This is a genomic window from Microcella humidisoli (assembly GCF_024362325.1).
GTDB classification, from domain to species: Bacteria; Actinomycetota; Actinomycetes; order Actinomycetales; family Microbacteriaceae; genus Microcella; species Microcella humidisoli.
Genome location: NZ_CP101497.1, coordinates 1070512 through 1126775, shown reverse-complemented (window position 1 = coordinate 1126775; position 56264 = coordinate 1070512). Strand labels below are relative to the sequence as shown.

Annotated in this window: 55 protein-coding genes, 3 tRNA genes and 1 riboswitch (2 of these 59 only partly in view); of the genes, 22 read left to right on the top strand and 36 right to left on the bottom strand. The window is 70.7% G+C overall.

The genetic code is table 11. The features are described from left to right. The 3 genes in view from NNL39_RS05440 to NNL39_RS05430 are tightly spaced (at most 53 nt apart) and all read right to left on the bottom strand, a layout consistent with a single transcriptional unit that may run on beyond the window. Positions 1 to 527: the 5' portion of a serine hydrolase gene (locus tag NNL39_RS05440; RefSeq protein WP_407665164.1), read on the bottom strand. Its footprint begins 382 nt before the window's first position; the window shows 527 of its 909 coding nt (coding positions 1-527); its start codon is at positions 525 to 527; its stop codon lies off the left edge, out of view. Beyond that, entirely contained in the window at positions 521 to 2482 is a 1962-nt protein-coding gene (locus tag NNL39_RS05435; protein ID WP_255160673.1) for a M13 family metallopeptidase, read from the bottom strand. Before NNL39_RS05435 ends, NNL39_RS05440 begins: the two co-directional genes overlap by 7 nt. 53 nt (positions 2483 to 2535) lie before the next feature. After that, a complete protein-coding gene (locus NNL39_RS05430) occupies positions 2536 to 3756 on the bottom strand; it encodes an MFS transporter (protein WP_255160672.1) in 1221 nt (406 codons plus the stop codon). Positions 3757 to 3788: 32 nt separating this feature from the next. Here NNL39_RS05430 and NNL39_RS05425 point away from each other — a divergent pair, with 32 nt between their 5' ends. Further along, a complete protein-coding gene (locus tag NNL39_RS05425; protein WP_255160671.1) occupies positions 3789 to 5090 on the top strand; it encodes an MATE family efflux transporter in 1302 nt (433 codons plus the stop codon). A gap of 9 nt (positions 5091 to 5099) precedes the next feature. Here the strand turns inward: NNL39_RS05425 and NNL39_RS05420 are convergent, their stop codons facing one another. The 6 genes from NNL39_RS05420 to NNL39_RS05395 form a co-directional block, all read right to left on the bottom strand. Then, positions 5100 to 6101, bottom strand: coding sequence for a magnesium and cobalt transport protein CorA (locus NNL39_RS05420; RefSeq protein ID WP_255160670.1), 1002 nt, complete (start codon positions 6099 to 6101; stop codon positions 5100 to 5102). 24 nt (positions 6102 to 6125) lie between these two features. Continuing rightward, positions 6126 to 6320, bottom strand: coding sequence for a twin-arginine translocase TatA/TatE family subunit (locus NNL39_RS05415; protein WP_255160669.1), 195 nt, complete (start codon positions 6318 to 6320; stop codon positions 6126 to 6128). 25 nt (positions 6321 to 6345) lie between these two features. After that, on the bottom strand, positions 6346 to 7044 hold the full coding sequence (locus tag NNL39_RS05410) for a potassium channel family protein (RefSeq protein WP_255160668.1): 699 nt from the start codon (positions 7042 to 7044) through the stop codon (positions 6346 to 6348). Then, positions 7037 to 8401: a TrkH family potassium uptake protein gene (locus tag NNL39_RS05405; protein WP_255160667.1), complete on the bottom strand. Its 1365-nt coding sequence runs from the start codon at positions 8399 to 8401 to the stop codon at positions 7037 to 7039. Before NNL39_RS05405 ends, NNL39_RS05410 begins: the two co-directional genes overlap by 8 nt. A gap of 107 nt (positions 8402 to 8508) precedes the next feature. Then, positions 8509 to 8685 (bottom strand): CsbD family protein, encoded by a 177-nt coding sequence (locus NNL39_RS05400; protein WP_255160666.1) that lies wholly within the window; start codon positions 8683 to 8685, stop codon positions 8509 to 8511. 111 nt (positions 8686 to 8796) lie between these two features. Continuing rightward, a complete protein-coding gene (locus tag NNL39_RS05395; RefSeq protein ID WP_255160665.1) occupies positions 8797 to 9891 on the bottom strand; it encodes a LacI family DNA-binding transcriptional regulator in 1095 nt (364 codons plus the stop codon). Between the two features lie 96 nt (positions 9892 to 9987). Here NNL39_RS05395 and NNL39_RS05390 point away from each other — a divergent pair, with 96 nt between their 5' ends. The 4 genes from NNL39_RS05390 to NNL39_RS05375 all read left to right on the top strand — a co-directional run bounded on the left by NNL39_RS05390 (position 9988) and on the right by NNL39_RS05375 (position 13619). Continuing rightward, complete coding sequence (locus NNL39_RS05390; RefSeq protein WP_255160664.1) at positions 9988 to 11286, top strand: MFS transporter; 1299 nt, start codon at positions 9988 to 9990, stop codon at positions 11284 to 11286. Between the two features lie 9 nt (positions 11287 to 11295). Beyond that, entirely contained in the window at positions 11296 to 12117 is an 822-nt protein-coding gene (locus tag NNL39_RS05385) for an SDR family NAD(P)-dependent oxidoreductase (RefSeq protein WP_255160663.1), read from the top strand. Positions 12118 to 12224: 107 nt separating this feature from the next. Next, on the top strand, positions 12225 to 12920 hold the full coding sequence (gene nucS / locus NNL39_RS05380; RefSeq protein WP_255160662.1) for an endonuclease NucS: 696 nt from the start codon (positions 12225 to 12227) through the stop codon (positions 12918 to 12920). 42 nt (positions 12921 to 12962) lie between these two features. Further along, positions 12963 to 13619 (top strand): HAD hydrolase-like protein, encoded by a 657-nt coding sequence (locus tag NNL39_RS05375; RefSeq protein ID WP_255160661.1) that lies wholly within the window; start codon positions 12963 to 12965, stop codon positions 13617 to 13619. A gap of 10 nt (positions 13620 to 13629) precedes the next feature. Here the strand turns inward: NNL39_RS05375 and NNL39_RS05370 are convergent, their stop codons facing one another. Genes NNL39_RS05370 through NNL39_RS05360 form a run of 3 tightly spaced genes read right to left on the bottom strand, consistent with a single transcriptional unit; the run spans position 13630 to position 16258 of the window. After that, entirely contained in the window at positions 13630 to 14670 is a 1041-nt protein-coding gene (locus NNL39_RS05370; protein WP_255160660.1) for an NAD(P)/FAD-dependent oxidoreductase, read from the bottom strand. Then, on the bottom strand, positions 14667 to 15197 hold the full coding sequence (locus tag NNL39_RS05365; RefSeq protein ID WP_255160659.1) for an isoprenylcysteine carboxyl methyltransferase family protein: 531 nt from the start codon (positions 15195 to 15197) through the stop codon (positions 14667 to 14669). Before NNL39_RS05365 ends, NNL39_RS05370 begins: the two co-directional genes overlap by 4 nt. Further along, on the bottom strand, positions 15194 to 16258 hold the full coding sequence (locus NNL39_RS05360) for a type III polyketide synthase (protein ID WP_255160658.1): 1065 nt from the start codon (positions 16256 to 16258) through the stop codon (positions 15194 to 15196). Before NNL39_RS05360 ends, NNL39_RS05365 begins: the two co-directional genes overlap by 4 nt. Before the next feature lie 113 nt (positions 16259 to 16371). Here NNL39_RS05360 and NNL39_RS05355 point away from each other — a divergent pair, with 113 nt between their 5' ends. From NNL39_RS05355 to NNL39_RS05345, 3 genes are read left to right on the top strand one after another with little or no spacing between them, the layout of a single operon-like run. Continuing rightward, positions 16372 to 18072, top strand: a complete 1701-nt coding sequence (locus NNL39_RS05355; RefSeq protein ID WP_255160657.1) for an aldehyde dehydrogenase family protein — start codon at positions 16372 to 16374, stop codon at positions 18070 to 18072. A 2-nt stretch (positions 18073 to 18074) separates the two neighbouring features. Continuing rightward, complete coding sequence (locus NNL39_RS05350) at positions 18075 to 19814, top strand: FAD-dependent oxidoreductase (RefSeq protein ID WP_255160656.1); 1740 nt, start codon at positions 18075 to 18077, stop codon at positions 19812 to 19814. Positions 19815 to 19833: 19 nt separating this feature from the next. Continuing rightward, the gene (locus tag NNL39_RS05345; protein ID WP_255160655.1) at positions 19834 to 20250 is read left to right on the top strand and encodes a hypothetical protein; all 417 of its coding nucleotides are present in this window, start codon (positions 19834 to 19836) and stop codon (positions 20248 to 20250) included. A gap of 18 nt (positions 20251 to 20268) precedes the next feature. Here NNL39_RS05345 and NNL39_RS05340 read toward each other — a convergent pair whose 3' ends face one another. From NNL39_RS05340 to NNL39_RS05330, 3 genes are all read right to left on the bottom strand, one after another. Further along, positions 20269 to 22488 (bottom strand): heavy metal translocating P-type ATPase, encoded by a 2220-nt coding sequence (locus NNL39_RS05340; protein ID WP_255160892.1) that lies wholly within the window; start codon positions 22486 to 22488, stop codon positions 20269 to 20271. Between the two features lie 52 nt (positions 22489 to 22540). Beyond that, complete coding sequence (locus NNL39_RS05335; RefSeq protein ID WP_255160654.1) at positions 22541 to 22948, bottom strand: heavy-metal-associated domain-containing protein; 408 nt, start codon at positions 22946 to 22948, stop codon at positions 22541 to 22543. Between the two features lie 63 nt (positions 22949 to 23011). Beyond that, positions 23012 to 24757, bottom strand: a complete 1746-nt coding sequence (locus NNL39_RS05330) for a DEAD/DEAH box helicase (RefSeq protein WP_255160653.1) — start codon at positions 24755 to 24757, stop codon at positions 23012 to 23014. Between the two features lie 158 nt (positions 24758 to 24915). Here NNL39_RS05330 and NNL39_RS05325 point away from each other — a divergent pair, with 158 nt between their 5' ends. From NNL39_RS05325 to NNL39_RS05315, 3 genes are all read left to right on the top strand, one after another. Then, entirely contained in the window at positions 24916 to 26130 is a 1215-nt protein-coding gene (locus tag NNL39_RS05325) for a lycopene cyclase family protein (RefSeq protein WP_255160652.1), read from the top strand. Between the two features lie 20 nt (positions 26131 to 26150). Further along, on the top strand, positions 26151 to 27101 hold the full coding sequence (locus NNL39_RS05320) for a Brp/Blh family beta-carotene 15,15'-dioxygenase (protein ID WP_255160651.1): 951 nt from the start codon (positions 26151 to 26153) through the stop codon (positions 27099 to 27101). A 66-nt stretch (positions 27102 to 27167) separates the two neighbouring features. After that, a complete protein-coding gene (locus NNL39_RS05315) occupies positions 27168 to 27740 on the top strand; it encodes a hypothetical protein (RefSeq protein ID WP_255160650.1) in 573 nt (190 codons plus the stop codon). 3 nt (positions 27741 to 27743) lie between these two features. Here NNL39_RS05315 and NNL39_RS05310 read toward each other — a convergent pair whose 3' ends face one another. Both NNL39_RS05310 and NNL39_RS05305 read right to left on the bottom strand, forming a co-directional pair. Further along, entirely contained in the window at positions 27744 to 28283 is a 540-nt protein-coding gene (locus NNL39_RS05310) for a YaeQ family protein (RefSeq protein ID WP_255160649.1), read from the bottom strand. 67 nt (positions 28284 to 28350) lie between these two features. Beyond that, positions 28351 to 28436 (bottom strand) — tRNA-Leu (locus tag NNL39_RS05305). 118 nt (positions 28437 to 28554) lie between these two features. Here NNL39_RS05305 and NNL39_RS05300 point away from each other — a divergent pair. From NNL39_RS05300 to pknB, 7 genes are all read left to right on the top strand, one after another. Further along, complete coding sequence (locus NNL39_RS05300) at positions 28555 to 29274, top strand: FhaA domain-containing protein (protein WP_255160648.1); 720 nt, start codon at positions 28555 to 28557, stop codon at positions 29272 to 29274. Continuing rightward, a complete protein-coding gene (locus NNL39_RS05295) occupies positions 29271 to 29783 on the top strand; it encodes an FHA domain-containing protein FhaB/FipA (protein WP_255160647.1) in 513 nt (170 codons plus the stop codon). Before NNL39_RS05300 ends, NNL39_RS05295 begins: the two co-directional genes overlap by 4 nt. Positions 29784 to 29787: 4 nt before the next feature. Then, the gene (locus tag NNL39_RS05290; protein WP_255160646.1) at positions 29788 to 31029 is read left to right on the top strand and encodes a PP2C family protein-serine/threonine phosphatase; all 1242 of its coding nucleotides are present in this window, start codon (positions 29788 to 29790) and stop codon (positions 31027 to 31029) included. Positions 31030 to 31154: 125 nt separating this feature from the next. Continuing rightward, the gene (locus NNL39_RS05285; protein WP_255160891.1) at positions 31155 to 32459 is read left to right on the top strand and encodes an FtsW/RodA/SpoVE family cell cycle protein; all 1305 of its coding nucleotides are present in this window, start codon (positions 31155 to 31157) and stop codon (positions 32457 to 32459) included. After that, complete coding sequence (locus tag NNL39_RS05280) at positions 32452 to 33906, top strand: peptidoglycan D,D-transpeptidase FtsI family protein (protein ID WP_255160645.1); 1455 nt, start codon at positions 32452 to 32454, stop codon at positions 33904 to 33906. The genes NNL39_RS05285 and NNL39_RS05280 overlap by 8 nt, the downstream gene beginning before the upstream one ends. After that, complete coding sequence (locus NNL39_RS05275) at positions 33903 to 35552, top strand: protein kinase domain-containing protein (protein WP_255160644.1); 1650 nt, start codon at positions 33903 to 33905, stop codon at positions 35550 to 35552. The genes NNL39_RS05280 and NNL39_RS05275 overlap by 4 nt, the downstream gene beginning before the upstream one ends. Positions 35553 to 35628: 76 nt before the next feature. Then, on the top strand, positions 35629 to 37416 hold the full coding sequence (gene pknB, locus NNL39_RS05270) for a Stk1 family PASTA domain-containing Ser/Thr kinase (RefSeq protein WP_255160643.1): 1788 nt from the start codon (positions 35629 to 35631) through the stop codon (positions 37414 to 37416). 21 nt (positions 37417 to 37437) lie between these two features. Here the strand turns inward: pknB and NNL39_RS05265 are convergent, their stop codons facing one another. Genes NNL39_RS05265 through NNL39_RS05255 form a run of 3 tightly spaced genes read right to left on the bottom strand, consistent with a single transcriptional unit; the run spans position 37438 to position 39089 of the window. Continuing rightward, positions 37438 to 38082: an anthranilate synthase component II gene (locus NNL39_RS05265; RefSeq protein ID WP_255160642.1), complete on the bottom strand. Its 645-nt coding sequence runs from the start codon at positions 38080 to 38082 to the stop codon at positions 37438 to 37440. Between the two features lie 4 nt (positions 38083 to 38086). Next, a complete protein-coding gene (locus NNL39_RS05260; RefSeq protein WP_255160641.1) occupies positions 38087 to 38245 on the bottom strand; it encodes a hypothetical protein in 159 nt (52 codons plus the stop codon). A gap of 19 nt (positions 38246 to 38264) precedes the next feature. Then, entirely contained in the window at positions 38265 to 39089 is an 825-nt protein-coding gene (locus NNL39_RS05255; protein ID WP_255160640.1) for a class E sortase, read from the bottom strand. 53 nt (positions 39090 to 39142) lie between these two features. On the opposite strand from NNL39_RS05255, the gene NNL39_RS05250 reads away from it, so the two are divergent. Beyond that, a complete protein-coding gene (locus tag NNL39_RS05250; RefSeq protein WP_255160639.1) occupies positions 39143 to 39382 on the top strand; it encodes a cell division protein CrgA in 240 nt (79 codons plus the stop codon). Between the two features lie 110 nt (positions 39383 to 39492). Here NNL39_RS05250 and NNL39_RS05245 read toward each other — a convergent pair whose 3' ends face one another. Both NNL39_RS05245 and NNL39_RS05240 read right to left on the bottom strand, forming a co-directional pair. Continuing rightward, positions 39493 to 40197, bottom strand: a complete 705-nt coding sequence (locus NNL39_RS05245; protein ID WP_255160638.1) for a rhomboid family intramembrane serine protease — start codon at positions 40195 to 40197, stop codon at positions 39493 to 39495. Between the two features lie 143 nt (positions 40198 to 40340). Next, positions 40341 to 40883: a peptidylprolyl isomerase gene (locus NNL39_RS05240; RefSeq protein ID WP_255160637.1), complete on the bottom strand. Its 543-nt coding sequence runs from the start codon at positions 40881 to 40883 to the stop codon at positions 40341 to 40343. Between the two features lie 120 nt (positions 40884 to 41003). On the opposite strand from NNL39_RS05240, the gene NNL39_RS05235 reads away from it, so the two are divergent. Next, positions 41004 to 41573, top strand: a complete 570-nt coding sequence (locus NNL39_RS05235) for a hypothetical protein (RefSeq protein ID WP_255160636.1) — start codon at positions 41004 to 41006, stop codon at positions 41571 to 41573. Here the strand turns inward: NNL39_RS05235 and NNL39_RS05230 are convergent. From NNL39_RS05230 to NNL39_RS05215, 4 genes are read right to left on the bottom strand one after another with little or no spacing between them, the layout of a single operon-like run. Then, complete coding sequence (locus NNL39_RS05230; protein ID WP_255160635.1) at positions 41570 to 43108, bottom strand: 2Fe-2S iron-sulfur cluster-binding protein; 1539 nt, start codon at positions 43106 to 43108, stop codon at positions 41570 to 41572. The two genes, NNL39_RS05235 and NNL39_RS05230, sit on opposite strands and share 4 nt — an antisense overlap. Then, the gene (locus NNL39_RS05225) at positions 43105 to 44031 is read right to left on the bottom strand and encodes an FAD:protein FMN transferase (protein ID WP_255160634.1); all 927 of its coding nucleotides are present in this window, start codon (positions 44029 to 44031) and stop codon (positions 43105 to 43107) included. The genes NNL39_RS05230 and NNL39_RS05225 overlap by 4 nt, the downstream gene beginning before the upstream one ends. Beyond that, on the bottom strand, positions 44028 to 44363 hold the full coding sequence (locus tag NNL39_RS05220; protein WP_255160633.1) for a hypothetical protein: 336 nt from the start codon (positions 44361 to 44363) through the stop codon (positions 44028 to 44030). Before NNL39_RS05220 ends, NNL39_RS05225 begins: the two co-directional genes overlap by 4 nt. After that, entirely contained in the window at positions 44353 to 44721 is a 369-nt protein-coding gene (locus tag NNL39_RS05215; RefSeq protein WP_255160632.1) for a hypothetical protein, read from the bottom strand. Before NNL39_RS05215 ends, NNL39_RS05220 begins: the two co-directional genes overlap by 11 nt. Before the next feature lie 122 nt (positions 44722 to 44843). Between NNL39_RS05215 and NNL39_RS05210 the strand changes: the two genes are divergently transcribed. After that, the gene (locus NNL39_RS05210) at positions 44844 to 45509 is read left to right on the top strand and encodes a response regulator transcription factor (protein ID WP_255160631.1); all 666 of its coding nucleotides are present in this window, start codon (positions 44844 to 44846) and stop codon (positions 45507 to 45509) included. After that, positions 45509 to 46891, top strand: coding sequence for a sensor histidine kinase (locus NNL39_RS05205; protein WP_255160630.1), 1383 nt, complete (start codon positions 45509 to 45511; stop codon positions 46889 to 46891). The genes NNL39_RS05210 and NNL39_RS05205 overlap by 1 nt, the downstream gene beginning before the upstream one ends. A gap of 40 nt (positions 46892 to 46931) precedes the next feature. On the opposite strand, the gene NNL39_RS05200 is transcribed toward NNL39_RS05205, so the two are convergent. From NNL39_RS05200 to dnaA, 10 genes are all read right to left on the bottom strand, one after another. Beyond that, positions 46932 to 47258, bottom strand: coding sequence for a DMT family transporter (locus tag NNL39_RS05200; protein WP_255160629.1), 327 nt, complete (start codon positions 47256 to 47258; stop codon positions 46932 to 46934). A gap of 10 nt (positions 47259 to 47268) precedes the next feature. Continuing rightward, a riboswitch (guanidine-III (ykkC-III) riboswitch) is annotated at positions 47269 to 47334 on the bottom strand. A gap of 1 nt (position 47335) precedes the next feature. After that, positions 47336 to 47408, bottom strand: a tRNA-Ala gene (locus tag NNL39_RS05195). Positions 47409 to 47581: 173 nt separating this feature from the next. Next, positions 47582 to 47655: transfer RNA gene (locus NNL39_RS05190), tRNA-Ile, on the bottom strand. A gap of 63 nt (positions 47656 to 47718) precedes the next feature. Further along, the gene (locus tag NNL39_RS05185; RefSeq protein ID WP_255160628.1) at positions 47719 to 48126 is read right to left on the bottom strand and encodes a DUF3566 domain-containing protein; all 408 of its coding nucleotides are present in this window, start codon (positions 48124 to 48126) and stop codon (positions 47719 to 47721) included. Then, positions 48123 to 50690, bottom strand: a complete 2568-nt coding sequence (gene gyrA / locus NNL39_RS05180; RefSeq protein ID WP_255160627.1) for a DNA gyrase subunit A — start codon at positions 50688 to 50690, stop codon at positions 48123 to 48125. The genes NNL39_RS05185 and gyrA overlap by 4 nt, the downstream gene beginning before the upstream one ends. Before the next feature lie 46 nt (positions 50691 to 50736). After that, positions 50737 to 52740, bottom strand: a complete 2004-nt coding sequence (gene gyrB / locus NNL39_RS05175; RefSeq protein ID WP_255160626.1) for a DNA topoisomerase (ATP-hydrolyzing) subunit B — start codon at positions 52738 to 52740, stop codon at positions 50737 to 50739. A 174-nt stretch (positions 52741 to 52914) separates the two neighbouring features. After that, positions 52915 to 53424, bottom strand: coding sequence for a DUF721 domain-containing protein (locus tag NNL39_RS05170; RefSeq protein WP_255160625.1), 510 nt, complete (start codon positions 53422 to 53424; stop codon positions 52915 to 52917). Continuing rightward, positions 53421 to 54569: a DNA replication/repair protein RecF gene (gene recF / locus NNL39_RS05165; RefSeq protein WP_255160624.1), complete on the bottom strand. Its 1149-nt coding sequence runs from the start codon at positions 54567 to 54569 to the stop codon at positions 53421 to 53423. The genes NNL39_RS05170 and recF overlap by 4 nt, the downstream gene beginning before the upstream one ends. Before the next feature lie 5 nt (positions 54570 to 54574). Beyond that, positions 54575 to 55717 (bottom strand): DNA polymerase III subunit beta, encoded by a 1143-nt coding sequence (gene dnaN, locus NNL39_RS05160; protein WP_255160623.1) that lies wholly within the window; start codon positions 55715 to 55717, stop codon positions 54575 to 54577. Between the two features lie 398 nt (positions 55718 to 56115). Beyond that, positions 56116 to 56264, bottom strand: partial view of a chromosomal replication initiator protein DnaA gene (gene dnaA, locus NNL39_RS05155; protein ID WP_255160622.1) — the 3' portion only. 1264 nt of this gene lie beyond the right edge of the window; 149 of the gene's 1413 nt are visible here — the last part of the coding sequence; the start codon falls outside the window, past its right edge — the gene reads right to left on this strand; the stop codon is at positions 56116 to 56118.

Here is a 56264-nt window from a genome sequence, read left to right as displayed (position 1 = left end):
TCGGGGCCCCGAACATCGCGCACGCGATCGAGCAGGGCCGTGCGCACGAGTCCGAGCTTCTCGGTGCGCGAGCGCACGGCATCGAGCCCCACGTGGCGCAGCAGCACGTTCGTGGCGAGGTTGTCGCTCGTCGCGCCGACGAGGGCCGCCAGATCGGCGATGGGAAACGCGGGCGCCTGCAGGTGCTGCCAGATGCCGCTGTCGGCCACCGCGTCCGCCGCCGCACGATCGGCGATCGCGAAATCGCTCACAGTGCGATCGGTGAGGCGCGCACTCACTTCGATGAGCAGGAGGATCTTGCCGATGCTCGCCGTCGGCAGCACGATGCGCTCATCGACCGCGAACACGCTCTCGCCGGTCTCGATGTCGACGACCGCCACCGAGACGCGCGCGCCCTCGAAGGCCACGGCGCCCAGCGCCCGGTAGGCCGACCGGAAGGTCGGCTGCCGCACCGCGGCGAGATGGCGCGCTCGGCGGGGGGTGCCCGCCCGAGCGCCCCGGTCACGCGTCAGCGGCACATCTACCAAATGGTGACCCGGTGCTCGGGGGCGAGCCACAGCCCGTCGTCGGGCGTGACGCCGAAGGCCTCGTAGAACGCGTCGATGTTGCGCACGATCTGGTTGCAGCGGAACTCGTTCGGCGAGTGGGGGTCGATCGAGAGCAGGCGCAGCGCCTCCTCGGGACGGATCGCGATCTGCCAGGCCTGCGCCCACGACAGGAAGAATCGCTGCGCGGCCGTGAGCCCGTCGATGACGGGCGGCTCGGCGCCGTCGAGCGAGAGCAGGTAGGCCTTCCACGCGATGCCGAGGCCGCCGAGGTCGCCGATGTTCTCGCCGATCGTGAGCGCGCCGTTGACGTGGTGGCCGGGCGTCTCGGCCGGTTCGAGAGCGTCGTACTGGGCGATGAGGGATGCGGTGCGCGCCTCGAACGCCGCCCGATCCTCCTCGGTCCACCAGTCGTGCAGCCGGCCGTCGCCATCGAAGCGCGAGCCCTGGTCGTCGAAGCCGTGCCCGATCTCGTGGCCGATGACCGCGCCGATCGCGCCGTAGTTGGCCGCCGCATCCCGCCCCGCCTCGAAAAACGGGAACTGCAGGATCGCCGCAGGGAACACGATCTCGTTGAAACCGGGGTTGTAGTAGGCGTTGACCGTCTGCGGCGTCATGAACCACTCGTCGCGGTCGATGGGCGAGCCGATCTTCTTCAACTCGCGCGCGAACTCGAACTCGCCCGCCGCCTGCACGTTGGCGAGCAGGTCGTCGGCGCTGATCTCGAGCGTCGAGTAGTCGCGCCACCGCTCGGGATAGCCGATCTTGGGCGTGAACTTCTGCAGCTTGTCGAGGGCGCGCTCGCGGGTCTCGGGCGTCATCCAGTCGAGAGTCTCGATGCTCTGCCGATAGGCCTCGATGAGGTTCGCGACGAGATCGTCCATCGCCGCCTTGGCCTCGGGCTGGAAGTGCCGCTCGACGTACACCGCGCCAACGGCCTCGCCCATCGCGCGCTCGACGAGAGCGACGCCGCGCTTCCACCGCGCGCGCAGTTCGGGCGCGCCCGTGAGCGTGCGGCCGTAGAAGGCGAAGTTCTCGTCGACGAACGCACTCGAGAGGTAGGGCGCCATCGAGCGCACGACGGCGAAGCGCAACCAGTCGCGCCACTCGGCGAGGTCGCGGCCGGTGAGCTCGGCGGCGAGACCGCTCGTGAAGTCGGGCTGGCGCAGCACGACCTCGGCGAGCGCCGAGGCGGGGATGCCGTAGCCGTCGCGCCAGGTGGCGAGGTCGACGCCGACGGCACTGCCCGCCCACGCGTCCCACGTGGTCAGGTTGTAGGTGGCCTGCGCGTCGCGGTTGCGCACCTTGTCCCAGTGGTGCCCGGCGAGGGCGGTCTCGAGCGCGATGACGCGCTCCGCCCGTGCACCGGCGTCGTCGAGGCCCGCGAGCCCGAGCATGCGCTCGACGTGCCCGCGGTAGGCGGTGCGGGTCTCGGCGTGCGCCTCGTCGCGGTAGTACGACTCATCGGGCAGGCCGATGCCGCCCTGCTCGACGAAGACGAGGTAGCGCTCGGGGTCGCCCGGGTCGTTGTCGACGAAGAGCTGCACGGCGCCGGCGACGCCGCGGCGCTCGAGGCGTCCGAGCGTGGCGAGCAGGGCATCCACCGAATCGATCGCGTCGACCTCCGCGAGCAGGGGCGCCAACGGCGCGGCGCCGAGGGCCTCGATGCGGTCGGCATCCATGAAGCTCGCGTACAGGTCGCCGACCTTCTTCTCGAGCGTGCCGGGCTCGGCGGCCTGCGCCTGCTCGATGATCTCGCGCACGGCCTTCTCGGCCTCTTCCGCGAGGATCATGAACGAGCCGTAGCGCGCCTTGTCGGCGGGGATGGGCGTGCGCGCGACCCAGCGCCCGTTCACGTGCCGGTAGAGGTCGTCTTGCGGCCGGATGTCGGGGTCGAGTTCAGCGCGGTCGATGCCGCTCGCGAGCACGTCAGTCACGCGGGAGAGCCTAACCGCACGGCCTGCGGTGAGGGCGGTTCACCTGCACAGCATCAGCCGTGAACGGGGGTGGATGCCCGCCGCGCCCCCGCGGCCGCCCCCACGAGCACGGCCAGCGCGAGCGCCGCGAGCACCCCGGTCGCTGCCGCGACCCCCCAGAGCGCGCCGCCCACGCCGGCGAGCGGATACGCCACCGCGTACCAGGCGTGCGAGGTCGAGAAGCGCGCCGCGAACACCGCCGGCCGGTCGCCCGGCGCGACGTCGCGACGGATGAGCCGAGCGCTCGGCGTGCTGACGGCGGAGGACGCGGCGCCGAGGGCGAACCACAGCACGCCGAGCGCGACGAGGTCGAGCCCCGGGCCCGCCTCGACGGCAGCGACGAGGCCGAGCGCCACGATGACCGCCACGGCGCCCGCGGTCATGACCGCGCGATCGCTCACTCGGCGCAGCATCGCGGGCAGCACGAGGGCGAGCACGATCGACCCGAGACCGAAGAGCGCGAGCGCGACGGCCAGCGGCGCCACGACCTCGTCGGCCCCGCCCTCGAACCGCAGCGCGATGACGACCGTGTTGACGAGCACGGTCGCGTAGACCGCGGCCACGACCGCGTCGAGGAGGGCGAGGAACCGCGTCGACTCGATGGTGCCGATGAGGCGCACGCCGCGCGCGAGGCGCGCGACGAACGGCTCGCCCGTCACGGTCGTGCGCAGCTCGAGCCGCGAGAGCAGAACCGCCGCGAGCGAGGCGGCGAAGCCGAGGGCCGTGATCGCGAACAGCCACGCGGGCGGCAGCACGAGCACGAGAGCCGCCGCAAGCAGTGGGCTCACGAGCGACTCGAGGTCGTAGGCGAGCCGCGAGAGCGACTGCGCGGCCGTGTAGTCGGCCTCGTCGGGCAGCACCTCGGGGATGGCGGCCTGGAAGGTCGGCGTGAACACCGCCGAGGCCGACTGCAGCAGCAGGATCGCGAGGTACAGCTGCCACGCCTCGGTTACGAGCACGAGCGAGAGCGCGATGACGATGCGCGCGGCGTCGGCACCGACGAGCACCGCCCGGCTCGATCGGCCGGCGAGCAGGGCGGTCGCGATCGGCGAGACGACCACGTAGGTGGCGATGCGGATCGTGAGCGCGATGCTGAGCACGAGCCCCGCGTCGTCGCCCGCGATACGGGCGGCGAGCAGGGCGATCGCGACGGTGAGGATGCCCGTGCCGAGCAGCGACGCGACCTGCGAGGCGAACAGGGCGGCGAAGCGGCGGTCGCGCAGCACCGAGAGCATGAGCCGATGCTACGGGCGGCTACCGTGGCGAGGTGACCAGCCGCCGCGCGCTCGACCGTGACATCCTGCGCCTCGCCGTACCCTCGCTCGGCGCACTCGTCGCCGAGCCGCTCTTCGTGCTCACCGACACCGCGATGGTGGGGCACCTCGGGGCCGAGCCGCTCGCAGGCCTCGGGCTTGCGAGCACGGTGCTGCAGACCGCGATCGGTCTGCTCGTCTTCCTCGCCTACGCCACGACGCCGCTCGTCGCTCGGCGGCTCGGCGCGGGCGATGCGCGCGGCGCGCTCGCGGCCGGCATCGACGGGCTGTGGCTGGCGCTCGGCATCGGCGTGCTGCTGCTCGCGCTCATGGTGCCGCTGAGTCCGCTCGTGATCGACGCGTTCGGGGCCGACCCCGCGGTCGGGGACGCGGCGCTCGAGTATCTGAGCATCGCGTGGTGGGGCATCCCGGGCATGCTGCTCGTTCTCGCCACGACCGGCATGCTGCGGGGGCTGCAGGATGCCCGCACCCCGCTGCTCGTCGCCGCCGCGGGCTTCGGCGCGAACATCGCCCTCAACGCCGTGCTCATCTACGGGCTCGGGCTCGGCATCGCCGGTTCGGCGATCGGCACGGTCATCGCGCAGTGGGGCATGGCGGTCGCGCTCGTCGCCGTGTGCGTGCGGCACGCGCGCGCGGCGGGCGCTGCCCTGCGGCCGGGCCGCACCGGCATCGAGGCGGCGGCGCGCTCGGGGTCGTGGCTGCTGCTGCGCACGCTGAGCCTGCGCATCGCCCTCGTCACGACGGTCGTCGTGGCGACGGGGCTCGGCACGCCCGAGCTCGCCGCGACGCACGTGTGGTTCGCGGTCTACAGCCTGCTCGCGCTCGCCCTCGACGCGCTCGCCATCGCCGGCCAGGCGCTCATCGGCCACGGGCTCGGGGCGGCGCAAGTCGAGCGCGTGCACGCCATCACCCGGCGGCTCGTCGGCTGGGGCGTGCTGACGGGCGCCGTGCTCGCGGTGCTCGTCGCGGCGGGCATCCCGCTGCTGACGATCGTCATGACGTCGGATGCTGCGGTGCGGTCGGCGCTGCCCCTCGCCCTGGGAATCCTGGCCGCCGGCCTGCCGCTCGCGGGGTTCGTGTTCGTGCTCGACGGCGTGCTGATCGGCGCGGGCGATGCCCGCTACCTGGCGTGGACGGGCGTGCTCAACCTGCTCGTGTACCTGGCGGTGCTGCCGTTTGTCGCGGGACTCGCTCCCCTGCTCGCCGCCTTCACCTTCGCCTACCTCGGCGCCCGCGCGCTCACCCTCGGGCTGCGAGCGCGCGGGTCGGCGTGGATCGTGACGGGCGTGGCCTGACGGCGAGGGCTACAGCCAGTCGCGGCGCTTGAAGGCCACGTACAGACCGACGCCGAGCAGCAGCATGAGCCCCATCGCGAAGGGGTAGCCGAACACCCACTCGAGCTCGGGCATGTACCGGAAGTTCATGCCGTAGACGGTGCCGACGAGCGTCGGGGCGAAGAGGATGGCGGCCCACGAGGTGATGCGCTTGATCTGCTCGTTCTGCGCCACGCTCACCTCGGTCATGCGGCGCGTGATGAGCGTCGACTGCGCCTGCAGGGCCTTGTCGAGCAGCGTGCGGAACGCGTCGGCCCGCTCGCCCGCACGATTGACGTGGTCGAGCACGTCGCCGAGATGATGGCTGAGGTCGAGATCGACGCCGTACTTGTCGCCTCCGCGCTGCAGCGCGCCGATGATGCCGATGAGCGGCTGCACCGCGCGCTGGAACCCGATGACCTCGCTCGAGAGGTCGTAGATGCGGCGCGTGAGAATGTCGTGCTCGGCCTCGCCGAAGAGCTGGTCCTCGATCTCGTCGATGTCGTTCTCGAGCCCCGCGATGACCGGCTCGTACTCGTCGACGACCTCATCGAGCACGGCGTAGAGGATGGCTTCGGGGCCCTTCGCGAGCAGCTCGGGGTCGGCCTCGAGGCGGTCGCGCACGAGGGCGAGGTCCGGCGATTCGGCGTGCCGGACGGTGACGACGAACTGCGGGCCGACGAAGACGTGCAGCTCGCCGAACTCGACCGTCTCGGTCTCGTCGATGTAGCGCGCGGTGCGCAGCGCCAAGAAGAGCGTGTCGCCGTAGCGCTCGAGCTTCGAGCGCTGGTGGCCCTTGAGGGCGTCTTCCACCGCGAGGTGGTGCAGGCCGAACTCCGCGGCGACCGATTCGAGCTCGTCGACGGTCGGGCGGTAGAGCCCGATCCAGGCAACGCCGCCCGTTGCTCGCACGACCTCGTAGGTCTCGTCGAGGCCGACGACGCCGGGGCGACGCACGCCCTCGACGTAGACGGCGCTATCGACGACGGCCACGGGCGACCCTCTGATCGGCGACGGTCACGCGCTCGGTTTCGCGGCGTCGTTGTCGGCCGTCGCCTGCTCGTCGCCCGCGGGCTTCTTCACTTCGCCACGGAAGATCGTGATCGACTGCCCGAGGCTGCGGGCGAGCATCGGCAGCTTGGGCGCCGCGAACAACAGCAGCACGACGAGCAGCAGGATCAGTCCGTGCCAGCCGGTGAGATTTGACCCCATCAGGTGTCCTCCTTCTCGTGCGCGCTCAGCGCAACTGGCCGAACGCTTCGGCCTTCTTGATCGGGCCCGCGATGAGAATCGTATCCCCGGGCTCGATGACGGTGTCGGCGTCGGCGTTGCACCACTCGGCATCGCCGCGCTGCACCGCCATGACCGTCACGCCGTGCTGCTTGCGCAGGTCGGTGTCGCCGAGTCGTTTGCCCTCCACCACCTTGTTGGGGCCCATCTTGACGATCGCGTAGTCGTCATCGACCTCGATGTAGTCGAGTGCCGCACCCCGCACAAGGTGCGCGACGCGACGGCCCATCTCGTGCTCGGGGTAGATGACGTGCTGCACGCCCAGCTGCGTGAGGATCTGCCCGTGCGCGTCGCTCACGGCTTTCGTCCACAGGTGGGGGATCTCCATGCGGAGCAGAATCGACGTGGTCAGGATGCTCGACTGCACGTCGGATCCGATGGCGACGACGACGCGGTCGAACTCGTTGACCGCGAGCTGTCGCAGCACCTCCTCCTTCGTGGTGTCGGCGCGCACGACCTGGGTGAGCTGCCCGTTGAGCGACTGCACGATGTCTTCATCGGTGTCGATCCCGAGAACCTCGGTGCCCGTCGCCATGAGCTCGAGCGCGATCGCGCGGCCGAAGCGGCCGAGGCCGATGACGGCGACCGAGTCGGCCTCGGCGATGCGGGTGGCGCGATCGCGGCTGAAGAGGCGGGAGTTAACCAATGACGGGCCTTTCCTTGGGGAGCTCGTAGAGCACCTTGCGTTGCTTCAGCACCAGGGCGGTGCCGAGCGTCAAAGGGCCAAGGCGGCCCAGGAACATGAGGATCATCAGGATGATCTGCGCGGCCGGCGGAAGGTCAGCGGTGATGCCGGTGCTGAGGCCGACGGTGCCGAAGGCCGAGACCACTTCAAACAGCAGCACGTCGAGGTCGAGGTGGGTGATGACCATGAGGGCGATGGTCGCGCTCATGACCGCCGCCATCGAGAGCAGCGTGATCGTGATGGCCTCGCGGTGCACGGCGCGCGAGAGACGCTTTCCGAAGATGTTGACGGCCCCCTCGCCGCGCAGCTCAGTGATGATGATGAACAGCAGCACGGCGAAGGTCGTGACCTTGATGCCGCCCGCGGTGCCGGCCGGTCCACCGCCGATGAACATGAGCACGTCGAGGCTCAGCCAGGTCTCGCTCGTCATCTGCCCGATGTCGACCGAGTTGAACCCCGCCGTACGCGCCTGCACCGAGTGGAAAAACGACACGAGCACACGGTCGGTGACCGAGAGCTCGCCGATCGTCGCGGGGTTGCTCCACTCGAAGACGGCCACGACGACGGTGCCGAGCACGAGCAGCAGCACGGTCATGGCGAGCACGAGGTTGGTGTTCATGCTCCAGTGCAGGGGCCTGCGCAGTTCGCGGCGAAGTTGCAGCAGCACCGGGAACCCGAGACCGCCGAGGATGGTCGCCGCGCACATCGGCAGCACGATGATCGGGTCGGTCGCGAAGCCGATCATGTTGTCGCTGAACGGGGCGAAACCGGCGTTGTTGAACGACGAGATGGAGAGGAAGACGCCGCGTCCGAGTGCGGTCGGCAGCGCATCCCCGTACGACAACCAGAACTGCAGGGTCAGGATGACCGCCACGACCGCTTCGATGATGAGCGAGGTCAGCACGATGCCGCGGGCGAGCCGCACGGCGTCGCCCGTCGTGACCGCGCGGTTCTCGGCTCCCGCAATCATTCGCCCGCGCAGCGAGACGCGCCGCAGCAGGGCGAGGCCGATGAGCGAGGCGACGAGCATGATGCCGAGGCCGCCCACCTGAATGAAGGCGACGATGACCGCGTGGCCGAAGGGCGACCAGACCGTTGCCGTGTCGACCACGATGTGGCCCGTGACGCACACCGCCGAGACCGCGGTGAACGCCGCCTCGAGCAGCGTGACCTCGACACCGGGCGCGTGCGAGATCGGAAGGGCCAGCAACAGCGTCGCCACGAGGATTGCCCCGAGGAATCCGACGACGACGGCCTGGGGCGGGTTCAATCGGATGCGGTGGTTCGAGCGTCGCTGGGGCGCCCTCGTAAGAGGCACCCGCAGACTCTAGTCCTGTTGCGTTGCAATGCAAGTCCGCTGGCAGACGCAGACGGCGACGGGCGCCCGAGCCGAAGCCCGAGCGCCCGTTCGCGGTGCGGTGCGGCTCAGTGGCCGACGGCGTCTTTCACGTCGTCGCCCGCCTGCTTGAGGTTGGCCTTCACCTGGTCGGCGTTGCCCTCCGCCTCGAGGCGCTCGTTGCCGGTGAGCTTGCCCGCGGCCTCTTTCGCCTTGCCGCCGAGCTCTTCGCCCTGGTGCTTCATCTTGTCTGCTGCATCATTCATGGTCGACTCCTTGTCGTCGTCGGTGTTCGCGCCGATCTCGTGAACCGGCTCGTTCCACGGTCGCACCACCGGCACGAACGCGCACCCCCTTGACAGGTCGTGACGAGACGTCTACCGGGCCGAGTCGGCGCGCGGGGGCGCCGTCGTCGTGCCGAGGCGCAGCTCGCTCGTGAAGGCCACGTCGGCGACGGGTTCGCCCGCGAGGGCGGCGAGCGCCATGCGCGCCGCCGCTCGGCCCTTCTCGACGATCGGCTGCACGAGGGTCGTCAGGCGGTGGATGCTGAGCCCGTCGATACGCGCCCCGTCGAAGCCGAGCACGCTCAGGTCGTCGGGCACGGTCAGGCCGAGCTCGTCGGCGGCCTGAATCGCGCCGAGGGCGAGCAGGTCGCTCTGCGCGACGATCGCGGTGAGCTCGGGATTCCGCTGCAGCAGCGCGAGCGCCGCCCGGTGGCCCTCGTCGATGAGGCTGCCGGCGGCGACTTCGGCGGGGGCGTCGGGGTACACGTCGCGCACGCCGGCGAGCCGCTCGAGCCCCGTGTAGGCATCGCTCTCGGCCTCCCATTCCGCGGTGAGCGGGCCGCGCGTGTGCGCGCGATCCATCGGCAGCGTGATCACGCCGACGCGGCGGTGGCCGAGTGCGTGCAGGTGCTCGGCTCCGGTGCGCATGCCTGCGCGGTTGTCGAGGTCGACGCGGTGCATGCCTTCGCGCTCGCGCGCCTCGACGCCGATGAGCGGCACCTGGCGCTGGCTCAGCACCGCGACGGCGGGGTCGAGGTCGGTGCTGCACCCGAGCAGGAGCGCAGCATCCATCGAGGCGTCGCGCAGGCCGCCGACCGGGCGGTCGTCGCTGTCGGTGAGGAGAAGGAGGCTGTAGCCGGCTTGGCCGAGCTCGTCGGCGATGCCGTCGAGCAGGGCGACCATCATGGGGTCGCTGAAGGCATCGCGGATGCGGTCTTCGATGACGACGGCGATGATGCCGCTGCGCCCCGTGCGCAGGCTGCGCGCGCGGGGGTCGGGGCCGCCGTAGTTGAGCTCGCGCGCGGCGGCCAGCACGCGCTCGCGGGTGTCGTCGGCGACGGGGCCGGATCCGCTGAAGGCGAGCGAGGCCGTGGATGCAGAGACGCCGGCGCGCGCCGCGACGGCCGCGAGGGTCGGCCGCGCCGTCTCGTCGGCTGCGGGGAGAGCGCGCGTTGCCGGGGTCGTCATCGGCTGTTACTGTAGTCGAACTCTGCTATCGAATCGATTCGACTCGCCAGCCCCACCCCGGGCCTCCGCCCCACCCCACGCTCTCGAAAGGCCGCTGTGTCCACCTCCACCGGCACCCTGCCCACCCTCGCCGCCTGGCGCATCGCCGTCTTCGCTGTCTTCGCCATCAACGGCCTCGCCATGGCCACCTGGTTCGCGCGCACCCCCGCCGTGCGCGACGCGCTCGACGTGCGCACCGACGAGTTCGGCATCCTCATCATGGGCATGGCCGGTGGGTCGATCATCGGGCTGCTCGCCTCGTCGCACGTCATCGCACGCATCGGCTCGCGCACGACGATCCTCGTCGCCCTGCTCTCGAGCCTCGGCGCCCTCGCCCTCATGGGCATCGGCGCCGCGACGCTGCAGAGCTTCGCCGTGACGTTCATCGGTCTCATGGTCTTCGGAGCCGCCTCGGGCATGACCGACGTGGCCATGAACGTCGAAGGTGCGGCCGTCGAGCAGGCGCAGGGCCGCAGCATCATGCCGTGGTTCCACGCCTCGTGGAGCCTCGGCACCATCACGGGAGCGGGCATCGCGGCGGGCGTCAGCGCCCTCGGCCTCGGCGTCGACGTGCACACCGTGCTCATGGCCGTGCTGCTCGGAGCGGGCGCGCTCGTCGTCGTCCGCTTCCTGCCGAAGCACCGGGCCCTGCCGGGCCTTGACGATGACGGCGACGGCCCCGCCCGCACGACGTTCGCCGAGCGCATGGCGATCTGGCGCGAGCCGCGCACGCTCATCATCGGCCTCATCGTGCTCGGCATGGCCTTCGCCGAGGGATCGGCGAACGACTGGCTCGCCCTCGCCATGGTCGACGACCGCGGCGTCGATGAGGCCACGGGCGCGCTGTACTTCACCCTCTTCGCCACCGCTATGACCATCGGCCGCATCGGCGGCGTGTGGGTGCTCGACCGCTTCGGGCGCGTACCCGTGCTGCGGGCCTCGGCCCTGCTCGCGATCGCCGGTCTCGCCGTGCTCATCCTCATCGACTCCCCCGTCGCTGCCGCGATCGGCATCGTCGCGTGGGGCCTCGGCGCCTCGCTCGGATTCCCCGTCGGCATGTCGGCCGCAGCCGACGACCCGGCGAAGGCCGCCGCGCGCGTCTCCGCCGTCGCGACGGTCGGCTACTTCGCCTTCCTCGTCGGCCCGCCGCTCATCGGGTTCCTCGGCGAGGCCATCGGGCTGCTCTCGGCGTTCTGGGTCGTGCTCGTGCTCATCGGGGTCGCCTTCATCGCGACGCCCGCAGCGCGCGAGAGCGGTTCGGCGGCGCGCGGGTCGGCTGATGACACGGCCACGCCCGCTTCCGACACAGCCGTGCCCGCCGAGGCCGCCGCCCCGGCTCAGGATGCCCGCCCCTAGGCTCACCGCATGACGAGCTCCGCCTCCGCACGCCCCGCTCTCCCCGCCGACCTCGATCTGACAGGCCGCGCGGCCCTCGTCACCGGGTGCGGATCAGCCTCGGGCATCGGCTTCGCCACGGCTCGCGCGCTCGCCGAGCGGGGAGCCCGCGTCGTCATGACCGCCACGACCTCCCGTATCGACGAGCGCGTGGCCGAGCTGGCCGCGCTGGGCTTCGAGGCGCACGGGGTGGTGGCGCGGCTCGAGACCGAGCAGGGCGCGACCGCGGCGGTCGCGGCTGCCGTCGCGGCGGTGGGCGAGCTCAGCATCCTCGTCAACAACGCCGGCATGGTGGCGGTCGGCGAAGAGATGCCGCGGGGCGACATCGGCATGAGCATCGACGAGTGGCGCAGCGCCGTCGACGTGAACCTGACGAGCGTGTTCCTGGTGACGCGTGCCGTCATCGCGGGCATGCGGTCGCAGGGCTGGGGGCGTGTGATCAGCGTCGCCTCGACGACCGGGGCCGTGCAGGCCGCGCGCGACGACCTCGGCTACGCCACGGCGAAGGCCGGCGTGCTCGGCTTCACGCGCGGACTCGCGGTCGACGAGGCGCGCACCGGCATCACCGTCAACGCCGTCGCCCCGGGCTGGATCGCGACCGGCTCGCAGCTGCCGCAGGAGGCGGAGGAGGGCGCGCTCGTGCCGCTCGGGCGCAGCGGCCGGCCCGACGAGATCGCGAGCGCGATCGCCTGGCTCGCGAGCCCGGGCGCGAGCTACATCACCGGCCAGCTGCTCGTTGTCGACGGCGGCAACGGCATCGCCGAGGAGCGCCGCCCCGGCCTCTGGGCCTGAGCCCGCCCGCCAAATGACGGAGATTAGCCTGTTCGAGGTCGGATAGCGGGCTGCTGGGTGCCGATCTTCCGTCATTCGGCAGAAACGTACGACCGTAGGCTGAGAGGATGCGCCTCGTCATCGCCCGCTGCTCCGTCGACTACGCGGGCCGGCTCAGTGCGCACCTGCCGCTCGCGACGCGCCTGCTCATCCACAAGAGCGACGGCAGCCTGCTCGTGCACGCCGACGCACTCAGCTACAAGCCGCTCAACTGGATGAGCCCGCCGTGCACGCTCGTCATTGACGAGCCCGACGACGACCAGCGCGAGGCCGGCGTGCTCGAACTCTGGCGCGTCACGCACGCGAAGACCGCCGACCTGCTCGTCGTGAGCATCCACGAGGTGCTGCACGACTCGGCGCACGAGCTGGGCGTCGACCCCGGCCTGCAGAAAGACGGCGTCGAGGCCCACCTGCAGAAGCTGCTGGCCGAGCACATCGAGCTGCTGGGCGAGGGCTTCTCGCTCGTGCGCCGCGAGTACATGACGGCGATCGGCCCGGTCGACATTCTGGCGCGCGACGCGAGCGGAGCATCCGTCGCCGTCGAGATCAAGCGCCGGGGCGGCATCGACGGCGTCGAGCAGTTGACGCGCTACCTCGAGCTCATGAACCGCGACCCGCTGCTCGCGCCCGTCGCGGGAGTCTTCGCGGCGCAGGAGATCACGCCGCAGGCACGCACGCTCGCCGAAGACCGCGGCATCCGCTGCCTGCTGCTCGACTACGACGCCATGCGCGGCATGGACGACGGGGTGCCCCGGCTCTTCTGAGTCTCCTCGATGAGCACAGCCGGCGCGCCTAGGCTCGACCCCATGCACCCCTACACGGCGATCCTGCTCGATCTCGACGGCACGGTCACCGATTCGGCTCCCGGCATCACGGACACGCTCGCCTACACGTTCGCCGAGCTCGGGCTGCCCATTCCCGACCAGGACGAGCTGCTGCGCTACGTCGGCCCGCCGATTCTCGACTCGTTCCGCGACCGCGCCGGCATGACCCTTGCCGAGCGCGAGCGCGCCCTCGAGGTCTACCGCGAGCGCTACCTCGACCGCGGCGCCTACGACGCGACCCTCTACGCGGGCATGGGCGAACTCGTGCGCGACATCGCCGCGTCGGGAATCCCGCTCAGCCTCGCCACCTCGAAGCCCGAGCTGCCGGCGACGCTGATGCTCGAGCACTTCACGATCGCCCACCACTTCGACATCATCACGGGGGCGTCGGCCGACGAGGTGCGCAGCGCCAAGGCCGACGTGGTCGCCGAGGCGCTGGTGCGATTGCGGGCGATGGATGCTGATCTCACGCGCCCCGTCATGATCGGCGATCGCGTGCACGACGTCGAAGGGGCCGCGGCCCACGGTATTCCGACGATCGCCGTGTCGTGGGGCTACGGCACCCCCGAGGAGTTCGCGCACGCCCGCGCCGTCGTGCACGACACCGACGAGCTGCGCGCCCTGCTCGGTCTGGCGTAGTCAGAACCCGTCAGCGCGCGAGTCGCTCGACGACCGCGCCGAAGACGCGCGGCAGCGCGGCCGCCGCGGGCACGATGAGCCCGCGCACGGGCGAGGTCGCGGCGGCGAGCAGCCCGGCGGTCAGCACGCGGAAGTCGCGCGTCGAGCGCGCCCACGCGCGCTCGTAACCGCGCAGGTCGTCGCGCGCGAGGCAGTCGGCGAGCACCTCGGCTTGCGCGAGACCGACGCGCAGCCCCTCGCCGGTGAGCGCATCGACGTACCCCGAGGCGTCGCCGACGAGCGCGACGCGGCCGGCCGTGCGGGCGCGCGTGCGCTGCCGCAGGGCACCGGCACCGCGCAGCGTGCTCGCCTCGGCCGCGCCCGCGAGCCGCTCACGCACGGAAGGGGCCTGCGCGAGCGCCGCCTCCAGGTCGAGGGGCCGCGGCGCGAGCACCGCCACGCCCACCGTGCCCTCATCGACGGGGGTGATGTACAGCTCGGCCTCGGGCAGGTAGGTGACTTCGACGAGGTCGCTCCACGGCGCGACGGCGAAGTGCTGCCGCAGCCCGTACCGGCGCCGGTCGCGCGATGATGCGCGCGCGGGCCGGTCGAGGCCCGCGGCCGTGCGCACGGTCGAGTGCAGCCCGTCGGCGCCGATGAGCCAGCGGGCGCGCATCCCGTCGACGGTCACGTAGTCGTCGTGCTGGGCGACCTCGTCGACGCGAAGCGCTCGCGTCTCGACACCGACCTCGGCCGCGCGGGCCCGCAGCGCGTCGTGTAGCACCGTGCGGCGCACTCCCCGGCCGGCCGCCGAGCGGTAGCGGTGGGTGACGGCGCGGCGCGCATCCTGATACCGGATGCCCCGCAGCGGGTGCCCCGCCGGGTCCACGCCGAGCCGGCCGAGGGCAGCGAGCGCCCCGGGCATGAGCCCTTCGCCGCAGGCCTTGTCGATCGTGCCGGACCGGGGCTCGAGCACGATCGCCGTGAGCCCGCGCGCGTTCAGCTCGAGCGCCGTGGCGAGGCCGATCGGGCCGCCGCCGGCGATGAGCACATCGGCGTCGAACGCCCTCATGTCGAGCGCAGCGCGGCGAGCGCGCGATTCTCGGTCGGGATGCGGAAGGCGAGCAGCAGCACGGCGTTGAGCACCGTGAACACGATCGCGGTGATCCACGCCGAGTGCACGAGCGGCAGCGCGATGCCCTCGATCGCGACGATCCAGTAGTTCGGGTGGCGCAGCCACGGCCAGCGGTACGGGCCGCGCGTCACGCGCGTCGCGCCCGGCACGACGATGACGCGCGTGTTCCACTGCCGGCCGAGCGAGGCGATGACCCAATAACGGCCCGCCTGGCACAGCAGGGCGATGACGAGCATGGGCCAGCCGAGCGCGCCGATGAACGGGCGGTCGAGCAGCACGACCTCGACGATGCACGCGAGCAGCAGCCCCGTGTGCAGCACGACCATGAACGGGAAGTGGCCTTTGCCGTGCTCGACCCCGCCCTGCGCGAAGGCGTGTGCCGCGTTGCGCTTCGAGATGACGAGCTCGACCAGGCGCTCGACGCCCGTCGCGAGCACGAGGGCGATGTACAGCACGACGCTCATGACCACTCCAATGCGACGATCTCGGCCGTGACCCCCGGCCCGAGGGCGAACAGCACGGCGCGCGTGCCCGCGGGGCGCGGGCCCACCTCGGCGAGCACGTGCAGCACGGCGGCCGACGACATGTTGCCGGCGCGGGCGAGCACGGCCCAGCTTGACGCGAGCGCGGCGGGCGCGAGGTCGAGCGCGGCGCTGAACGATTCGAGCACGCGCGGCCCGCCCGGATGCGCGATCCAGTCGTCGACGTCGGCGCGGGTCCAGCCGACCTCGGCGAGCAGCTCGTCGACCGCCCCGGCGAAGTTGCCGTCGATGAGCGCCGGCACGCCCGCGGCGAGCATGAGGCGGAATCCGCTCTCGCCGATGCGCCAGCCGATCATCTCGGCGCTCTCGGGGTAGAGGGCACTGCGGCTCGCGACGACTCGGGCGCGCGGCCCGGGCGATGCCGGCAGCAAGGGGTGCGCATCCCCCACCATGACGACCGCGGCGGCGCCGTCGCCGAAGATGCCGGTACCGACGACGTTGGCCATCGAGGGGTCGTCCCACTGCAGGGTGAGCGAGCACAGCTCGACGGCGACGAGCAGGGCGACGCCCTGAGGATGCCCGGCCAGGTAGTCGGCGACGCGCGCGAGCCCGGCGGCGCCCGCGACGCAGCCGAGGCCGAAGCTCGGAACCCGCCGCAGGTCGGGGCGGAACCCCATGCTCGTCGCGAGCTGCGCGTCGAGCGAGGGGGCGCCGAGACCCGTGACGGTCGTGAAGAACAGGTGGTCGACCTCGTCGACCCGCAGGCCCGCCTCGGCGAGCGCCGCCGTCACCGCGCGCTCGGCGAGGGGCAGGGCCAGCTCGGCGAACAGCGCGTTGGTGGCCGTGAAGCCCTCGATGCCGCGGTACTCGGCAAGCGGCAGAGCCAGGTGCCGGGTCTCGATGCCGCTCGCGGCATGGATGCGCTGCATGACCGCGCGAGCCGCCAGATCGTCGGTCATGCCCGCGGCAAGCTCGGCCGTGATCTCGGCCTGCGTGGCCACGTGCCCGGGCAGTACGGGTGCCACCGCCAGAATCCGAGCCATGCGCGAATGATGGCACACGCCCCTGCGCTCACGCGCAGGGTTGACACGGCCGCCCGGCGGCTACAGTCGAAGGGTCGGATCGTTCGCCGTCGAACTGCTCCTGGAGGAATCGCGTGCCTGCCATCATCGCCGAACTCGAGCCGTCGCTGCGCGCCCTGCAGGCGGGAGCCGAGCGTTGGGTGCGCATGACGATCAGCGAGCGACGAGCGGTGTTGAAGGCGGTGCGGGCCGCAACGCTCGAGGCCGCGCCAGCCTGGGTCGAGGCCGCGTGTGCGCTCAAGGGCATCGATCCGCGCAGCCCCGCGGCGGGCGAGGAGTGGTCGAGCGGTCCCTACGCGGTGATCACCGCGACAAGCGCGATCGAGAAGACGCTCAAGCTCGTCGAGAAGGGGCGGTCGCCCATCGACGAGGTCGAGCTCGGCACGGCACCCGGAGGCCGAACGACGCTGAAGGTCTTCCCGTACCTGACGAAAGACGTCGTGCTGCAGGGCTACGAGGCGACCCTCTGGCTGCGGCCGGGCGTCTCGCTCGACCAGGCACGGCGCGGCGTCGCCCGGGCCCTGCGCGACCCGAACCGCGCACCGCGCGTGACCCTCGTGCTCGGGGCCGGGAACATCACCGGCATCCCGGCGCTCGACGTGCTCACGGCGCTGTACCAGGAGGCATCCGCCGTCGTCGTCAAGCTCAACCCCGTCAACGCGGGCGTCGGCGCGGCCATGAAGCGGGCGTTCGCGCCCTTCATCGAGCTCGGTGTGCTGCTCGTCACCGAGGGCGGGCAGGAGGTCGGGGCGGCGCTCATCCACCACGAGGCCGTCGACGCCGTGCACATCACCGGCAGCCGCCACACCCACGACGCGATCGTGTGGGGCACCGACGTCGACGCCGAGAAGCGGCGCGCCGCGGGCACGCCCCTTCTGACGAAGCCCATCACGAGCGAGCTCGGCGGCGTCGGCCCGGCGATCGTCGTGCCGGAGGACGGCTGGTCGAGTGAGAACGTCGACGACGTCGCCCGCAACATCGCCACGCAGCGCCTGCACAACAGCGGCTTCAACTGCATCGCCACGCAGGTCGTCGTCATCCCCGAGGCGTGGCAGCGGGCCGACGAGTTCGTCGCCGCCGTGCGCCGATACCTCACCGCCGCACCCGAACGCCCCGCGTACTACCCGGGCGCATCCAGCCGCCAGCTCGCGGTCGTCACCATGCACCCCGATGCGGCCGTGCTCGGCGGCGACCCGAACGTGCCGCGCACGCTCGTCGACCACCTCGACCCCGAGAGCGTCGACGAGCACCTGTTCACGGTCGAGGCCTTCGCGCCCGTGCTCGGCATCGTGCGGCTGCCGGGTTCGCGCGATCCGGAGGCGTTCCTGGATGCCGCGGTCGCCTTCGCCAACGACCGCCTGGTCGGTCATCTGGGCGCCGGCATCCACATCCACCCCCGCACCCGCGACGAGCTGGGCGGCCGGTTCGACCGCGCGGTGGCGGAGCTGCGCTACGGCGCCATCGGCGTGAACGCCTGGACGGGCACGATCTTCGGCATGCCCGGTGCGAGCTGGGGCGCCTTCCCGGGGCACACGCTCGACGACGTCGGCAGCGGCATCGGCGTCGTGCACAACGCGCTGCTGCTCGACCCCGAGCACGTCGAGCGAACGGTCGGCACGGGAGTGTGGAAGCCCTCGCCGACCCCGCTCTGGTACGTCGACAACACGACCGCGAACGTCACCGCGCGCCGCCTGACGCGCTTCGCGGGCATCGACTCGTGGGCGATCGCCGCGCCCATCGGCGCCGCGGCGATCGACAGCTACCGGAAGGGCTGAGCATGAGCGAGACGACGCACACCGACGTGCTGGTCATCGGTTCGGGCTTCGGCGGCTCGGTCGCCGCGCTGCGCCTCGTCGAGAAGGGCTACTCGGTCACCGTGCTCGAAGCCGGGCGGCGCTTCGCCGACGACGAGTTCGCGACGACCTCGTGGAGCCTCAAGAAGTTCTTCTGGGCGCCCGCGCTCGGGCTGCTCGGCATCCAGCGCATCCATCTGCTCGACGACGTCATGATCCTCGCCGGGGCGGGCGTCGGCGGCGGCTCGCTCGTCTACGCCAACACGCTCTACCGCCCGGCGAGCGACGCGTTCTTCACCGACCGGCAGTGGGCCCACATCACCGACTGGAAGGCCGAGCTCGACGCCTACTACGACCAGGCCAGCCGCATGCTCGGTGTCGCGCTCAACCCCACGATCACGCCCGCGGACGAGATCATGCAGAAGGTCGCCGCCGACCTCGGAGTCTCCGACAGCTTCCACCTCACCCCCGTCGGCGTCTACTTCGGCGAGGGCGCGGGCGTCGAGGCGCCCGATCCCTACTTCGGCGGCGCGGGGCCCGCACGGCGCGGCTGTATCGAGTGCGGCGAGTGCATGACGGGGTGCCGCCACAACGCCAAGAACACGCTCGTCAAGAACTACCTGCACCTCGCCGAGTCGGCGGGCGCGGTCGTGCACCCGCTCACGACGGTCACGCGCGTCGAGCCGCGTGCGGGCGGGAGCTACACGGTCACCACCCGCCGCACCGGCAAGGGCCGTCGCACCGAGCGCACGTGGAGCGCCGACCAGGTCGTCGTCGCCGCGGGCGCGTGGGGCACGCAGCAGCTGCTGCACCGCATGAAGGCCGAGGGGCATCTGCCGGGCATCTCCGATCGGCTGGGCGAGCTGACCCGCACGAACTCCGAGGCCCTCGGCGGAGCATCCACCGGCCTGCGGCACTCCCGCGGCGTCGACATGACGCGCGGCGTCGCGATCACCTCGTCGATCCATCCCGACGAGCACACGCACGTCGAGCCCTGCCGCTACGGCCACGGCTCGAACGCCCTCGCCCTGCTGGCGACGGTCGCTGTGCCGGGCGGCGGCCGCACCCCGCGCTGGCTGCGCTGGATCGGCCAGTTGCTGCGCCACCCCGGACGCGTGTTCTCAATGATCTTCGGCATCGGCAGCTGGAGCCGCCGGTCGATCGTCGGGCTCGTCATGCAGAACCGCGACAACTCGCTCACGGTGCGCGCCGGTCGCGGGCCGTTCGGCGGCTTCCGGTTGCGGTCGAGCCAGGGCCACGGCGAGCCGAACCCCACCTACATTCCGCAGGCAAACGAGGCGTACGAACTCATGGCGACGCACATGAACGGCTACGCGCAGACGGGCATCAGCGAGGTCTTCGACGTGCCGATGACCGCGCACTTCCTCGGCGGGTGCCCGATCGGCGACTCGTCCGAGACGGGTGTCGTCGATGCCTATCACCGCGTGTTCGGGCACGAGGGACTGCACGTCGTCGACGGCGCGGCCATCTCGGCGAACCTCGGCGTGAACCCCTCGCTCACGATCACCGCGCAGGCGGAGCGCGCGTTCGCGCTGTGGCCGAACCGCGGCGAGGCGGATGCCCGCCCTGCGCTCGGCACCGCCTACGTGCCCGTGCCGCCCGTGCCCCCGGCGTCGCCCGTGGTGCCGGCCGGCGCGGTCGGCGAGCTGCGCCTTCCGGTGTCGCTGGGTCTGCCCCGCGTGCGCGCTCGCGCGGCGCACTAGCGCCGCCGCCCCTGTCGAGATGACCGCTCACGCCCTGACGCCGCAGGAGCTCGCCGCGCTGCTGTGCGCCGAGCTCGACCCGCTCATGACCCGGCACGGCTTCCAGGCTGGGCAAGCGGGCATCGGAGACGACGTCGGCATCGTCTACTGCATGCCACACGCGGAGTTCCGCGCGCGATTCCCTCGGCTTGCGCCGTCGATCGACCCCGACAACATCGGCGGGTGCACCGACCTCAACATCTCCGCGGGAGTCGGGCCGGGGTCTCGCCTCCATAACGTCCATCTCGACGGCGTCACCGTCGCCGAGCTTCTCGCAGTCGAGGGCGCAGAGTTCGAGGGCGACGCCTCGACGATCGCCCGGCTCCCGTCACCGCAGGGCGTGGTCGCGCTGCGCACCGTGCTCGAACGGCTGTTCGCCAGGCACATCGTCGAGTGACGCTGCACCCACCGCGGTCTAGCGCGGCTGGGGCCTGAACCCGCGCAGCCGCAGCGAGTTCGTGACGACGAACACGCTCGAGAACGCCATCGCAAGCCCGGCGAGCAGCGGGTTCAGCAGCCCGGCCATCGCGATCGGGATCGCCGCGACGTTGTAGCCGAACGCCCAGAACAGGTTGCCGATGATGGTGCGCAACGTGCGGCGCGCCAGCCGGATGGCGTCGACCACTACGAGCAGGTCGCCGCTCACGACGGTCAGGTCGGAGGCGGCCATGGCCGCGTCGGTGCCGCCACCCATCGCGATGCCGAGGTCGGCCGCGGCGAGCGCCGCCGCGTCGTTGACGCCGTCGCCGACCATCGCCACGACGTGCCCGTCGGCCTGCAGCTGCCGGATGACGTCGAGCTTGCCCGCGGGCGTGACCCCCGCGCGCACGTCGTCGATGCCGAGCTTCGCGGCGACCGTTCGCGCGGCGCCGGCGTTGTCGCCGGTCAGCAGCACCGGGTCGAGGCCGAGCGCCCGGAAGCGCTCGATCGCGAGCGCCGAGGTCGGCTTGAGGGTGTCGGCGAGCACGATGACCCCGGCCACGGCGCCATCGATCGCGACCACGATCGGCGTCGCGCCCGCGTCTTCGTGCGTGACGATGAGCGCCGCGTCCACCTCGATGGCCCACGACTCGAAGAGCCACGACGCCCGGCCGATCGCGAGCGCGTGGCCGTCGACCACGGCCGTGACGCCCGCGCCCGCGTGCGACGCGAACGACTCGGCCGCGAAGAGAGACAGGCCGGCCGCGCGGGCGTGGTCGACGACCGCCCGGGCGAGCGGATGCTCGGACCCGTCTTCGGCGGATGCCGCCAGGGCGAGCATCCGATCGGCATCGACGCCCGCGACCGAGACGACCGCGGTGACAGCCATCTGCCCCGTCGTGACGGTGCCCGTCTTGTCGAGCACGATCGTGTCGATGCGGCGTGTGCGCTCGAGCACCTGCGGGCCGCGGATGAGGATTCCGAGCTGCGAGCCGCGGCCCGTGCCGACGAGCAGGGCGGTGGGGGTCGCGAGCCCGAGCGCGCACGGGCAGGCGATGATGAGCGTCGCGACGGCGGCGGTGAAGGCGATCTCGACCGAGCCGTCGAGCAGCAGCCAGCCGAGCAGCGTCAGCAGGGCGAGCGCGAAGACGATGGGCACGAAGACGCCCGAGACCCGGTCGGCCAGACGCTGCACCTCGGCCTTGCCCGTCTGCGCCTCTTCGACGAGGCGGCCCATGCGCGCGAGCTCGGTGTCGGCACCGACGCGCGAGGCCTCGACGACGATGCGGCCACCGACGTTGATGGTGCCGCCGACGACGCGGCTGTCGAGTTCGACATCAACGGGCAGCGGTTCGCCCGTGAGCAGCGAGGCGTCGACGCTCGAGGTGCCCTCGACGACGACGCCGTCGGTCGGGATCGTCTCGCCGGGACGAACGACGACGCGGTCGTTGACCTGCAGCTGTCCGACCGGCACGCGCACCTCCACGCCGTCGCGCAGCACGGCCGCGTCGCGCGCGGCGAGGTCAAGCAGGGCGTCGAGCGCCTCCCGTGACGACCGCTTGGCGCGCGCCTCGAGGTAGCGGCCGAGCAGGATGAAGACCGTGACCGCCGCGGCGACCTCGAGGTAGATCTCGTGCGCGCCCTCCTCGGGCCGCCCGAGCAGCTGCAGCGTCATGGTCATGCCGGGCATGCCGGCCTCGCCGAAGAACAGCGCGTAGAGGCTCCACAGGTAGGCGGCGCTGACGCCGACCGAGATGAGGGTGTCCATGCTCGCGATCAGCCGGCGCGCGTTGTGCAGCGCGACGCGGTGGAACGGCCACGCCCCCCACACCGCCACGGGCGAGGCGAGGGTCAGCGCGAGCCACTGCCAGTTCATGAACTGCAGCGCGGGAATCATCGACATGAGCAGCACCGGAATGGTCAGCACCGCCGAGATGATGAGCCGCTGCCGCAGCGGCGCGAGCTCGTCGACCGGGGCCGCCACGGGGGCGGTGGATGCTGCGCTCACCTCGCGCGGAACGACCACGGCCGCCCCGTACCCGGCCTTCTCGACGGCCGCGATGAGCGCGTCCGCGTCGAGCGGAGCTCCGTCGAGCGGCCCGCCCTCGGCCGCGCGCACCGAGGCCTTCTCGGTCGCGTAGTTGACCGTGGCCTCGACGCCCGGCAGCTTGTTGAGGCTGCGCTCGATGCGGTTCGCGCACGAGGCGCAGGTCATGCCCGTGAGCTCGAGCTGCAGCTCCTCGCGGGACTCGGTGAGGGTCACAGGATCAGGCGAGCTGGTAGCCCGCCTCCTCGACAGCGGCGCGCACGGCATCCACGTCGACGGGGCCGGACGAGCTGACGGTGACGCGCGAGGCGCCGCCCTTCTTGAGCACGACCTCGACGGCGTCGACGCCGTCGATCGCACCGACCTCCTCCTTGACGCTCGAGACGCAGTGGCCGCAGGTCATGCCCGTGACGAGGAACTCGGTGCCGGCCGGCACGGTCGTGTCATCCGCCGTGTCGACGACGTCGACGAGCCCACGGCTGCCCGACAGGTCGAAGGCCGGGGCCGCGGCGGCACCGCCGCCGCACATGCACGAGCCGCCGCCGCAGCATCCGCCCGCATCAGCGGTGGCGTCGGTGACGGATGCTCCGGTGAGCAGGTTGAGTCGGCTGGGCTGCGAGGTCTCCATGGGGCGATGGTAGCAAACCCCCCTGGGGTACTCCAGGGCCGGAGGTCCCGAGGGTGCTGTGGGCTACCGTCGACGCTGCGGGCGACCGCGATCGGGCGCGATCTCGATGAGCTTGCCGCTGATGCGCGTGCCCTGCAGCTTCTGCAGCACGGCGGGCGAGAGGTCGGCCGGCAGCTCGACGATCGAGAAGTCGGGCTGAATGGTGATGGCCCCGAAGTCCTCCCGGCTGAGGCCGCCCTCGTTCGCGAGCGCGCCGACGATCTGCCGCGGCTCGACCTTGTGGCGACGGCCCACCTCGATGCGGTACGGCGCGAGCGTGCCCGAGGCGGGGCGGGCGCGGCGCTCCGGGCGCGCGCCGTCGCGGTCGTCGCGTCCGCCGCGGGCCGAGCGGTCATCCCGAGCCGGCCGGTCGGCGCGCGCGTCGTTCGCGAACCGCTGCGCGCGCTCCTCCTCGGCCGAGAGGAGCAGGGGGGTGTCGCCCTGCGCGACGAGCGCGAGGGCCGCCGCGACGTCGAGCTCGGCCACGTCGTGGTGCTCGACGTAGTGGCTCACGATGTCGCGGAACTCGGCGATGCGGTCGCTCTGGCCGAGCGCCGCCGTGATGGCGTCGTCGAATCGGGCGAGGCGCGTGACGTTGACGTCGTCGACGCTCGGCAGGCGCATCTCGGTGAGCGGCTGGCGCGTGGCCTTCTCGATCGCCGTGAGGAGGCGGCGCTCGCGCGGCGTCACGAAACTGATGGCCGAGCCCGAGCGGCCGGCGCGGCCCGTGCGGCCGATGCGGTGCACGTACGACTCGGTGTCGACGGGGATGTCGAAGTTGACGACGTGGCTGATGCGGTCGACGTCGAGGCCGCGCGCGGCGACATCGGTCGCGACGAGGATGTCGAGCTTGCCCGACTTCAGCTGGTTGACGGTGCGCTCGCGCTGCACCTGCGCCACGTCGCCGCTGATCGCGGCGGCCGAGTAGCCGCGGGCGCGCAGCTTCTCGGCGAGCGTCTCAGTCTCGTTCTTGGTGCGGACGAAGACGATCATGCCCTCGAAGTTCTCGACCTCGAGGATGCGGGTAAGGGCGTCGACCTTCTGCGGGTAGCCGACGATGAGGTAGCGCTGCGTCGTGTTGGCCGAGGTCGTCGTCGTCGACTTCACGGTGATCTCGTCGGGATCGGTGAGGTACTGCTGCGAGAGCCGGCGGATCGTCGCGGGCATCGTCGCCGAGAACAGCGCGACCTGCTTCTCTTTCGGCGTCTCGGCGAGGATCGTCTCGACGTCCTCCGCGAAGCCCATCTTGAGCATCTCGTCGGCCTCGTCGAGCACGAGGTACTTGAGCTCGCTGAGGTCGAGGGTGCCCTTCGCGAGGTGGTCCATGATGCGGCCCGGTGTGCCGACGACGACGTGCACGCCGCGGCGCAGCGCCGAGAGCTGCACGCCGTACGCCTGGCCGCCGTAGACGGGCAGCACGTGCACGCCACGAAGATGGGCGGCGTACTTCTCGAAGGCCTCGCACACCTGGAGGGCGAGCTCGCGCGTCGGCGCGAGCACGAGCGCCTGGGGGCTCTTCTGCGACACGTCGAGCCGCGACAGGATCGGCAGGGCGAAGGCGGCCGTCTTGCCCGTGCCCGTCTGCGCGAGGCCCACGACGTCGCGACCGGCGAGCAGGGTCGGAATGGTCGCGGCCTGAATCGCGGAGGGCGTCTCGTAGCCGACATCACGCAGCGCCTTGAGCACGGCATCGCTGAGCCCCAGGTCAGAGAACGTCGTCGTTGGGATGGAGTCAGCGGCCGCCGACGTGTCTGCTTCAGCGGTCGTCATGCATTGACGGTACCGCGTCGACCGACACGCCGACCGTGAGCCGTTCACCAGCGTTCCCCCATCCGGTGTGGGGCAGACCTCCAGACTGCGCGCTTAGCGTCGGCGATACCGCGTCGACTTCGGCGCCCGCCCCCCTCTGTTCCGCCGTGGAGTCGCCGATGACCGCGCTGCCGCCCGAGAGCGAGTTCGACCTCGTCGACCTCGTCATTCTCGGCGCCGGATGCGCGGGGCTCTCGCTCGCAGCCCGCCTCGCGAGCGGCGACGGCGACCTGAGTGTCGTTCTCGTCGACACGCGCACCGAGTTCGCCGACGACCGCAGCTGGAGCTTCTGGCAGCACGACCACCACCCGCTGCGCGACATCGTCGCCCACGAGTGGAGCGGCTGGACCTACGCCGACCTCGCCGGCCGCTCGGCCACCCATCGCGTGCCGGGCATGAGCTACCAGTACATCCGCGGCGTCGACTTCTACCGCTGGGCCCTCGCCGAGATCGCCGGCGATGAGCGCATCGACCTGCGCCTCGGCGTCGCGGCCCGCGACCTGTCGTCGGTCACGCTGGCCGACGGGTCGTCCGGCGTGCGCGTCACGACCGACGAGGGCGCGCTGATCGCCCGCCGCGTCGTGGACACCCGCCCGCGCCGCACGGCCGCACTGCTCTACCAGTGCTTCAGCGGGGTCGAGGTCGAGCACGGCGGTGCCCTTGCCACCGAGGCCGACGCCGTCGGACTAATGACAAGGATGCGGAGCGGCGCCGACGGCCTCGGCTTCGTCTACGTTCTCCCGCTCTCGCCGACCCGCGCGCTCGTGGAGTGGACGCGCTTCAGCCCGGTGCCCCTTGCCGAGAGCGTCGTCGTGGCCGAGCGGGATGCCGAGCTCGCGGCCCTGGGCCTCGCGGGGGCGACGGTCGTGCGGGAGGAGGGGGGCATCCTGCCGATGGGTCGAATGCCCCTCGACGAGCAGCCGATGCCCGGCGTCGTGCTCGCGGGCAACGCCGGCGGGGCGCTGCGGGATGCCTCGGGGTACGCGTTCCTGCGCATCCAGCAGTGGGCGCGGGCCTGCGCCGGGGCGCTCGCGCGCGGGGAGGACCCGGCGCCGCATCCGGCCGAGCCGTGGGTTCGGCGGCAGATGGACCGCATCTTCCTGCAGGCTCTGCGCGCGCATCCCGAGCGAACGGCCGACTACTTCATGGCGATGGCGCGCGGCGTCGCCCCGCATCGCCTGCTGCGGTTCCTCACCGATCGGGCGACGGCGGGCGACCTCGCGAGCATCATTGTGAGCCTGCCGCTGCTGCCCTTCCTCGCCCAGCTGCCCGACCGCCGCGCTCGGCTCGTCGCTGCGGCGAGCGCCGCCCGGGCCGACCGGGTCGCGCGGTGACGGCGACCGAACCTGCCGCGGTGACGACCACGCCTGCTCGGTCGACCGACGCCACCCTCCCGAGGCACACGAAGGCTTCCGCCGTCGCGCCGTTCGAAACCCGACTGTTCCTGACCCTCGCCCTGCTCACCGCGCTCGCCTTCCTGCTCGCGAACCCCGAGCCGCCCCTGGTTGTGCAGATCGCGGCCATCGCGATCCTCGCCGCCGTGCTGGGCATGCCGCACGGCGCGCTCGACCCGCTCATCGCCCGGCGCCTCGGCTACTGGCGCACGCCGCTGACCTTCGCGGTCTTCAACCTCGCCTACACCGGCGTCGCCGCGGCGGTCGTCGCCCTGTGGCTCCTCGCTCCCGTTCCCTGCCTTATCGCCTTCCTGCTCATCTCCGCCGCCCACTTCGGCAGCGACTGGAACCGCGAGCGCCCCCTCGCCCTCCGCTTCGTCACGGGCGCGGCCCTGCTCAGCCTCCCCTCCTTGCGAGATCAGGATGCGGTGGCCGACCTCTACGCGACCCTCGCCGGTGAGGGCGCTCGCCTCGTCGCCCAAACCCAGGCCGCGTTCGGTCCCGTGCTGCTCGTCGCCCTGGCGGCGGCCGCGGTCGTCGCCGCCCGCCGAGCACCCCACGAGGGGATCGAGCTGCTCGCGGCCGCCGCCCTCGCCCTGCTCGCCCCACCCCTGATGTTCTTCATCGTCTACTTCTGCGCGCTGCACAGCGCGCGGCACTTGCGCGAGGGCTTCCGCGAGGAGCACGGCCACGGCCGCCGCCTCACCGTGCTCATCGTCGCGACCTACACGCTCGCCCCCCTGCTGATGGCCGGGGCGTTCCTCTGGGCGACGGCCGGTACCGCCTCCCTCGACGACCAGCTGCTGCGCGTCGTGTTCATCGGCCTCGCCGCCCTGACGGTGCCCCACATGGCGCTCGTCACCCTCGGCGATCGCGCCCTGCGAGGGACGCCCGTGACGACCACCCGCTGAAGCCTCGACCCGGCTCGATACGGTTGCGGCATGAGAGGTTTCCCCTGGCCCCGTCGTCGTCGAGCAGTGGTGCTCATTCACCTCCACATCAATTCGCCCCTGCAGCCGATGCATCGAGGGGACGTGGTGGAAGACCCTCTGCTCGCCGCCCTCTCCGCAGAGATCGACGGAGTGGAGATCGTCGATGCCGGAACCCTGTCGGGCGAGGACTACCGCTTGGTGAGTTGCGACGTGGTCTTCGCCGTACCGCCGATCGCCGCGTACCGCGCGGGGCGACTGCTCGTCGCTGAATGCGATCGGATCGGCATGACGCGAGGAAGCACGGTGACGATCAAGGGACTCGAACCGACGCCGGTCGGACGCATGGCGGGTGTCCGCGTGCGACTTCCCGACCTGGTCGACGTCGACGGAGAAGACGAGCGGTACGTGTACTTCAGTGCGGAGTTGACCAGGCTCGTCACCCTCGTCGGCGAGCGCCTCGGTGACGTCGGCACGGTCTGGTCGTGGCGTGTCCGCGAAGACCTCGGTTCTGACATCACGGTCCATGGTCGCGAGAGCGAGCGGATCATCGAAGCGCTCCGTGAGATCCTCGGCCCAGAACCCTCGGCGACGAACATGAGCTTCGAGGTCTTCGCCTGAGGCTCACCCCAGCGGATGGTCGTGCACGACTGAGCTCAGCGTCACCCCGTTGAGGTCGAGGTACAGCTGCCGCTCGGTCACCGAGACGGTGATCGCATTGCGCCGCTCGAGCACGGCGACCGCGGCGTCGATGAACCCGGGGTCGAAGCTGTGCAGCACGATGCGTTCCGCCTCGTGGATTTTCTTGCCCGCCCAGAGGGCGAGCACTTTGTTCGGGTCGCGATGCGTGTAGATCACGGTGCGGTCGGCCTTCTTGCTGCCGAAATGCAGGCGCTCCGCATCCGGAGCCCCCACCTCGATCCAGGCCGTCAGGCGCCCGGTGCGATCGCGCACAATGACGGCGGGCTCGTCGGTCGACGAGACACCCTCGCTGAACGCGATGCCCTCCTCGAGCTCGAGGCAGTAGGCGAGCACCCGCGTCATCATGAAGGCGTCGGTCTCGCTCGGGTGGCGCGCGACGCGCAGGCTCAGCTCGTCGTAGACGCCGCGGTCGACATCGGCGAGCGACCCCGTGAACGTGTAGACCACTGCGCCGGCTGCCATGAGGCCCGAGCCTAGCCCGACGCCGAGACGCGGCGCGCCGAAGCGAATCGCACCAAGAAGTCATCCCTGGTGCGCGAGGGGGGACTTGAACCCCCACGCCCTTACGGGCACTGGCACCTGAAGCCAGCGCGTCTGCCATTCCGCCACTCGCGCGCGACGGGGCAGGCCCCGTCAACTCAGCGAGATTATCACAGCGGGCCCGCGACCCTGTGCGGCACCGGCAAGCCCGGCCGACTACCATCAGAGGGTCATCGGCCGAGGGAGGACGCAGGTGGGGCTTCTCGACAGCTTCGAGCGCGGACTCGAACGCGCCGTGGGCGGAGCCTTCGCCAAGACCTTCAAGAGCGGCGTGCAGCCCCTCGAGATCTCGGCCGCCCTGCGCCGCGAGCTCGACACGAAGGCCGCCGTCGTCTCGCGCGAGCGCATCCTCGTGCCGAACGAGCTGCGGGTGCGACTGGCCCCGGCCGATTTCGCCCGCATGGATGCCCTGGGCGAGTCGCTCATCGACGAACTGACCCAGCTGCTGCAGCAGCACGCGGCGGCCCAGCGCTACACGTTCCCGGGCGGTATCCGGCTCACGCTGCGCAGCGACGCGACCCTCGCCGAGGGCGTGCTCGCGGTCGAGTCGGAGACGGTCAAGGGATCGGTCGTCTGGAGCCCGGTGCTCGACATCGACGGCGTGCGCCACCCGCTCACGCGCTCGCGCACGATCATCGGCCGCGGCAGCGAAGCCGACATCACGCTCGACGACACGGGCACGAGCCGCAAGCACATCGAGATCCTCTGGGACGGCGAGCGCGCTCAGCTCACCGACCTCGGCAGCACGAACGGCTCGCTGCTCAACGGTGAGCCGGTGACGCGCGCCGTGCTGCCGCCCGATAGCGTGATCGAGATCGGGCGCACGCGCATCCTGTTTCGCGTGCTCGCCCAGCGCGGCGAGGTGGCCGACCCGAGAAACCCCCGGAACCCGACTCGAGGAGGCGGCCGTTGAGCGAGCTCACCCTGCTGCTGCTGCGCATCGGGTTCCTCATCCTCATGTGGGCTTTCGTGTTCTCGATCGTCTACGCGCTGCGCTCCGACCTGTTCGGCACGAAGGTGCGGCGCATGCCGGCCCCGGCCGCAGCATCCGGCGCCGCCGCGTTCGCGACGCCCTCGGTCGCCCCCGCCGCGACGCCCTCGAGCCCCGCCGCGCCGACGACCCCGGGCGAGCCCGCTCGTCGCCTCGTCATCACCTCGGGGGCGAAGGAAGGGCTCGAACTGCCGCTCGAGGGCGACCAGCTCACGATCGGCCGCTCGGCCGATTCGGGCCTCGTCATCCGCGACGACTACACCTCGACCCACCACGCGCGGCTCATGCTGTGGGATTCGACCTGGATGATCCAAGATCTCGACTCGACCAACGGCACGTTCCTCAAGGGCAAGAAGGTCGGCGCCCCGACCGCGGTGCCGCTCAACACCCCCGTCAGCATCGGCACGACGACGTTCGAGCTGCGACGGTAGCCGCATGACGTTGCTCTCGGCCGCCGGCTCGCACGTCGGCAAGGTGCGCTCGAACAATCAGGATTCGGGGTACGCGGGCGAGCACCTCTTCGTCGTGGCCGACGGCATGGGCGGGCACGCGGGCGGCGACGTCGCGAGCGCGCTCGCGATCCAGTCGATCGCGCACATCGACCGCGCCTTCGAGAACGCCTCCGACGCCGCGCAGGCGCTGCGCAGCGCGCTGCTCGAGGCGAACCAAGAGCTCGCCGAGACGGTCTTCGAGCATCCCGAGCTCGCCGGCATGGGCACGACCGTGAGCGGACTCGTGCGCGTGGGTGATCGTCTGGCCCTCGCGCACATCGGCGACAGCCGGGTCTATCGCTGGCGCGACGGCGAGCTCACGCAAGTCACGAAAGACCACACCTTCGTGCAACGGCTCGTCGACAGCGGTCGCATCACGGCCGAAGAGGCAGCCGTTCACCCCCGCCGCTCGGTGCTCATGCGCGTGCTCGGCGACGTCGACCTCACGCCCGAGATCGACATCGAGGTGCTCGACGCCCGCCCCGGCGACCGCTGGGTGCTCTGCAGCGACGGCCTCAGCGGCTACGTGACCGAGCAGCGCGTGGGCGAGCTGCTCGACGAGCACCCCGATGCGGCGGCCGCCGTCGAAGCCCTCATCGACGAGAGCCTCGACCACGGCGCGCCCGACAACGTCACGGTCGTCATCGTCGGCATCGACGACTCGGGCTCGAGCTCGATCGGTGCCCCGGTCATGGTCGGCTCGGCCGCGAAGCCGCTCAGCTACACGGCCGCGGTGAGCAAGCGCAGTGTGCGGCTGCCCTCCCTGCTGCTGCATCCCCTCACGGCGACTTCGGTGCCGGCCGACGAGCACTTCGAGCCCGAGTCCGAAGAGTTCTTGCGCGAGCTCATCGCCGAAGACGAGCGTCGCAAGGTGCGTCGCCGCATCACCTGGTCGGTAGGCATCCTGCTCGTCGCGGGACTGCTGGTCGCCGCTCTCGCGGCCGGCTACCAGTGGACCCAGTCGCGCTACTTCGTGGGCGTCTCCAACGGGCAGGTCGCGATCTTCCAGGGCGTGCAGCAGGGCATCGGACCGTTCCCGCTCTCGAGCGTCTACTTCGAGAGCGACATCGACGTCGACGACCTCTCGCCCTTCAGCCGGCAGCGCGTCGAGTCGACGATCAACGCCGACGACCTGCCCGAGGCGCTCTCGATCATCGAGCGCCTGACCGCCGAGGTCGAGCGATGAGCGCCCCCGAACCCGGCACGCAGGCGGTCGGCGCCGTCGTCGACCTGGGCGCCCCGCGTCCGAGCTTCACCGAGGCCATCACCATCACGCTGCGCACGCCCGCGAAGCTGCGCAACCTCGAGCTCATGCTGCTGCTCGTGGCCATCGGCATCACGGGGGCGGCCGTCGCACTCGTGCAGCTCGGAGCGCTCGGCGAGCTCGACGCCACGATCCTCGCCTACGGCGCGGGGCTCGGGATGCTCGCGCTCGGCATGCACGTCGTGCTGCGCATCACGGCTCCCGACGCCGACCCGTTCATCCTGCCGATCGTCGTCACCCTCAACGGTCTCGGCGTCGCCATGATCTACCGGCTCGACCTGGCCGAGGGGTACACGGGCTGGGAGATGTTCGGCGTGCGTCAGATGGTGTGGACGGCGATCGCGATGGTCATCGCGCTCGGAGTGCTGCTCGTCGTGCGCAACCACCGCATCCTGGCCCGCTACCGCTACGTCGCGATGCTCGTCGGCATCGGGCTGCTGCTGCTGCCGATGCTGCCCGGCATCGGGCAGACGATCAACGGCGCCCGTCTCTGGATTCAGCTCGGCCCGTTCTCGTTCCAGCCGGGCGAGATCGGCAAGATCGCGCTCGCGGTGTTCTTCGCCGGCTACCTCGTGACGGCGCGCGAGTCGCTCTCGATCGTCGGGCGCTCGTTCTTGGGAATGCGCTTCCCGCGCGGCAAAGACCTCGGCCCGATCCTCATCGTGTGGCTCGCCGCGATGGCCGTGCTCGTCTTCCAGCGCGACCTCGGCACCTCGCTGCTGTACTTCGGGCTGTTCCTCGTCATGATCTACGTCGCGACGGGACGCCTCAGCTGGGTCGTGCTCGGGCTCTCCCTCTTCCTCGGCGGCGCGCTCATTGCGAGCCAGGCGCTCTCGTACGTCAACGGCCGCTTCGCCGCGTGGCTCGGCGCCTTCGATCCCGCCAACTACGAGGCGACCGGCGGCAGCTACCAGCTGGTGCAGGGGATGTTCGGCCTCGCGAACGGCGGACTCATCGGTACCGGGCTCGGGCAGGGGCGCCCCGACATCGTGCCCCTCGCCGAGAGCGACTTCATCGTCGCGAGCCTCGGAGAGGAGCTCGGGCTCGTGGGCCTCTTCGCCATCCTGGGCCTCTACCTCCTGTTCGTCGCCCGCGGCTTCCGCATCGGGTTCAACGGCACCGACGACTTCGGGCGCCTGCTGGCGGTCGGGCTCGCGTTCGTCATCGCGCTGCAGGTCTTCGTCGTCATCGGCGGCGTCACGCGCGTCATCCCGCTCACGGGCCTCACGACCCCGTTCCTCGCCGCGGGCGGCTCGTCGCTCGTCGCCAACTGGATCATCGCCGCGCTGCTGCTGCGTCTCAGCGACACCGTGCGCAACCAGCCCCGACTGGTGGTGACCGACGATGAATAAAGAGCTGCGGCGCATCAGCATCGCGACACTCGCGATGTTCCTCGCGCTCTTCGTGTCGTCGAGCGTGATCCAGGTGTTCGCGGTCGACGACCTGCGCGCCGACCCGCGCAATGTGCGCACGCTGTACGCGAGCTACTCGGCCGAGCGCGGCCCCATCTTGCTCGACGGTCGGCCCATCGCCCAGTCGACGGCGGTCGACTCGCCCTTCGAGTTCTTGCGGGTCTACCCCGAGCCGGCGCTCTACGCGCCGATCACGGGGTACTTCACGCTCAACCAGGGCAACACCGGCATCGAGGGCGCCTACAACGACTTCCTCACGGGCACGGCGAACGAGCAGTTCCTCGACCAGCTCGGCGCGCTCGTCACCGGCCAGCGTCCGCGCGGCGCGGCCGTGCAACTCACTGTCGACCCCGTCGTGCAGCAGGCGGCCGCCGAGGCCATGGGCGACCTGAAGGGCGCGATCGTGGCGATCGAGCCCGCGACCGGGCGCATCCTCGCCCTGGTCTCGACACCGAGCTTCGACCCCAATCGCCTCGCCTCGCACGACACCGCGAGCGTGCTCGAGGCCTACGACCAGCTCACGGCCGACCCCGACGACCCGCTCGTCAACCGCGCCATCAGCGGCGACCTCTACTTCCCCGGCTCCACCTTCAAGCTGCTCGTCGCCGCCGCGGCCCTCGACTCGGGCCGCTTCACGCCCGAGGATGCGTTCCCGAACCCGGCCCGCCTGCCCCTGCCGCTCAGCACCGACTCGATCACCAACTCGGGCGGCGGCACGTGCGGGGGCGGGTCGACCGTGACGCTCGCGACGGCCCTGCGACTCAGCTGCAACATCCCCTTCGCCGAAATCGGCCTCGCCCTCGGCGAAGACACGATGGCGCGCTACACCGAGGCCTTCGGCTTCGGCACCGCCTACGAGATCCCGATGACGGCGACGCCCTCGAGCTTCCCGACCGGGATGGACGACGCGCAGCTCATGCTCTCGTCGTTCGGGCAGTACGACGTGCGGGTCACCCCGCTGCAGATGGCGCTCGTGAGCGCCGCGATCGCGAACGGGGGCAACCTCATGCAACCCACCTTGCTCGACCGCATCATCGCGCCCGATCTGTCGATCGTGCAGCAGTCCGAGCCCGTGCTCTCGAGTCAGCCGATCACGCGCATCACGGCCGAGACGATGACGCGGCTCATGGTCGATGGCGTGTCGAACGGCGTGGCCGGGAATGCCAGAATAGAAGGCGTCGACGTGGCCGGAAAGACAGGCACGGCCGAGAACGGCGACACGGCGCCGTACACCCTGTGGTTCACCGGTTTCGCGCCGGCGGACAACCCCCAGGTCGCGATCGCGGTCGTCGTCGAAGACGGTGGCGGGCGAGGCCAGTCAGGGTCGGGCAACCAGATCGCGGCCCCGATCGCGAAGCGAGTACTTGAGGCGGTGCTGAGCAGATGAGACCCATGAGCGGGCTGACCTTCGGGGGCCGGTACCAGCTGCTGTCGCGCGTCGCGATCGGCGGCATGGGCGAGGTCTGGCAGGCGACCGACCTCGTCATCGGGCGCACCGTCGCCATCAAGATCCTCAAGGACGAGTACCTCGGCGACCCCGGGTTCCTCGAGCGGTTCCGCGCCGAGGCGCGGCACGCGGCGCTCGTCAACCACGAGGGCATCGCCAACGTCTACGACTACGGCGAAGAGGAGGGCAGCGCCTACCTCGTCATGGAGCTCGTTCCGGGCGAGGCGCTTTCGACGATCCTCGAGCGCGAACGCGTGCTGCCCGCCGACCAGGTGCTCGACTTCGTCGCCCAGACCGCCTCAGCGCTGCACGCCGCGCACCAGGCGGGGCTCGTGCACCGCGACATCAAGCCCGGCAACCTGCTGATCACGCCTGATGGCCGCGTCAAGATCACCGACTTCGGCATCGCGCGCATCGCCGACCAGGTGCCGCTCACCGCGACCGGCCAGGTGATGGGCACGGTGCAGTACCTGTCTCCCGAGCAGGCGAGCGGGCATCCCGCATCGCCGTCGACCGACGTGTACTCGCTCGGCATCGTCGCCTACGAGGCCCTCGCCGGCCGTCGCCCCTTCACGGGCGAGTCGCAAGTGGCCATCGCGATGGCGCAGATCAACGAGGCGCCGCCCGAGCTGCCCGTCACGGTCGCCGAGCCCGTGCGCAATCTCGTGTTCGCGGCGATCGCCAAGAAGCCCGCTGACCGCCCCGCGAGCGCGCAGCTGTTCGCGCGCGCCGCGCAGGCGCTGCGGCGCGGCGACGTCGGCGGGGCTGCGGCCATCGTTCCCGCCATCGCCTCGGGCGCCGCCGCCACCGCGGCGACGCGCGTCATGCCCGCGGGCGACGAGTCGACCCGGGTGCTGCCGAGCATGGGGGCCGTCCCGACGCCGGCGCTGCCGACCGAGGCGCGACGCAGCCCGTGGACCTGGCCGCTCGTCGCTCTCATCGGCATCCTCGTCGTGCTGCTCGTGGGGGCGCTCATCGCGATCTTCGCTCAGCCGAGCGCGCCCGAGCCCGAACCGAGCGACACCCCGTCGAGCGAGGTGACCCCGAGCGACACCCCGAGCCCCACGCCGACGATCGAGACCGTCACGATCGTCGAGAGCGAGTGGCTGGGCCGCACGCGCGCCGCGATCGACGCCAAGGTCGCCGAGCTGGGTCTGCGGCTCGACCCGGTCGAGGGCAACATCGCGCCGAGCCAGGCCGAAGTGGGGCTGTCGTACCAGATCAACCCGCGCGGCGGCGTCGTGCAGCGCGATGCCGTCATCACGGTGTTCTTCTACGCGCCGATCCCGACGCCCCCGCAGCCGGCCAACCTCGCGATCGACCCCGGCGCCGGGCCCTACCCCGGCTCGAGCGAGGTCGTGCTCAGCTGGCCCACCTACACCGACTGCCCCGCGGGCTTCCCGCTGTCGGGCTACAACTTCACGATCGTCGGCGGCTCGCCGGGCGAGTCGCTGCCGCGCTCGGCCGACGACAACGACCTGCCCGTCACGCTCTCGGCGAGCGGCCAGCTGCGCGTCACCTACGTCGCGCTCTGCGGCGCGCTGCAGTCGCAGCGTTCCAACGAACTCGCCGTCCCCATCGGCTAGGCCTCAAGTCGAGCACCGCTCGACGGCCTAGACTGACGAGCACCAGCACAGCATCATCGAGGAGACCGAGGCGCCGATGGACGAGGTTGCAGAGGGCACGCGATTCATCGCGGGGCGCTACGAGCTCGGGCCGCTCATCGGCCGCGGCGGCATGTCCGACGTGCACCTCGCCACCGATGCCAAGCTCGGCCGCCGCGTGGCGGTCAAGCTGCTGAAGTCGAGCCTCGCGGCCGACCCCGTGTTCCGCAGCCGGTTCCGCCAAGAGGCGCAGGCCGCGGCGCGCATGGCGCATCCCACGATCGTGCGCATCTTCGATGCGGGGGAAGAGATCGTGCGCGGCCCCGGCGGCGACGAGACGATCGTGCCCTACATCGTCATGGAGCACGTCGAGGGCCGCCTGCTGAAAGACATCATCGCCGACGGCCCGCTGCCGATCGCCGAGGCTGCGCGCATCGCCCAGGGCATCCTCACCGCCCTCGAGTACTCGCACCGCGCGGGTGTCGTGCACCGCGACATCAAGCCCGGCAACGTCATGGTCACCTCGGCCGGCCAAGTCAAGGTCATGGACTTCGGCATCGCGCGCGCGATCTCCGACTCCGCCGCAACCGTCGCGCAGACGAGCTCGATCCTCGGCACCGCGCAGTACTTCTCGCCCGAGCAGGCGCGCGGCGAGACGGTGGATGCCCGCACCGACCTCTACGCCAGCGGCGTCGTGCTCTTCGAGATGCTCACGGGCCGCCCGCCCTTCCAGGGTGAGTCGGCGGTCGAGGTGGCGTACCAGCACGTGAGCGAGCCGCCCGTCGCGCCGAGCACGCTCAACCCGCAGGTCTCGGCCGCGATGGACGCGGTCGTGCTGCACGCGCTCGTGAAAGACCGCTTCGAGCGGTTCCAGACGGCGAGCGAGTTCCGCGACGACGTGACCGCGGCCGCGAGCGGTCAGGTTCCGCCGAAGCGCGTCGATGCGCCGGCCGACTTCACCTCGACGCTCTTCGGCGTCAACCCGCAGGCGACCGCCGACACCGAGGCCGCGATGCGGCAGCTGAGCGTCGACGACGAGGAGCGCCGCAGCCGCACGCAGTCACGCCCCCCCGTCGCGTGGATCTGGGCTGGCATCGCCGTCATGGCGGTCGTCATCGCCGCCGTGCTCTTCTGGGCCTTCAACCTCGAGCGCACTCCGCTCACCAACCAGGTCGCGATCGAGGTTCCCGACGTCATCGGGCTGCAGTACGAGGAGGGCGGGCAGATTCTGCTCGATGCCGAGTTGCGGCCCGAGCCGAGCACCGAGGTCAGCGCGACCGTGCCCGAGGGCCAGATCATCAGCACCGACCCGCCCGCCGGCATCACCGTGTCGCCGGGGCAGGTCATCGACGTCGTCGTCTCCGCGGGGGCCCAGCGCATCACGGTGCCCAGCCTGAACCTGCTCTCGCTTCGCGAGGCCGAGGCGGCGCTCATCGAGCGCGGGCTCGTGCTCGGCACCGTCACAGCCGAGAACTCGTCCTCGGTGGCGAAAGACGTCGTCATCCGCACCGACCCCGAGCAGGGCACGGAGTTGCGCGCCGGCGACCCCGTCAACCTCATCGTCTCGACGGGGCGCGTGCGGGTACCCGACGTGCGCAATCTGCCGATCGGCGAGGCGTCATCGCAGCTCACGGCGCTCGGGCTGACCGTCTCGGTGCAGGGCGACTCCAGTTGCACGGGCCAGCTCGTCACGGCGCAGTCGCTTCCGCCGGGCGATCAGCCCCAGCGCTCGGAGGTCACCCTGCGCTACTGCAGCGGCGAGGCGGGTGCATCGGGCGCCGACGACTCCTCGTCGAGCACGCTGCGCGGCCCCGGCAACAATCGGGGCGGCGGGCGCAACGACTGAGCGCCCGCGCGGCGCCGTGGCTCAGGCGTGCGGCGTGATGCTCACGAGCGGGCTGAGGCCGACGGCGGTCTCGCGTGCGCTCGGCAGCCCCGCTTCCGCGAGCCAGTTGCCGAGCATCCGGTAGCCGCCCTCGGTCAGCACCGACTCGGGGTGGAACTGCACGCCGTGCATGGGGGCGCTGCGATGACGAACGCCCATGATGATGCCGCCCTCGGTGCGGGCGGTCACCTCGAGCTCGTCGGGCACGGTGCCCTCGACGATCGCGAGGCTGTGGTACCTCGTCGCCCGGAACGGCTGCGGCACGCCCTCGAAGAAGGCGCTGCCGTCGTGCTCGATCTGTGAGGTCTTGCCGTGCATGAGCTCGTCGGCGTGCGTCACGACACCGCCGAGCGCCTCGGCGATCGCCTGGTGGCCGAGGCACACCCCGAGCAGCGGCTGCCCGGCGGCGAGCGCCGCGCGCACGACCGAGATGGAGATTCCCGCCGACGCCGGGTTGCCCGGCCCGGGCGACACGAGCACCGCGTCGTACTCGGCGATGAGGGCCGCGGCCCCCGCGTCGTCGACGACGTCGTTGCGCACGACCGTCGTCTCGGCGCCGAGCTGCTGCAGGTAGCCGTCGAGCGTGTAGACGAAGCTGTCGTAGTTGTCGATCACGAGCACGCGCATGCGGCTACTCTCCCACGGTCGACTCTTGCGGCAGCAGCGTATCGGCCGCCCACGGAAACACCCATTCGACGAGCGCGGCGAGCACGAGCGCCGCGAGCACGATGAGCATCAGGATGCGCACCCACGTCGGGCCCGGAAGAATGCGCCACAGCGCTGCGTACATGGTGACTCCGCCCTCGCGATCAGCCGGCCGCGGCCTCGACGAGGCCGCTCAGGGCGGCGGGGGGCCCGTCGGACCGGGGGTACCACGTCTCGAAGGCGGCGTAGGCGATGATGCGCTCGGCCGACGAGAACTTCGGATTGCAGCTCGTCATCGTCAGCAGTCGGTCGGTCGCCTCGATCTGCGGGGCCTGCGGCACCGGGGCGAGCACTTCGACCGCGGTCGGCCACACGTACTCGAGTCCGCGGAAGACGTACTCGTACCAGCCGTCGGCCGTCTCGACGTAGATGCGGTCGCCGAGTCGCAGGCTCGCGATGTCGGCGAATGGCGCCCCGTAGGTGGTGCGGTGCGCGGCGATGGCGAAGTTGCCGACCTCGCCGGGCATCTGGGTCTCGAGATAGTGGCCGATGCCGATCTGCCGGTTGTTGAGCACGGTGCGCAGATCGACGCCGCCGGCGATGGGCCGCACGTAGTTCTCTCCGAACCGGGGCACGATGAGCGTCGCGAACACCTCGCCGGCCACGGCGGGCTCGGCGACGACGGGCATGCCCGGGTCGGCGGGGCGCTCGGCGATGCCCTCGCCGCGCTCCCACCGCTCTTGCAGCTCTTGCTGCACCTGCTCGGCCGCCTGCTGCTGCTCGCCGCCGGCGACGATGTCGTTGAGCCACACGTACCAGCCGAGGAACAGCATGACGACGACCCCGGCGGTGATGAGCAGTTCGCCGAGCACGCCCACGACGCTGAGCCGCGCGCGCGGCCGGGCCACCGACGTCTGCGTGCTGCGCTCGCGCTGCGAACGCCGTGTGGTCGCCTCGTCGGGCGCCGCGGCACGGTCGGGCTGGGTCACGGCACGATTGTACGCGCAGGCACCGGGCGGTCTCTGCGGCTAGACTTCACGGCATGGCACGGTCTACTGCGCGCAACGCCGAGAACCCCGAGACCCCCCGTGGCGCTGACGCCCCGAACCCGGTCTGGTTCAAGCCCGTGATGTTCGGCTTCATGCTCATCGGGCTCATCTGGATCCTGGTGTACTACGTGAGCCAGGCATCGTGGCCCGTGCCGAGCCTCGGCCCGTGGAACATCATGGTCGGCTTCGGCATCATGTTCATCGGCTTCCTCATGACCACGCGCTGGCGCTGACCGGGAGTTCCGGAGAACTACAGCGGTGTGATTATCCCCACTGTGGAATCACCTGGGGATAACTTCTCGTCACCTTTTCTGACGCGCGTTCAGCATCCTGATCGAGCGGTCTAGAACAGCGCCAGCCGCACCGCGGTCGCCGCGATGAGCGCGAGGCCGACGAGGCCGATGAGCACGGCCTGCCGCCGCTGCTGATCGGCGCGGCGCGTGCGCAGCATGATCCACGCGAGCACGGCCCCGACCAGCAGTCCGCCGATGTGCGACTGCCACGAGACGCCGGGGATGAGAAAGCCCAGTGCCAGGTTGATGGCGATGATCACGACGAGCTGCACGTTGCGCCCGCCGAGCCGGCGCTGGATGACGAAGAACGCGCCGAGGAGGCCGAAGATGGCCCCCGACGCGCCCACCACGACCGAGAGCGGCGCGAGCCACAGCACGGCCACCGACCCTCCGAGGGCGGAGAGCACGTAGACCGCGGCGAAGCGCGCGCGGCCGATGAGGCTCTCGAGCAGCGGACCGAGCACCCAGAGCGAGTACATGTTGAACACGATGTGGAAGATCGAGTTGTCGCTGTGCACGAGCGCCACCGTGAGCATGCGCCACGGCTCGAACGCGGTGAGCGGAGGGAAGTAGGCGAGCGCGCTCGTCACGGCGCCCTGCGTGATCCACTGCAGAGCGAAGACGACGAGCGTCAGCGCCAGGATGCTGTAGCTGACGACGGGCACGCTGCTGCCGGGCCGGAAGGCGCGAGCGAGAGCCGACGGGCGCTTCGGCAGCGCCGCGCGCGCGGCCGCGATGCACTCGGGGCACTGCACGCCGACGGCCGCCGGCGTCTGGCACTCGGGGCAGATCGCACGCTCGCAGCGTTGGCAGCGCACCGCGCTCGGACGGTCAGGGTGCCGATGGCAAAAGGAGCGAGCACCCGCCCCGGGCCGCGGTGCGCCCGCCTGGGGATCGGTCACGCGACCTCGACGACCTCGATGCTCGAGATGACGACGTCGTCGAGCGGCTTGTCGTTGGCGTTGGTGGGAACGGCCTCGATGGCCTTCACGACCGCCTTCGAGGACTCGTCGGCCACGACGCCGAAGATCGTGTGGTTGCCGTTGAGCCACGGGGTGGCCACCGTCGTGATGAAGAACTGCGAGCCGTTCGTGCCACGGCCGCCGCGCTTGCCGGCGTTCGCCATCGCGAGCAGGAACGGCTCGCTGAACTGCAGCTCGGGGTGGATCTCGTCGTCGAACTCGTAGCCCGGGCCGCCGATGCCCTGACCGAGGGGGTCGCCGCCCTGCAGCATGAAGTCGGTGATGATGCGGTGGAAGATGACGCCGTTGTAGAGCGGGTCGGTGGTCTTCTGGCCCGTGGCGGGGTGCGTCCACTCCTGGGTTCCGGTCGCGAGACCGACGAAGTTGCGCACCGTCTTCGGCGCGTGGTTGCCGAACAGGTTGACGACGATGTCGCCCTTGTTCGTGTGGATGGTGGCGACGGCGGTGTGGATCGACATGCGCCCATTCTGGCATGGAGCGGCCTGGCCTCTTCCTGAGCATTCGGGGCGCATCGGTTGGGTGCTGGCCGGGATGGTGCCAGGATGGGAACTCGCCGATCGCCGATGCAGGAGGACCTCATGGAACTGTCACGCAAGCGCCAGCGCGAATTGAAGAAGCTGCGCCGTCAGGCCGGCGACGTGTGGGACGAGCAGCGCGAGGTGCTCGAGCGCGCTGCGAGCATCCTGCGCGATGCCAGCCGGCAGGCCGCCTCGGTCGCTCGGGAGGATGTCGCCCCCCGGGTGCGCGACACCTACGAGAAGCGCATCGTGCCGGGCGTCGAAGCGGGCGTCGGCTCGGTGCGGCACGCCGCCTCGGCGACGCGCGACCGCTTCGTCGACGACGTGATGCCCGCGGTGACGGGCGCGATCGGCTCGGCCATCGCCGTGCTCGATGTCGCGCGCGACAAGCGCCTCCGCGACGCGATCCGGCAGGTCTCGGCCTCGGGCCGCGACCTCGCGACGCGCGCCGGCCAGAAGGTGGGCCTCATCGAGGTCAAGCCCTCCCCCGGCCCCGGCCGCTACATCCTCATCGGCCTCGGCGTCGTCGCGACCGCGGCGATCGCCTACGCGGCGTGGCAGACCCTGCGCGCCGACGACGACCTCTGGGTCGAAGAGGTCGACCCCGACGCCGAGGCGCCCGCGGTCTAGAGGTCGAGCACGAGCTCGGGGCTCGTCGCCCGCGAGACGCACGGGTAGAACACCCCGATCTCGTCCTTGTCGGCATCGGCCATGACCGAGTCGAGGTGCTGCGGCGTTCCGGCGAGCACGCGCGTCTCGCACGTGCCGCACACGCCGGTTCCGCACGAGGTGGCAACCGGCACGCCCGCGTGCTGCAGCGCGGTCAGGATGCTCTGCTCCGCCGGCACATCGACCCGCACCCCGGTGCGCCGGGTGATGACCGTCACGGGCGCGCGCTCGGTGCCCGCTGCGCGGTCGATCGCGACGAAGCGCTCGACATGGCACCGCTCGACGGGAGTCGCCGCGACGACGTCGTCGAGCAGGCCGCTGCTGCCGCACGCGTAGACGTCGGCGTCGGTCGCCCCGATCTCGGCGGCGACGTCGAGCCGCTGGGCGCGCTCGTCGCCGGCGATGACGCGCACCCGGTCGCCGTAGCGCTGCTCGAGCTCGCGCGCGAACGCCATCTCCGAGCGGGTGCGGCCGAGGTACACCAACCGCCACGACCGGCTGGGCGGAAGCGCCTCGATCATGGCGCGAATGGGCGTGATGCCGATGCCCCCCGCGATGAACAGGTACTCGTGCGCGGCCTCGAGCGGGAAGTGGTTGCGCGGGCCGATGACATCGAGCTCGTCGCCGAGCCCGGCGACGTCGTGCAGGTACGTGCTGCCGAGACCCGTCGGCTCGGCGCGCAGCACCGCGATGTCGATGTGGCCGCGATCGGCGGGGTCGCTGCAGAGCGAGTACTGGCGCTCGATCCCCACGGGCAGCCGCAGTGTGATGTGCGCGCCCGCGTACCAGGGCTCGATCGGCCGGCCGTCGACGCGCGCGAGCCGCAGGCGCACGATGCCGTCGGCGACGGGATGCTTACCGACGATGCGCATGCGGGTCACCGCGAGCGGGTCGCCGGGGTTCGCTTCGCTCAGGGAGGGCACGGTGCCCGTCGGTGCCACGGCCGGAACGGGGGCGCTCGTCGGTCGGCGCCGCGCCATGATGATGCGCACGATGAGCGCGAGCACGGTGGCCGTGACGACGACGGTCGCGACGGCCTGATACCAGGCCGCCCCCGCGTCGGTTCCCGCGAATGCGCCGTGCACGGCGACAGCGAGCACCGCGACGTAGCTGAGGTAGTGCACGGCCTTCCAGAGCCGGCGGGGCAGCCGGTTCTTGACGAGCGAGGTCACCTGCACGGCAGCGAGCACGTAGAAGGCGACGATCCCCAGGGCCACGGGCAACGGGCGGTACTCGGCGATGAGCGGGATCAGCAGCTGGTCGATCGGCATGGCGAGCCACGGGTCGAGCACGAGCGAGACCATGTGGATGAGCGTGAGCACGAGTGCGGTTCCGCCGAGATAGCGGTGCAGGTCTTGCAGCCATGCGGGGTTGTCGGCGCCGCGGAACACCCGGGTCGAGAGCACGATGCCCCAGAGCACGGCGGCGGTCATGATGACCCACGCGAGCACGGCGCTCGCGCGGGTGACGTACCACCAGAGGTGCGGATCGTTCATGCGTAGTCGCTCCAGTTCGACGTCGTGCGCTCGACGCCGTCGGCGTCGATGAGCAGGGCGGCCGCTCCCCGAGTGGGGAGCCAGGCCAGGTAGTCGTCGACAGGCCGCAGGAAGCCGGGCTTCGTGAGCACCTCGGCGCGCGCGGCCGTCGCGGCGATGACGGTGACGGTCTGGATGCTCGTGGCGGCGGGGCGCCCCGACGCGGGGTCGATGAGGTGGTGGGCGGCCGTGCCCGACTCGGTCATCCAGCGCCGTTTGCGCTGACTCGAGGTGGCGATGCCGCCCTCGGGAAGTCGCACGATGCCGCGATTCGCGCTCGCGGAGAAGGGATCGTCGACCGAGATGCGCCACGCGGTGCCGTCGGGTGCCTGCCCCGCGACCCGCACGTCGCCCCCGATCTCGACAAGGCAGCCGTGCGCCCCCGCTGCGAGGAGGCGGGCGGCGATCAGATCGGCGGCGAAGCCCTTGCCGATGCCCCCGGCGTCGAGGGACATGCCGCGCGGCAGCCGCACTGCGTCGCCGACGATGCGCATCGCTTCGAGGTCGCCGCGCGCGACGATCGACGGGGGCAGGTCGGTCGCCCGCGAGGGGTCGACGATCGACCGGCGGTATCCGGCCGCGATCACCGCGGGCAGCAGGGTCGGGTCGAAGTCGTGGTCGGTCTCGCGCCAGCCCTCGAGCATGGCGCGCAGCAGCTGCACGGTCGCGGGGTCGACCGTGAGGGTGGCACCGTCGGCGACCGCCAGACGGCTCAGGTCGCTCTCGGTGATGAAGCGGCTCCAGCGCTGTTCGAGCGCGAGCGCGAGGCCCTCGGCCTCATCGAGCGCTGCGCTCGTGCCCCCGACCATCCGCACGTGGGCGCTGCCCCCCATGAGCGCCCAGGTGCGGTCGGTCGTCGCCTCGACGGTCGTGATGGTCGTCACCCGCCCGATCCGCCCGTCGAGCCGTCGGCGGGAGCCGGGGCCGGCGCGGGAGCCGGGGCGGCAGCGCGCGGTGCCGGCGGTGCCGGGCGCGGGGCGACGGGCTCGGGAGTCGGCAGCAACGAGGGGTCGAGCACGCGGACGGCGAACGACCGGGTGTGGGACCCCGTCGCCGCGGCATCCACCGCGGCCTGCGCCTGGGCCTCGACCTGCGCTTGCTGCTCAGCGACCGCGGCCGACACCTGGAAGCCCGTGACCATGCCGATGAGCGCGATCGCCGTGCCGGCGCCCGTGAGGGTGCGGGCGACGGCGGCGGGGCGAGGACTAGTCGTCATCGTCGGACTCGTCCTCATGCTCGTCGTCCTCCGACTCGTCCTCGTGCTCGCTGTCCTCATCCTCGTCCTCGTCGTGGTCGTCATCGTCATCCGAGCCGACCCAGGTGGTCACCGGCTGAGCCGGAGTGACAGGAGCGGCCGGCTGCTCGGCCTGTGCCGCGCGCGCGATCTGCTTGAGGTACTCCTCGGGGATGTCGTCGCCCTTCGGCTCGACGGGCACGAGCACGGGGGTCGCACTGCCGATGACGGTCTCGTCGACGAGGGCGGTGCCGAGCACGGACTGGTTGACGGCGTAGGCCCCGCCCGCGGCACCCAGGACGGCGACGATCGAGAGGGCGGTGATGATCTGTGTTCTCATGCTTCGACGGTAGGTCGGCGCGACTTCAGGCCGGTCCCGCGAACATCCAAGATTCGTCCAAGATCGGCATCGGGGGCCAGGGATGCGCGCGCCCGGGGCGCCGGGAGCGGCATGATGAGCGCATGCGGGTTCTCGTAATCGAAGACGACGACGCGGTCGCCGACGGGATCGTCGACGGCCTCGCCGATCGCGCGATTAGCGCAACGCGCGTGGCGAGCGGGGCCGCCGGCATCGAGGCCGCGGCCCACGACGAGCCCGACCTCATCGTGCTCGACCTGGGCCTGCCCGACATCGACGGCACCGAGGTGTGCCGCCGCATCCGCGCCACGAGCGCCGTGCCCATCATCATCGTGAGCGCGCGCGACGACGAGGTCGACCGCGTTGTCGCGCTCGAGCTCGGCGCCGACGACTACATCGTCAAGCCGTTCGGCATGCGCGAGCTCGTCGCGCGCATCCACGCCATCCTGCGACGGTCGGCGGCGCCCGAGCGCGGGGCACCCGACGAGACCGACTCCCGGCTCGTCATCGACAGCCGTGCGCGGCGCGTGCTGCTCGACGGCGAGCCCGTGCACCTGACGCCCCGCGAATTCGACGTGCTCGAGTACCTCGCGCGCGACCGCGGCGCGGTCTTCCGCCGCACCGACATCCTGCGCGATGTGTGGGACACGACGTGGTTCGGCACCGCCAAGACCCTCGACGCTCACATCGCCGCAGTGCGCAAGAAGCTCGGCGACCCGGGCTGGATCGAATCGGTGCGCGGAGTCGGCTTCCGGCTCGGAGAGCCCTGATGCGCTGGCGCTTCATGGGCATGGTGATGGTCATCACCGCGCTCGTGCTGCTCGTGCAGACCGTGCCGCTCGCGCAATACCTGCGCACGGTCGAGCTCGACCGCCTCGTGACGGGCCTCGAGCGCGATGCCTTCGTGCTCGCCGGGCGAGCGGAGGAAGCGCTCGAGTCGCTGGACGCGGCCGAGCTCGCGATCGTCGAGGAGGCTGCGCTCGAATACCGCGCGGCAGGCGGCGGTCGCGTGGTCATCACCGCGATCGATGGCACCGCGCTCGTCACGAGCGATGACGACGAGTCGGCCCTCGGCTCGGACTACTCATCGCGACCCGAGATCGCCGAGGCTCTCGCCGGCACCATCTCATCGGGCTCGCGCTTCTCGACGACGCTGCAGCAGCAGCTCGTCTATGTGGCCGTGCCGGTGCTGAGCGGCGACGAGATCCTCGGCGCCGTGCGCCTCACCTACGACGAGGCGGTGGTCGATCAGGAGGTCGGGCAGCGGCTGCAGGTCATCGGCATCGTCGCGCTGCTGACCCTGGTCATGGCGGGCATCGCGGGCGTCGTGTTCTCGGGCACCGTGACGCGACGGCTGAGTGTGCTCACGGCGACGACCGAGCAGCTCGCGGCAGGCGACCTGAGCGCGCGCGCCGACCCCACGACCGGAGCCCCCGAGCTCGTGCGCCTCGCCCGCTCGTTCAACCGCATGGCCGACCGGCTGTCGGGTCTCATCGACGAGCAGCGGGCGTTCGCCTCCGACGCTTCGCACCAGTTGCGCACTCCCCTCACGGCGCTGCGGCTCAAGCTCGAGCGGGCGCGTGACCTCATCGAGTCCGACCCCGAGGGCGCTGCCGACCGGCTCGCCGCCGCCGAGCTCGAGGCCGACCGCCTGGTGACGATCGTCGAAGGCCTCCTCGCGCTGGGGCGGGCCGGAGCATCCGGAACCCCCACGGTCGCCGTCGATCTGAGCGCAATCGCGCGCGAGCGCGTCGAGCAGTGGGAGCCGCTCGCCGTCGAGAGCGGCGTCGCGCTGAGCATCGACGCCCCCCGATCGCTCATGGTGCGCGCGGTGCCGACGGCCGTCGACCAGATGCTCGACAACATCATCGACAACGCCCTCGCCGTCTCGCACGAGGGCAACGCCGTGCGCGTCGTCGTGGCGGCGGGCGAGCGCCCGACCCTGAGCGTGCACGATGAGGGGCCCGGGATGTCCGATGACGAGCTCGCGCGGGCGTTCGACCGCTTCTGGCGCGGGGGCAGCACGACGCCCGGCACGGGACTCGGCCTGGCGATCGTCGCCGAGCTCGCCCGAGCGAGTGGCGCGGAGGTCGCGCTCGCACGCCGCGAGCCGCGCGGCCTTGCCGCGACGATCACCTTCGACCCTGCCTGAGCGGGAGCGGCGCGCTGCCGCACCGGGAGTGCGTCGGGCGTCAGTGCTCGGCGTCGCTCACGAGCTTGAGCGCGACAACGCACGCGACGATGCCGAGCACGAGCAGCAGCTTGATGACGGAGGCCGTCTCGGCCCCCGTGATCATCGCCCACACGATCGTGAGGCTTGCGCCGACGCCGACCCAGACGGCGTAGGCCGTTCCCGTCGGGATCTCACGCATCGCGAACGCGAGCCCGCCCATGCTGAGGGCGAGGGCGACCAGGAACACGATCGACGGCACGATTTTGGTGAAGCCCTTGGATGCTCCCAGGGCAGTCGCCCAGACGGCTTCGAGCACGCCCGAGGCAAGCAGAATGATCCACGACATGAGTCAGCTCTCTGACCCGTCTTGTCGCTGTCCGGGTACGGGATACCTCGTCCGGTGGCCCGGGATCGGGCACTGCGTGGAGCCTAGGAGAATCGAACTCCTGACCTCCTGCTTGCAAAGCAGGCGCTCTACCAATTGAGCTAAGGCCCCGAACCGCCCTCCACTCTACCGAATGGCCCGGAGAGAGATGAGCGGAGGAACCCCGTCACTCCCTCGCTCAAGCGAACGTGTTGCTCGAATGCGAGACGCGAAGCGTCGCGACCGCGCTCGCGACGCGGAAGCGCCGTCACGCCGCAGGAGCGGCGGCGTGACAATAAATGGAGTGGGGATACGAGGACTTGAACCTCGGACCTCTTCGTTATCAGCGAAGCGCTCTAACCGCCTGAGCTATATCCCCGTGAGACCGGATACGACTGTACTGCATCCGGTCGCGGCCGCCCAATCCGGGCGACAGGGCCGATCAGTTGTTGGTGAAGCCGACGAGCAGTCCACCCGTGAGGCGCACGCTCAGGTTGTAGAGCAGGGCGCTGATGGCGCCGATGGCCGTGCCCCCGACGAGGTTCAGCAGCGCGACGATGGTGGCGAAGAACATGACCTGGCCGAGCGAGAGGATCGAGGCGAGGCTCGGTCCGTCTTCTCCGATGATGTCGGCGAACACCGCGTCGACGTCTTGGATGACGCCGATCGAGTTGAGCACGATCCAGATGAAGAAGGTGGCGACGAGCAGCAGCACCGCACCGCACACGGCGACGAGGAACGACAGCTTCACCGCCGACCAGAAGTCGATGTAGACGAGCTTGAGGCGAACCTGCTTCGTCGGGGTCTGGCGCTGCGACTTGCGTTGCAGCTTCTCGGCGACAGTACTCACTCGTTCTCGTCCTTTCCGACCTCGACCGCGGGTGCGGCGTCGGTGGTGTCGGGGTTCTCGATGACGTCCGCGTCCGGATCGACGAGGTTGCGCTCGCTGTTGCGTGCGATCGCGATGATGCGGTCGTCGTCATCAGGCCGGGCGAACACGACACCCATGGTGTCACGGCCCTTGGCGGGCACCTCGGCCACCGAGGAGCGTACCACCTTGCCGTTTTGCATGACCACGAGCACCTCGTCGTCTTCGGCGACGATGAGCCCGCCGGCGAGTCCGCCGCGGTCGTCGCTGAGCTTGGCGACCTTGATGCCGAGTCCGCCGCGCTGCTGCACGCGGTACTGCTCGACCTCGGTGCGCTTGGCGTAACCGCCTTCGGTCACGACGAACACGAATCCGCGATCGCCGACGACGGAGGCCGAGAGCAGCTCGTCACCGGCGCGGAACTTCATGCCCGTGACACCGGAGGTCGAGCGCCCCATCGGGCGCAGCGCGGAGTCGTCGGCGGTGAACCGCAGCGACATGCCCTGTCGCGAGACCAGCAGGATGTCGTCGGAGTCGTCGGCGAGCATGGCCGAGACGAGCTGGTCGCCCTCGCGCAGGTTGATCGCGATGATGCCCCCCGTGCGATTGGTGTCGTACTCGGTGAGCGCCGTCTTCTTGACGAGACCGTTGCGCGTGGCGAGCACGAGGTGCTGCGCTACCGAGTAGTCGCGGATGTCGAGGATCTGCGCGATCTCCTCATCGGGCTGCAGCGCGAGCAGGTTCGCGACGTGCTGGCCCTTCGCGTCGCGACCGGCCTCCTGCACCTCGTAGGCCTTGAGCCGGTAGACCCGGCCCGTCGTCGTGAAGAACAGCAGCCAGTGGTGGGTGGTGGTGACGAAGAAGTGCTCGACGACGTCGTCGGCGCGCAACTGGGCGCCCTTGACGCCCTTGCCGCCGCGGTGCTGCGAACGGTAGTTGTCGCTGCGCGTGCGCTTGATGTAGCCGCCGCGCGTGACGGTGAGCACCATCTCCTCTTCGGGGATGAGGTCTTCCACGTTCATGTCGCCGTCGAAGCCGAACATGATCTCGGTGCGGCGGTCGTCACCGAACTTGTCGACGATCTCGGTGAGCTCGTCGGAGATGATCGAGCGCTGGCGCTCGGGGCTCGCGAGGATCGCCTGGTAGTCGGCGATGAGGCGCTCGAGCTCCTCCGCCTGATCCTGGATCTTCTGCCGTTCGAGTGCGGCGAGGCGGCGCAACTGCAGGTTCAGGATGGCCGTCGCCTGCAGCTCGTCGACATCGAGCAGCGCGATCAAGCCCTCGCGGGCTTCGTCGACCGTGGGCGAGCGGCGGATGAGGGCGATGACCTCGTCGAGGGCATCCAGCGCCTTCAGATAACCGCGCAAGATGTGGGCGTCGGCCTCGGCCTTGGCAAGGCGGAACGCCGTGCGGCGCACGATGACCTCGATCTGGTGCGAGACCCAGTACGTGATGAAGCCGTCGATCGGCAGCGTGCGCGGCACTCCGTCGACGATCGCGAGCATGTTGGCGCCGAAGTTGTCTTGCAGCTGCGTGTGCTTGTAGAGGTTGTTGAGCACGACCTTCGCCACGGCGTCGCGCTTGAGCACGATGACGAGACGCTGGCCCGTGCGGCCCGACGACTCGTCGCGGATATCGGCGATGCCGCCGAGCTTGCCCTCCTTGACGAGGTCGGCGATCTTGATCGCCAGGTTGTCGGGGTTGACCTGGTACGGCAGCTCGGTGATGACGAGGCAGGTGCGGTTCTGGATCTCCTCGACCGTGACGACCGCGCGCATCGTGATCGACCCGCGGCCGGTGCGGTACGCATCCTGGATGCCCTTGATGCCGAGGATCTGCGCGCCGGTCGGGAAGTCGGGACCCTTCACCCGCTGCAGGATCGCCTCGAGCAGGCTTTCGCGATCGGCTTCGGGGTGCTCGAGGTGCCACAGCGCCGCCGAGGCGACTTCGCGCAGATTGTGGGGCGGAATGTTCGTGGCCATGCCGACCGCGATGCCGACCGAGCCGTTGACGAGCAGGTTCGGGAAGCGCGCGGGCAGGATGCTCGGCTCTTGCGTGCGACCGTCGTAGTTGTCTTGGAAGTCGACGGTGTCTTCCTCGATGTCGCGCACCATCTCCATGGCGAGCGGGGCCATCTTGGTCTCGGTGTACCGCGGGGCGGCAGCGCCGTCGTTGCCGGGCGAGCCGAAGTTGCCCTGGCCAGCGGCGAGCGGGTAGCGCATCGACCACGGCTGCACGAGACGCACGAGCGCGTCGTAGATGGCCGAGTCGCCGTGCGGGTGGAACTGCCCCATGACGTCGCCGACGACGCGCGAGCACTTCGAGTACGCCTTGTCGGGGCGGTAGCCGCCGTCGAACATGGCGTAAATGACGCGGCGATGCACGGGCTTGAGGCCGTCGCGCACGTCGGGCAGGGCGCGCCCGACGATGACGCTCATCGCGTAGTCGAGGTAGGAGCGCTGCATCTCGAGCTGCAGGTCGACCTGGTTGACGCGACCGCCCGGTCCGTAGTCGACCGGCTCGGTGCCGGTGGTGTCGTCTGCCATGGAGAACGTCCTTCAGTGGTGGTGTGATCGGAAGCGGTTGCCGCGACTAGATGTCGAGGAAGCGCACGTCTTTCGCGTTCTGCTGGATGAAGGTGCGGCGCTGCTCGACGTCGTCGCCCATGAGGGTCGAGAACACGCTGTCGGCGACCGCGGCATCCTCGAGCGTCACCTGCAACAGGGTGCGCGAGGCCGGGTTCATCGTCGTGTCCCACAGCTCCTGGTGGTTCATCTCGCCGAGGCCCTTGTAGCGCTGAATCCCGTTGTCCTTCGGGATGCGCTTGCCGCCGGCCAGCCCGGATTCGAGCAGCACATCCCGCTCGCGGTCGCTGTAGACGTACTCGTGCTCAGCGTTCGTCCACTTGAGGCGGTAGAGCGGCGGCTGGGCGAGGTACACGTAGCCGAGATCGATGAGCGGCCGCATGTACCGGAAGAGGAGCGTCAGCAGCAGGGTCGTGATGTGCTGGCCGTCGACATCGGCATCGGCCATCAGCACGATCTTGTGGTACCGCACCTTGTCGGGGTCGAAGTCCTCCCCGATGCCGGCACCAAAGGCCGTGATCATCGCCTGCACCTCGGCGTTGCCGAGCGCGCGATCGAGGCGCGCCTTCTCGACGTTCAGGATCTTGCCGCGCAACGGCAGGATCGCCTGCGTCTCGGGGTTGCGGCCCTGCACGGCCGAGCCGCCGGCCGAGTCGCCCTCGACGATGAAGATCTCGCTGAGCGAGGGATCTTTCGACTGGCAGTCCTTGAGCTTGCCGGGCATTCCTCCCGACTCGAGCAGGCCCTTGCGGCGGGTCTGCTCGCGCGCCTTGCGCGCGGCGATGCGCGCCGCCGAGGCCTGCAGCGCCTTGCGGATGACGTCTTTCGCCTGCACGGGATTGCGCTCGAACCAGTCGGCGAGGTGCTCGCCCGCGACCTTCTGCACGAAGGACTTCGCCTCGGTGTTGCCGAGCTTGGTCTTGGTCTGGCCCTCGAACTGCGGCTCGCCGAGCTTGATGGAGATGACCGCGGTAAGACCCTCGCGCACGTCGTCGCCCGAGAGGTTCTCGTCCTTCTCCTTCAGGATGCCCTTGTCGCGCGCGTACTTGTTGACGAGCGTCGTGAGCGCGGCGCGGAAGCCCTCTTCGTGCGTGCCGCCCTCGTGCGTGTTGATCGTGTTGGCGTAGGTGTGCACCGACTCGGAGTACGCGTTCGTCCACTGCATGGCCACTTCGAGGGCGATGCGCCGCTCGGTGTCCTCCGACTCGAAGGAGATAATCTCGGGGTGCACGACCTCGATCTTCTTGGCCGAGTTGAGGAACTCGACGTAGTCGACGAGCCCCTTCTCGTAGAGGAACTCCTCGCGACGGGGCGCCGCGTCGGGCGCGGCGTCCGCATCGGCCCGCTCGTCGGCGATCGTGATGCGCAGCCCCTTGTTGAGGAAGGCCATCTGCTGGAAGCGCGTGCGCAGAGTGTCGTAGTCGAACTCGGTGGTCTCGAAGATCTCGCCGTTCGGCCAGAACGAGATGGTGGTGCCGGTCTCGTCGGTCGTCGCGCCCTTCGCGAGCGGCGCATCCGGAACACCGTGCTGGTAGGTCTGGCTGTAGACGTTGCCCTGACGACGGACCTCGACAGCGAGACGCTCGGAGAGCGCGTTGACGACCGAGCTGCCGACGCCGTGCAGACCGCCCGACACGGCGTAGCCGCCGCCCCCGAACTTTCCGCCGGCGTGCAGGATCGTCAGCACGACCTCGACGGTCGACTTCTTCTCGACCGGGTGCTCGTCGACGGGGATGCCGCGGCCGTTGTCGACGACACGCACGCCGCCGTCGGCGAGCAGCGTCACGTGGATGGTGTCGCAATGGCCGGCGAGCGCCTCGTCGACGGAGTTGTCGACGATCTCGTAGACGAGGTGGTGCAGGCCGCGGGGGCCCGTCGAGCCGATGTACATACCCGGGCGCTTGCGCACGGCCTCGAGGCCCTCGAGCACCTGGATGTCACCGGCGCCGTAGCTGTGATCGTTGCGCGGAGTGGGGGTGTTCGGCGTACTGCCGGAGGACGAGGTGGTCATATGGAATTGCGCTCCCGCCGAGTCGATCGCTGGTGGCCGATCAAGGGGGCATGGATGGCGCCCCGTGTGGCGGGTCCATCCTACCAAGAAAAGGCCTCTGGGAGCCGTCAGAACGGCCCTCTGGGGAGATATCTCGACTCGGGTGGAGTGATTTGTTTTCGCGGCCTCAGGCGCTCAGCCGTAGGTATCGCGGGGCCCGCGACCCGGCACCGAGCGGGGCCCGCGCTTCCAACTCGGTGCACCGGGTCCGCTGAAGCGAATGCTCGTCACCTGAGCATCCGGGTACCGGCGCAGAATCGTCGTGAGAATCTCGGCCCGCATGATGCGCAGCTGGGTCGCCCACGCGGTCGAATCGCACTGCACCGTGAGCACCCCCTCATCGATGCCGGCGGGCTCGGAATGCGCCGCGATGTCGACGCCGACAAGCTCGGGCCACGCCGTCAGCAACTCGCCGCGTGCGAGCGGCGACGACCAACCGAGCGTGCGGGTCATCGACTCGAGCACATCGCCGAGCCCGGACGGATCCCGACCCAGCCCGAACGGCGCGCTATCGCCCGGGATGCGCGTGGCGCGCTTGCGCGCGTCGGACGACCGCAGCGCGGGGTCGCCGAACACCCGCCGGAGTCGGCGGTAGACCGCGCTCGCCTCGCTCTCGGTCGGATCCCGGTCGTCGGCCTCGCTCACTCCGCCTCCTCCACGATCGCGCCGGCCGCGATGCCGATGCGGGTCGCGGCAAGGCGCTCGGGCACATCGCCCCCGACCGCCGCGGTGATGAGCACCTGCTCGAAGCCGCCCACGGCATCCGCCAGTCGCTCGCGGCGACCCTCGTCGAGCTCGGCGAAGACGTCATCGAGGATGAGCACGGGGTCGCCCGCGATCGCCTCGGCGCGCAGCACTTCGGCCGAGGCGAGCTTGAGGGCGAGCGCATACGACCAGCTCTCGCCGTGGCTCGCGTAGCCGCGCGCAGGAAGCCCGTTGAGCTCGAGCACGAGGTCGTCACGGTGCGGGCCGACGAGGGTGACCGCCCGGTCGAGTTCTGCACGGCGCCGATCGGCCAGTCTCGCTCGGAACCGCTCGGCGACGATCGCGGGATCAGCGATGATCTCGGGAGGGCTCGACTCGTCGTCCGAGTCGTCGACACTGAGCCGCAGGGCCATGCGCGTGCGGTGGTCGTCGCCCGCGACCGCGCTGTACGCGCGCGCCACATGCGGCCGCAGCGCTTCCACGAGATCCGCGCGCGCCATGATGAGCTCGGTACCGAGGCTCACGAGCCGCTCGTCCCAGACGTCGAGGGTCGTCAGGCTGTCAGCAGGAAGCCGAGAAGCGCGCGCCGACTTCAGGAGGGAGTTGCGCTGGCGCACGACCCGTTCGTAATCGGCGATGACCCCCGCGAAGCGGGGCGCTCGCTGCACGACGAGCGTGTCGAGGAATCCGCGGCGGACACCGGGGTCGCCGCGCACGAGCGCGAGATCCTCCGGAGCGAACACGACGCTGGCGAAGTACCGCGGGAGGTCGCGGAGGCGCACTCCCGATCCGTTGACCTGCGCGCGGTTCGGCGATGCCCGGTTGAGCTCGATCTCGATGACGGCGGCGCGCTCCTCATGCTGCACGCGCAAGCGCACGATGCCCGACTCGGCTCCGAAGCGGATGAGCGCCTGATCGCTCGACACGCGATGCGATGAGGCCGAGCCGGCATAGGCGATCGCCTCGACGAGATTCGTCTTGCCCTGACCGTTGCGCCCGACGAACAGCACGGCCCCGGGTCGCAGCGCCACGTCGGCGCGGGCGTAGTTGCGGAAGTCGGCGAGCGAGAGGTGCGTGACGTGCACGCGCGTCAGCGCAGCAGCAGATTGGGCTGCAGCAGATAGCGGTAGTTGTCGGCGCCGGGCTGGTCCTTCGACGACTGGCTTGTGATGAGCACCGGACCGGGCTTGTTTGGGTTGTCGGTCTTCGTGAACGAGATCCGAACGAACTCGCTGTGCACGGCGGAGAGGCCGTCGATGAGGAATTGCGGCTTGAGGGACACCGTCGTGTCACCGCCCGTGAGGTGCGCATCGATCGTCTCGGACGCCTGCGCGTTCTCGGAGCCGATGGCCTCGAGCGTCAGTCCGTCGTCGGAGAAGCTGTAGCGCAGTGCCGCGTCGCGCTCGAGCACGAGCTGCACGCGACGCGTCGACTCGATGAGCTCGGCGGTGTTCATGACGGCGTAGTTCTCGACCGACTCGGGGAACAGCCGCTTGACGGGCGGGAAGTTGCCCTTGATGAGCAGCGATGTCACGGTCTTCTGATCCGCCGAGAACGCGATGAGCTCGCGGTCGCCGCCGCTCACGATCGTGACCGTCACGGTCGCGGCGTGAGCGAAGATCTTGCCGATCTCCGAGAGGGTGCGCGAGGGCACGAGCGCGGTGACGCCCTCGGCGACAGCCGACGACTCCCAGTCGATCTCGCGGACGGCGACGCGGTAGCGATCGGTCGCGACGAGCGACAACCGGTTGTCAGCGATCTCGAGCTGCACTCCCGTGATGACCGGTGTGACGTCGTCGCGTGACGCGGCGACGGCGACCTGAGCCACAGCATCCGAGAACGCCTCGCCCGGCAGCACGCCGCTCGATCCGTCGACGACCGGCAGGCTCGGGTACTCCTCGACGGGCATGCTCGACAGCGTGAAGCGCGCCGAGCCGCAGCGCACCGCGATCTTGCCGTCGACGGTCGTGAACTCCACCGGGGCGTTCGGCAGGCGCGAGGCGATGTCGGCGAGCAGCCGGCCCGAGACGAGCACGGTTCCGCCGTCGGTAACGTCGGCGGTGATCGAGGTCTGCGCCGAGACCTCGTAGTCGAACGACGAGAGCGTGACGGTCGAGCCCTCGGCGCGCAGCAGCACACCGCTGAGGATCGGGAGCGTGGTGCGCTGCGGCAGGAGCTTGACGGCGAACGACACCGCTTCGCTGAACACGTCGCGATTGACCTGGAACTTCACGCGGCTCCCTCTCGGTCGACCCTGCCCGGCACCCGGGGCCTTCCATACTGGCACAGCGCGTGTGCGGGCGGTTGCCGGGCTTCGCTCCTCGAGAAGTTATCCCTCGTCATTCAGCGAAGAGAAGAAGAGAACACCATCATTAACCGCTGTTCACACTGTGGACAACCTCGGGAGAGGCGCGGAATGCGGCGGAACTACACGCGTGAAAGATGTGCACATCCGGGGGATGCGCGGCTCGCGCACCGGGGAGAACCCACCGGCGCCGCTGGTCTCTTTCACACCATCGAGGCGATCCTCAACATGTCATCCCCATGCGAGCGGCAAGTTATCCACAGGCTGTCCCCAGTGTGCGAAACGTGCAGTGAAGCTGGACGTTCGCTGATTCGAGCGACAAACCCCTAGCTGTAGCGGTGGTTCTGCTTGATGCGGCTCGTGAGCTCGGTGACCTGGTTGTAGATCGAGCGGCGCTCTTTCATGAGCTCGCTGATCTTCTTGTTGGCGTACATCACGGTCGTGTGGTCGCGGTTGCCGAAGAGCTTGCCGATCT

Coding starts and splice junctions, on each gene's coding strand:
- NNL39_RS05240 (WP_255160637.1), bottom strand. CDS start 40,883: ATGTCGATCCACACCGCCGTCGCCACCATCCACACGAACAAGGGCGAC.
- NNL39_RS05365 (WP_255160659.1), bottom strand. CDS start 15,197: ATGAGCGTCGTGCTGTACATCGCCCTCGTGCTCGCGACGGGCGTCGAG.
- NNL39_RS05340 (WP_255160892.1), bottom strand. CDS start 22,488: ATGACCTGCGCCTCGTGCGCGAACCGCATCGAGCGCAGCCTCAACAAG.
- NNL39_RS05400 (WP_255160666.1), bottom strand. CDS start 8,685: ATGAATGATGCAGCAGACAAGATGAAGCACCAGGGCGAAGAGCTCGGC.
- NNL39_RS05280 (WP_255160645.1), top strand. CDS start 32,452: ATGAATAAAGAGCTGCGGCGCATCAGCATCGCGACACTCGCGATGTTC.
- NNL39_RS05415 (WP_255160669.1), bottom strand. CDS start 6,320: ATGGGGTCAAATCTCACCGGCTGGCACGGACTGATCCTGCTGCTCGTC.
- gyrB (WP_255160626.1), bottom strand. CDS start 52,740: ATGACCACCTCGTCCTCCGGCAGTACGCCGAACACCCCCACTCCGCGC.
- NNL39_RS05345 (WP_255160655.1), top strand. CDS start 19,834: ATGACCGCTCACGCCCTGACGCCGCAGGAGCTCGCCGCGCTGCTGTGC.
- NNL39_RS05330 (WP_255160653.1), bottom strand. CDS start 24,757: ATGACGACCGCTGAAGCAGACACGTCGGCGGCCGCTGACTCCATCCCA.
- NNL39_RS05310 (WP_255160649.1), bottom strand. CDS start 28,283: ATGGCAGCCGGCGCAGTGGTCTACACGTTCACGGGGTCGCTCGCCGAT.
- NNL39_RS05230 (WP_255160635.1), bottom strand. CDS start 43,108: ATGAACGATCCGCACCTCTGGTGGTACGTCACCCGCGCGAGCGCCGTG.
- pknB (WP_255160643.1), top strand. CDS start 35,629: ATGGACGAGGTTGCAGAGGGCACGCGATTCATCGCGGGGCGCTACGAG.
- gyrA (WP_255160627.1), bottom strand. CDS start 50,690: ATGGCAGACGACACCACCGGCACCGAGCCGGTCGACTACGGACCGGGC.
- nucS (WP_255160662.1), top strand. CDS start 12,225: ATGCGCCTCGTCATCGCCCGCTGCTCCGTCGACTACGCGGGCCGGCTC.
- NNL39_RS05335 (WP_255160654.1), bottom strand. CDS start 22,948: ATGGAGACCTCGCAGCCCAGCCGACTCAACCTGCTCACCGGAGCATCC.
- NNL39_RS05325 (WP_255160652.1), top strand. CDS start 24,916: ATGACCGCGCTGCCGCCCGAGAGCGAGTTCGACCTCGTCGACCTCGTC.
- NNL39_RS05205 (WP_255160630.1), top strand. CDS start 45,509: ATGCGCTGGCGCTTCATGGGCATGGTGATGGTCATCACCGCGCTCGTG.
- NNL39_RS05200 (WP_255160629.1), bottom strand. CDS start 47,258: ATGTCGTGGATCATTCTGCTTGCCTCGGGCGTGCTCGAAGCCGTCTGG.
- NNL39_RS05275 (WP_255160644.1), top strand. CDS start 33,903: ATGAGACCCATGAGCGGGCTGACCTTCGGGGGCCGGTACCAGCTGCTG.
- NNL39_RS05220 (WP_255160633.1), bottom strand. CDS start 44,363: ATGACGACTAGTCCTCGCCCCGCCGCCGTCGCCCGCACCCTCACGGGC.
- NNL39_RS05250 (WP_255160639.1), top strand. CDS start 39,143: ATGGCACGGTCTACTGCGCGCAACGCCGAGAACCCCGAGACCCCCCGT.
- NNL39_RS05360 (WP_255160658.1), bottom strand. CDS start 16,258: ATGGCTCGGATTCTGGCGGTGGCACCCGTACTGCCCGGGCACGTGGCC.
- NNL39_RS05370 (WP_255160660.1), bottom strand. CDS start 14,670: ATGAGGGCGTTCGACGCCGATGTGCTCATCGCCGGCGGCGGCCCGATC.
- NNL39_RS05290 (WP_255160646.1), top strand. CDS start 29,788: ATGACGTTGCTCTCGGCCGCCGGCTCGCACGTCGGCAAGGTGCGCTCG.
- NNL39_RS05350 (WP_255160656.1), top strand. CDS start 18,075: ATGAGCGAGACGACGCACACCGACGTGCTGGTCATCGGTTCGGGCTTC.
- NNL39_RS05265 (WP_255160642.1), bottom strand. CDS start 38,082: ATGCGCGTGCTCGTGATCGACAACTACGACAGCTTCGTCTACACGCTC.
- NNL39_RS05215 (WP_255160632.1), bottom strand. CDS start 44,721: ATGAGAACACAGATCATCACCGCCCTCTCGATCGTCGCCGTCCTGGGT.
- NNL39_RS05260 (WP_255160641.1), bottom strand. CDS start 38,245: ATGTACGCAGCGCTGTGGCGCATTCTTCCGGGCCCGACGTGGGTGCGC.
- NNL39_RS05285 (WP_255160891.1), top strand. CDS start 31,155: ATGCTGCTGCTCGTGGCCATCGGCATCACGGGGGCGGCCGTCGCACTC.
- NNL39_RS05210 (WP_255160631.1), top strand. CDS start 44,844: ATGCGGGTTCTCGTAATCGAAGACGACGACGCGGTCGCCGACGGGATC.
- NNL39_RS05375 (WP_255160661.1), top strand. CDS start 12,963: ATGCACCCCTACACGGCGATCCTGCTCGATCTCGACGGCACGGTCACC.
- NNL39_RS05395 (WP_255160665.1), bottom strand. CDS start 9,891: ATGACGACCCCGGCAACGCGCGCTCTCCCCGCAGCCGACGAGACGGCG.
- NNL39_RS05235 (WP_255160636.1), top strand. CDS start 41,004: ATGGAACTGTCACGCAAGCGCCAGCGCGAATTGAAGAAGCTGCGCCGT.
- NNL39_RS05385 (WP_255160663.1), top strand. CDS start 11,296: ATGACGAGCTCCGCCTCCGCACGCCCCGCTCTCCCCGCCGACCTCGAT.
- NNL39_RS05430 (WP_255160672.1), bottom strand. CDS start 3,756: ATGCTCTCGGTGCTGCGCGACCGCCGCTTCGCCGCCCTGTTCGCCTCG.